Below are 54,399 nucleotides of genomic sequence, written 5' to 3' on the forward strand. Positions count from 1 at the left end.
CCGTTGGCCCAGGCCGCCGAGCCGACCCGCTATGACTTGCACATCAGCGCCAGCGACCTGGATGGTGCCATGACCCAGTTCGCCGATCAGGCCGGGCTGCACCTGCTGTTCAACTCCAGCGACCTGCAGGGCCTGCCCAACCCCGGCCTGCAGGGCAGCTTCACTGCCCGCGAGGCGCTGCAGCGGCTGCTCGAAGGCAGCGGCGTGAGCTGGACCTTCACCGATGAGCACAGCGTGCTGTTGCAGCGCAACGCCGCGCCTGCCGCCGCACCGAGCGGCGAGGCGCAGAGCAACCGCGAGCGGGTGCGTCTGGACGCTATGCAGATCCAGGTGGCGTCGCGCACGCAGACGCAGATCAGCGCTATTCCCGGCACCGTCTGGGTAGTCGAGCAGAAGCAGCTGCGCGAGCAGCTCGACACCGGCGTCAGCCTCAAGGAGGCACTTGGCAAGCTGGTGCCAGGCCTCGACCTGGGCCCGGAAGGCCGCACCAACTACGGCCAGAATATGCGCGGGCGCGGCGTGCTGGTGATGATCGACGGCGTCAGCCAGAACAGTTCGCGCGGCCTCTCGCGCCAGTTCGACAGCATCGCCCCGTTCAACGTCGAGCGCGTCGAGGTGCTATCCGGCGCCAGCGCTCTGTACGGCGGCGGCGCCACCGGCGGCATCATCAATATCGTCACGCGTAAAGGCGAAGCCGGCCCGGCGCGCTTTCAAAGCAACGCCAGCGTCACCAGCGGCTTCAACAATAGCGATGACCTGTCCACGCGCCTGGCGCAGGCGGTCAGCGGCGGTAACGAGCGCGTGCAGGGCCGCCTCGGCGTCTCCCTGGAGAAGAACGAAGCCTTCTACGATGCCGACGGCGAGCAGGTGTTCCTCGACAACACGCAGACCGACCTGCAGTACAACCGCTCCGTGGACGTGCTCGGCAACCTCGCCGTGCGCCTCGACGACACTCAGCAGCTCGACCTGCTGGCGCAGTACTACGACTCCGGCAACGACGGCAGCACCGGCATCTACTTCCCCAACCTCAACGCCAACGCGCCCTCGGACCTCGATGATGCCGAGATTCGCAACGGTCTCGACACCGACCTCAAGCCGCGCACCCGCCGCACCCTGATCAACGCCAGCTACCGCAACAGCGAGCTGCTCGGCCAGGACTTCTACCTGCAGGGCTACTACCGCCGCGAGGACAACAACTTTTACCCCTTCCCCTACTACAATGCCGGCAGTCCGCGGGGTAGCAACGGCATCTACTTCGCCGGCTCGCAGCAGAACTTCGAGGTCAGCGGCCTCAAGGGGCTGTTCAGCAAGCAGTGGGACGATATCAAGCTGACCTATGGTCTGGATCTCGATCATGAGCGTTTCAACGCTACGCAGAAGGTCTTCGATGCACAGCGCTCTTCGGACAGCGGCGGCCTGGAACTGGACACCCAGAGCAGCGCTGCGCGCTACCCCAGCTATGTGGTCGACGGGCTGTCGGCCTACGCCCAGCTGGACTGGCAACTGACCCAGCACCTGAGCCTGTCCGCCGGCGCCCGCCAGCAGCACATGGATGTCGAGGTCGGAGATTTTCGCGGCGTACCCGGCGGCAGCAACGACTATGAAGTCGGCCTGTACAACTTCGGCGCGCTCTATGACTTCGCCAACGGTCACCAACTGTGGAGTAACTACAGCGAAGGTTTCGAGCTGGCCGATCCGGCCAAGTACTACGGCCGCGCCGGACTGTCGGTGGCGGACAATCCGCTGGCCGGCATCAAGAGCCGCCAGGTGGAGGTGGGCTGGCGCTTCAACGATGCCTACTGGCAGGCTCAGGCGGCGTTCTACTACATCTGGTCGGACAAGGTGATCAATACCGACAGCGCCACCCTGACTATCAATGTCGACGAACAGAAGAGCCGCGACTTCGGTTTCGAGGCCGCGCTGAGCCGCGACTTCGACAGCGGCTGGCAGGCCGGCACCACCCTGCACCTGGTGCGCTCCGAAGAGGAGGACGACGACGGCGACTGGATCAAACGCGATGCGCGCTACGCTTCGCTGTCCAAGACCACCGCATTCGTGGGCTGGAGCGACGAGCGGCGCAGCCTGCGCCTGCAGGGCAACCACGCAATGGACCTGAGCGACGACGCCGGACATCGCATCGAGGGTTACACCACCTTCGACCTCAGCGCGCGTCAGGACACCGACTTCGGTACCTTCAGCGTCGGTATCCAGAACCTGCTGGACAGGCGCTACAGCACCGTCTGGGGTCAGCGCGCCGCGCTGTTCTATTCGCCAGCGTACGGTCCGGCCTACCTGTACGACTATCAAGGCCGCGGGCGCACCTTCACCCTAGGTTACGAAGTGGAGTTCTGAGCCGGACGCTGCGGCGAGGTTGCCAAGCGCCACGGGACGAATGACAATGCGATTCATTGTTATTTGTTAAGAAATCCTGCGCATGCCCGCTGACGCTCAGCTGCTGCACTCCCTCTACCGCGATCATCACAGCTGGCTGCAGGGCTGGCTGCGTCGGCGCCTGGGCAACGGCTGCGATGCCGCCGACCTGGCGCAGGACACCTTCGTGCGCCTGCTGCGCGCCGGCAATGCAGCGAGCATTCGCGAGCCACGTGATTACCTAGCCACCGTGGCGCGGGGGCTGATGGTCGACTTTCTGCGGCGGCGTTCGCTGGAGCAAGCCTATCTCGAAGCGTTGGCCAATCAGCCGCAGGCCGAACACCCCAGCGCCGAGCATCAGGCGCTGCTCCTCGAAGCGCTGATGGAGGTCGATCGTCTGCTCGCCGGTCTCGGCCGCAAGGTGCGCGAGGTGTTCATCCTGTCCCAGCTTGACGGCCTCACCTACGCGCAGATTGCCGCGCGGCTGGGTATTTCCCTGCGCAGCGTGAACAGCTACATGGCCCGCGCTGTGGAGCATTGCTGCCTGCTGCAGGCAGGCTGGCAGCCGTGACCGAGGAGCAGCGCGCGGCGCTCAAGGCCGCCAGCAACTGGTACGCGCGGCTGTGTGCCGGCGACAACGATGCCCATGAGCAGCAGGCCTGGCAGCGCTGGTACGACGCCGACGAGCTTCATCGTCAGGCCTGGCAACAGATCGAGCAACTGCGTGAACAGCTGGGCCTGCTGCCCGGCCCCATTGCGTCGTCGACCCTGCGTGGCGTCGACCATGGCCGACGCCGCCTGCTTGGCAGCCTGGCGTTGGTCGGCCTGGCGCTGCCGCTGGGCTGGTTCGCCTGGCACAGCGACACGCGCCGCTACTGGCTGGCCGACTACCGCAGTGGCGTGGGTGAGCGCCGCCAATGGCAGTTGAGCGATGGCAGCCAACTGATGCTGGGCACGGCCAGCGCCGCGCAATGGCATGTCGATGGGCAGCGCCGCCTGTTGCGCCTGGTCAGTGGCGAGGCGCTGATCCAAAGCCTCGACGAAGCCCGCCCCTTGCTGGTGGAAACCCGTCACGGCGTGGTGCGCAGCGAGGGCGCGCGGTTCTGCGTGCGCAGCGACGAGCAGGGCTGCCGCGTCGCGGTGCTGGAGCAGCGGGTGGAGGTCGCGCCGCTGCGGCATCTGCAAGCCATGCAGCCGCTGCTTACCGGACAGCAATTGCATTTCGATGCCGAACGACTCGGGGCGCCGCGTGCCAACGATGCCGCCACGACGGCCTGGACGCAGGGCAGCCTGATCGCCCTCGATCAGCCGCTGGGTGAGGTGATCGCCGAACTGGCGCGCTATCGCCATGGCGTGCTGCGTATCGACCCGTCCCTGGCCGGGTTGAAGGTGTCCGGCAGCTTCCCGTTGGCGGATACCGATCGTGCCCTGGCGGCGCTGGAACACAGCTTCCCGCTGCGTGTGGTGCGGCGCAGCGATTACTGGGTGACGCTGGTGCCAAAGGTTTAATTAGCAAAAATATTCATTGTCGTTTGCACTTTTTTCTCGACTGGATCGGCCCTCCTGACATCTCGGCTACAGGCCTTTCGTTCTCAGGGGAAATCCATGCGTCAACCTCGCTGCAACCTGCATTCGCTAACCCTCGCTGTGCAAACCGCCCTGCTCTGTTCCGGTCTGGCGCTGGCCGTGCCGCTGGCCAGCGCTGCACCCGCCGAGACTGCCGTGCAGATACAGGTTTTCGACATCGCTGCCGGCCCGCTGGCCGAGGTGCTCAACCGTTATGCCAGCGCTGCCGGCGTGGCGTTGTCGTTCGATGCCAGCGCGCTGCAGGGGCAAGACAGCCCGGGTCTGCAGGGCCCCTATCAGGTCGAGGACGGCTTTGCCCGTCTGCTGCAGGGCAGCGGCTTGCGCGCGGTGCGCCAGGCTGATGGGGTCTACGGCCTCGAAGCGCTGCCCGCGCCAAGTAAGCTGGGTAGTGATGTGTTGCAGCTGGAAGCGATGACCGTCAGCACGCTGCGCAGTGACAGTGCAGTGGGCGAGACCACGCAGCGCGTGACCGTCATAGACCGCCAGCAGATCGAGCAGCAGCTGGCGCTGAGCAGCGACCCGGGCCAGGTGCTGAGCAACCTGATTCCGTCCTACTCGCCGAGTCGGCAGAAGATGTCCAACGCCGGTGAGACGCTGCGTGGGCGCACCCCGCAATTTCTCGTCGACGGCGTGCCGCAAGCCAGTTCGATCCGCAACGACGGGCGCAGCAGCTATACCATCGACCTGGCACAGATCGAGCGCATCGAGGTGATTCATGGCGCCTCGGCCGAGCACGGCGGCGGCGCCACCGGCGGCATCGTCAACTTCATCAGCCGTCGGCCCGAAGGTAACGGCGTCAGCCAGCACGCCGGGGTCAGCCTGGAGAGCGACGACCGCTTCAGCAAGGATGGCCTGAGCTACAAGATGAACTACCGACTCAGCGCCCAGCAGGGTGACTGGGAGACGCTGTTCGGTGCCACCTGGCAGGAGCGCGGTGCGTTCTACGATGCCAACGACGAGCTGATTGGCGTCGCCTACCCGGGCGAGATCCAGGACACCCGCGACCACGATCTGATGTTCAAGCTCGGCTACTGGATCGACGACGTGCAGCACCTGCAATTCAGTGCCAACCATTACGAGCTCAAGGGCAACAACGACTACGTGCCGGTGCTCGGCGACCGCGCCGCCGGTATTCCCACCACCGCGCGCAAGGGTGATCCGCAGGGCGACCCGGCGTTCAACGAGAACCGCCAGTACACCTTCAGCTACAGCAATCAGGACCTGTACGGCAACGTGCTCGATATGCAGCTCTATCACCAGCGCTACCGTGGCCAGTTCGGTGCGTTGATCTCAGCGACCTTCCAGGACCCCAACATAGCGCCGGTCGGCACCCTGTGGGAGCAAAGCCGCAGTGACTCGGAGAAATGGGGCGGCAAGCTGACCCTGCGCCGCAAAGGCCTGTTCGATGGTCTGCTGGATCTGACCGGTGGCCTCGATCTGATGCGTGACAAGGGTGAGCAGGTGCTGGTGCAGACCAATCGTAGCTATGTGCCGCCGTCCACCTACGACAACCAGGCCGGCTTCCTCCAGGGCGACCTGCACCTGACCGACAAGCTGACCCTGATGGCTGGCGTGCGCCGAGAGCATTCCGAGCTCGACGTGGATGACTTCCGCACCGTGTGGGGTACCAACAACGCCGGCGGGGTCAGCGTCACCGGCGGCAAGGTGTCGTTCGGCAAAACCCTGAGCAACTACGGATTCACCTACCAGGCCACCGACTGGGCGCAGCTCTACGGCGGCTACTCCGAAGGCTTCGGCATGCCTGACATCGGCCGTGTGCTGCGCGGGCTGGACGAACCGGGGCTGGAGGTGGAAAGCCTGCTGGAGCTGGAACCGATCGTCACCCGTTCGCGTGAAGTGGGCCTGCGTCTGAACTTCGACCGCGTGGACATGGAACTGAGCTATTACGAGTCCTTCTCCAGCGTCGGCGAGCGCCTGTCGGTGAACAGCGACGGCAACTACATCGCCAACCGCGAGCGAGTGGAGATCCAGGGGTACGAGCTGACCGGCAACTGGCATATCGATGACCGCCACAGCCTGCGTGGCAGCTACGCCCACAGCCAGGGTAAATCCGACACCGATGGCGACGGCAAGGTGGATACTCGCCTGACCGGCCTGAACATCTCGCCGGACCAGTACAGCCTGGGCTGGCAGGCCAACTGGAACGACGACTGGTCGAGCTACCTGCAATACAACTACTACGTCAGCCGCAGCTTCGACGACCCGCGCCTGGAATTCGACGGCTACGCCCTGCTCTCGGCCAGCGTCAGCCGCCGCCTGCCGGTGGGCAGCCTGTCGCTGGGCATCGACAACCTGCTCGACGAGGACTATTTCACCTACTACTCGCAGTCGGCACGTATCGCCAACGACTACAACTTCAAGGGTCGTGGGCGCACCTTCACCCTGGGCTACCAGGTGGACTTCTAACTCCAGCCAAGGCGCTGGAAAGCCCGTGGCGGCTTTCCAGCAGGCCGGATTAGGGTGCGACAGATGACACTTCTACGGGGCGAGCTAGTCTGAACAAGAACCTTCACCACTCAGGAGTCCGTCATGTCTACTCACCACACCTACAAGAAGATCGAGATCGTCGGCTCGTCGCGCACCAGCATCGAGGAAGCCATCGAAAATGCCCTGGCCGAATGCGCCAAGAGCGTGCGCAACATGGATTGGTTCGAGGTGATCGACACCCGTGGCCACATCGAGAATGGCAAGGTTGGGCACTACCAGGTCACGCTCAAGGTTGGCTTTCGCCTGAGCGGTAGCTGACAGGCACTCAGGCGCAAGGCTGTGGCACCGCGCACAGCGACGAGGGCTGTCGCTGGCGAGGTGTGCTCGGTTCGGGCAAGCTGCGCGGGCCAATTCAGGGAGGAATGCCATGTTCAGACTCGTGCTGCTGCTCAGCCTGCTCGCACTCGCGGGCTGCGTCGACAACGAACCGCCTCTCGCCGAGGAGCGCCGACTGCTGCTCAGTGGCGAGGATTTCGCCGCCTACGAGGCCCCGGACGAGGGGCGCTACGAGAAGCAGGTGACCTACGCTGCGCGCAGCATAGACCTCAGTTTCGAGAGCGCGGGCAGCGACTGGTTCTACCTCTACAGCGGTGTCTCCCTCTACCCGCGCGCCGGTGATGCCTTGATGACCAGCTACGCCGAGACGTTCGGCGCCTCGTTCGGCCTGCGTGACAGCGGGCTGGTACAACAGGATCTACCGCTGGACACCAAGCTGGCCAGCCGCGCCAGCCTAAAGCTGCTGACCCAGGACGGTGAGCCGGTGGGCAACCTGTTCTATGCCACGGTCGGCAATAAATCGATGTTCACCATTTTCACCGGCGTGTACTTCGAACAGGCCGAGGACTTCGAGGCATTCATCGCGCCCAAGCTGCTGGCGTTGCGCGAATACCAGCACAGCGATCCGCTGCTGAGCTGGGCGAGCGACAAACTGGGGTTTGGCGCCGACTGAGCGGCCCTGACTTCGGAGCGATCAGCCGAAGAACCAGTAGCACACGCCGATGGCGGCGATGATCCCGGCCGCATCGGCGACCAGGGCGCAGCCCACGGCATGGCGGGCGCGCTGCAGGCCGACCGCACCGAAGTACACCGCCAGCACGTAGAACGTCGTTTCGGTACTGCCCTGCACCGTCGCCGCAACCAGCGCCGGAAAGCTGTCGACGCCGAAGTTCTCCATGGTTTCGATCAGCATGGCGCGAGCGGCACCGCCGGAGAAGGGTTTGATCAGCGCAGTGGGCAGGGCATCGACGAAGCGGGTATCCCAGCCCAGCGCTTCGATCAGCCAGCGAATGCCATCGAGGCCGAAATCCAGCGCGCCGGATGCGCGTAGAACGCCGATGGCGCAGAGCATGGCGACCAGATACGGCAGCAAGCTCTTGGCCACGTCGAAGCCTTCCTTGGCACCGTCGATGAAGCTCTCGTACACCGCCACCTTGCGCAGCGCGCCGACCACCAGAAACATCAGGATCAAGCCGAACAGGGTGAGGTTACCGAGCAGCGATGACAGCGCCGCCAGCGCCGTGGCGCTCATGCCGGCGAGCAGGGCCATGAAACTGCCGAGCAGCAGCGCGGTGGGAATCAGGTAGGCCAGCACCACCGGGTCCCACAAACGCAGGCGTTGCATCACCGATACCGCCAGCAGGCCTGCCAGGGTCGACGCGCTGGTCGCCAGCAGGATCGGCAGAAATACCAGCGTGGGATCTTCAGCACCTTGCTGCACGCGGTACATGAAGATCGATACCGGCAGTAGGGTCAGTGAGGAGGTGTTGAGTACCAGGAACAGGATCTGTGCATTGCTCGCCGTGGTGGCGCTGGGGTTGAGATCCTGCAAGGCGCGCATGGCCTTGAGGCCGATGGGCGTGGCAGCGTTATCGAGCCCCAAGCCGTTGGCGGCGAAGTTCATGCTGATCAGCCCCAACGCTGGATGGCCGCGTGGCACTTCCGGCATCAGGCGGGCGAACAATGGGCCCAGCATGCGTGCGAGCAGATCCACCAGCCCGGCCTTTTCGGCGATGCGCAGTAGCCCCAGCCAGAGTGTCAGGGTGCCGAACAGCACCACCATCAGCTCCACCGAGAGCTTGGCCATGGCGAACAGGCTTTCGACCATTGCGCCGAATACGGCTGCATCACCGCCAATCAGCCAGCGTGCCAGAGCGGCAGCGGCTCCCAGCAGAAAAAAGCTCAGCCACAGACCGTTGAGCATTGCGATCCCCCTAGATTGGCAAGCGAAGCCTTCCCTGATCGCCTTCTCCCTGAGGAAGAAGATGGTGCAAAGCGCCAGATGAAGGAGGGCATGCCGTTATGGCGGGGGGATGATAACGTGCCGGCGGTGTCTGTGGGACAGCCGGCAAACTGCCGTCACTCAATACCAGTTGGGATCGCTGCGCAGCTGTTCCATCAGCACCTGCTGGATTTCCTCGTCCGGCTCGCCCAGCCAACGCAGGCTGGCATGCTCGCTTGGCGCGCGGTCTTCCGGCAGGCCATCCGGTACCTGCACATACAGCGCGTAGGCATCGTCGTCTTCCCATTCGAAGGCGACATAGGCGCGCTGATTGAAGCATCGGTTCGCTTCACAGATCTGGCCAACCAGATAGCGATCACTATCGGCTTCCACTGCCTGCATGGGAGTGGACAGGCCGCTGAGGTTGATCAGCCAGTCCGGCAAGCGCTCTTCGTTCTTTACCAGATCCTGCCAGGCTTCACGGTACTCGGTGTTGCTGGTGAGCAGCTCGCCTGGATGGAAACTGGCGTCTCGGTCGGCGGCCTGAGCCGCCAGGGCGCCGCCCATCAGCAGGGCGGCGGCAATGGCGTGGATCGATTGCATCTATGTCTCCCTAGCAGGCTGTTGAAAAACTATCTGCGTTGCCACTGCTGCGTTAAAAACAGGCTCAAAATGCTCATTTACAGCTCGTAAACTCCGCTTTTTCGCCTTTTTTTGCCTTGCATTGGCTGCCTCGCCTACGTTTTTCAACGGCCTGCTAGAGGCGCGGGCGGCGGCCCATGACAAACGAGACGATGAACAGCACCAGGAACACCACGAATAGAATCTTGGCGATACCTGCAGCGGTGCCGGCGATACCACCGAAGCCCAGTACGGCGGCGATGATGGCGATGATCAGGAAAGTGACTGCCCAACTAAGCATGGTGTTTCTCCTTGATGGATCAGTAGGTAATGGCCCAGGCAGGCCAGGGGTCTTGCGCGTTACTCGGGACCGAAGGCTGGGGCGCGGCGCCCGTGGGCAGCACCAGCTCGGCGGTATTGCGGCTTGCGCACAGGGTCTGGCCAATCAGTACAACGCTGGTGAGCGTCAGACTGAGCAGAAGCAGCAGGGTGGCGAGCACCAGAGCAACTATCCATACGGCGGTTCTCCTGTTGCGTGGGAGGCGGATGGCTCGGGTTTGTGGCATATCCGTCTCTTCCTTTTTTCTGCATTGCAACCGGTACATGACCAGTTGCGTACTAGGACTAGTGCAGCACCCGTGCCAGACTTTTTGTTTACTAAAAGTCATTTAAAATCATGGTCTTACAATTGAGTGATGGCACTTCGTGGTAGGCATACTGCCCGAATGAGGTTTGCCGAGTCGTGCGTTTTGCCCGACCGGGCATGGGATGTGGCGTTTTGCGCCCTGCCAGAGTGGTCGCCCGTCGACTGCACAGTCGGTATACTCGTCGCGCCCGTGTGCCATGCGGGTTCCGCGCCCAGAACAACAACCGCGCCGCGAGTCTCGAACCGATGAACGACTACGAACAGGAAGACCCGATTCCCCAGGGCGACCTCGCTCTGCAGATCACCGCGTTGCCGCGCGAGACCAATGGTTTCGGTGATATCTACGGTGGCTGGCTGGTGTCGCAGATGGACCTCGCTGGTACCGCGATGGCGAGCAAGGTTGCAGGTGGCCGCGTGGCGACCGTTGCCATCGATCGCATGGCCTTTCTGGTACCGGTATCGGTGGGCGCGCAGCTCTCGTTCTACACCCAGGCGCTGGAGATCGGCCGCAGTTCGATTCAGATGATGGTCGAGGTGTGGAGCGATGATCCGCTGTCCAACGAGTGGCGCAAGGTCACCGAAGCGGTATTCGTCTTCGTCGCCATCGACGGCAGTGGCCGCACTCGTCCGGTGCCGCCACGTCGAGGCTGACCGCCTGCTGAATTGCAGTAACGAAAACGCCGGCTAGAACAGACTGTGTGAAAACCTAGCAGTCTGAGAGCAAGCTGAAGACAATGCCTCTATCGGTCGATAGGGGCATTGTCGTTTATGGGCTATATCCAAGGTGAAGATCGGCAACAAAGCAGCCTGTTTCCGCCGACATTGGAAGAGCTGGTTCCTGAGGATCATCTAGTTCGAGTCATCGAGGCCTATGTGGCTCGTCTGGATCTGAAGGTACTGGGGTTCAGCAAGGCTGAGCCGCTCAAGACTGGGCGCCCTGGCTACGATCCAGCTGATTTGCTCAAGCTATACCTATATGGCTACTTCCAGCGCATTCGCTCCTCTCGTCGATTGGAGGCGGAGTGCCAGCGCAATATCGAGGTGATGTGGTTGCTGGGTCGTCTGGCGCCGGACTTCAAGACCATCGCGGATTTTCGCAAAGATAACAGCATGGCCTTTCAGGCGACTTGCAAGGCTTTCGTCCAGTTCTGTCGCCAGGCGAGCTTGATCAGTGGGGAGCTGGTGGCCATCGATGGCAGCAAGTTCCAAGCGGTAGCTTCGCTGCGCAAGCACCTGAGCGTGGAGAAGCTCAAGCGTCAACAAGCGAAGCTGGAAAAACACATTGCCCAGTACCTGGCCCAGCTTGATGAGGGTGATGCACAAGACGCGCAAGAGACGATTGACCGGGCAGCGGTGAAACAGGCGCTACGCCAGCTACAGGATCGCCATGCCGATAACTTGACCGTAAAAGCGCTGATGGAGGCGCAGGGCCTGGAACAGTTCGTCGAAGGCGAAGCGGATGCCAAGAAGATGCGCTGCTCAGGCAAGAGCCCTTGCGTGGCCTACAACGTGCAGAGCGCTGTCGATGCCGAGCATGGCCTGATCGTGCATCACGAAGTGACCAGTGACTGCACCGACAACCAGCAGTTGGAGCCGATGGCCAAAGCGACTCATGCGGTTCTGCAGCAGCCTGAGCTGACCGTCACGGCTGATGCAGGTTATTCCAACGGGGCGCAGTTTCAAGCCTGCGAAGAAGCGGGCATTACGGCTTTCGTCCCCGTGAATCGCGCGCCCAACAACCAGGGCGGCGGCACACTGTTTGCGCGTCAGGACTTCACTTACGATCCTGCGACCGACAGCTTCCAATGTCCTGCGGGCAAGACCCTGTCGCTCAAACAGCTCAATCGTGGCACTCGCCTTTACGCAGCCCGTGCCAAGGACTGCGGGAACTGCCCATTAAAAGCCAAGTGCACACAGGCCCAACGGCGTCATATCAGCCGCCATCCCAACGAAGAGGCGTTCGCGCGGATGGAGAAACGACTCGAAACTCATCCTGAGATGATGGGACGGCGACGAGCAATCGTCGAGCACCCTTTTGGCAATCTCAAACAATGGATTCTGGGCAACGGTCGTTTTCTAGTGCGCCATTTCAGCGGGGTGAGAGCTGAGATGGCGATGGCCGTGCAAGCCTACAACCTCAAACGTGCTATTTCGGTACTCGGGGCACGCCGCATGATCGAGCTGCTGACCTGAGCGCTGCACTTTGCATCATTGCACCAGTAAAAACACAAACGCCCCGAATCAATCGAGGCGTTTGTATTGAACCGGTTCAGTTCAGAACGTTTTCACACAGTCTGTAGAAGCCGGCGTTTTGTTTTGCCCTGAGCGGTCAGCCGCGGATGTTGTAGATATCCTTCTCGTTGCTTTCCGCGTATTCGTACAGGCGCTTGAGATAGGCCTTCTGATGTTCCCAGACTTTGGTTGCCGCCGGATCGGCCGCAGCGCTGGCATCGACCACCTCGGCAGCCACTTCCTTCAGGCGTGCCAGGACTTCGTCCGGCAGGCGGCGAACTTCCACGCCGTCGGCCTTGAGCTGCTCCATGGCCTCCATGTTCTTGGCGTTGTAATCGTCGAGCATGTCGCCGTTGACGTCACGAGCAGCCGCGCGAACGATGGCTTGCAGATCTGCCGGCAGGGTTTCCCAGGCCTTGATGTTGACGTCCAGCTCGAACAGAACGCTCGGCTCCTGCCAGCCCGGGGTGTAGTAGTACTTGGCTGCTTTGTGCAGGCCGAGGGCCAGGTCGTTGTATGGGCCGATCCACTCGGTGGCGTCGATGGCGCCGGTCTGCATGGCGGTGAAGATCTCACCGGCCGGCATGTTGACCACGGTACCGCCCATCTTGGTCAGCACTTCGCCGCCCAAGCCCGGGGTACGCATCTTCAGCCCCTTGAAGTCGTCGACCGAGTTCATTTCCTTGTTGAACCAGCCGGCGGTCTGCACGCCGGTGTTGCCGCAGGCCATCGGCAGTACGCCGAACGGTTTGTAGACCTCTTCCCACAGCTGCTGACCACCGCCACGGTGCAACCAGGCGTTCATTTCCTGAGCATTGGGGCCGAATGGCGAGGCGCAGAAGAACTGCGCAGCGGGAACCTTGCCTTTCCAGTAGTAAGGGGCACCATGACCCATTTCGGCGGTACCACGGGAGACTGCATCGAATACTTCCATGGCCGGCACCAGTTCACCGGCTGCGTATACCTTGACCTTCAGGCGGCCGTTACTCATTTCATCGACCAGCTTGGCGAAGCGCTCGGCCCCGACGCCGACGCCCGGGAAGTTTTTCGGCCAGGAGGTGACCATCTTCCAGTTGAAGGTTTGGGAACTCGAACCCTCTTGAGGTGCTGCGGCGCTCTTGGCCTCTTCTTTACAGCCAGCCAGTGCGGTGGCTGCAAGGCCTACGCCCGCTGCGGCGAGTATGTCGCGACGTTTCATGCAATGCTCCTTTATTGTTGTATTGGTCTTACCACGGGATCGCCGGAGGTAGACCGGACGTGAATAACATAGGGGGTCGTGACTCACAAGCCTAGCTACTACGACTAAAGTTTTACGGGCATTGCTGCAATACCGGTAGCCTGCATAGAATCGCCGGCCTGCAGCCCATAAGGACGCGGGCGGCGTGATATGCAGCCAACAGGTTCGCTGTCCTGTCTCCTACTCATAACGATAAAGGACTCACTATGTCCGACAAGCCTTCATTTCCCCTCGCTCTTGCATACCTGATCGATGCCCTCAACAGCTGGTTCGGCAAGGCCTGCGCCTGGCTGACGGTTTTTCTGGTAATCGGCACCGCTGTCGTCGTGGTGCTGCGCTACGGCTTCGGCATCGGCGCCACGGCCCTGCAAGAGGCGGTGCTCTACGCGCATGCACTGGTGTTCATGGGTGCAGCGGCCTGGGTGCTGCAACGCAACGGACACGTGCGTGTGGACATCTTCTACCAGAAGTTCAGCGGCCGCCGTCAGGCGCTGGTCGAGATCTTCGGTAATCTGCTGTTCCTGCTGCCGGTCGCGCTGTTCCTCGGTTGGGCCAGTTGGGATTACGTCAGCAACGCCTGGTCGACTTTCGAAGCGTCAAGCGAATCTGGCGGCCTCAAGTTCGTCTACCTGCAGAAAAGCATCATTCTGGTACTGGTCGTCAGCCTGGTACTGCAAGGTATTTCCAATCTGATCAAGGCAATCTACGTCTTCAGCGGTCGCCTGCCGGCTCCGGAGGTGAAACATGGCTGAGTTGATGGCGATTCTGCTGTTCGTCAGTATTTGCGTGGCCTTGATGGCCGGCTTCCCGGTAGCGTTCACCCTGGCTGGCGTTTCCCTGCTGTTCGCCGCCATCGGTGTCGTCACGGGCACCTTTGATCCTGGTTACCTCAGCGCCCTGCCGAACCGCCTGTTCGGCATCATGAACAACCAGACGATGCTCGCCGTGCCGCTGTTCGTGTTCATGGGGGTGATGCTGGAACGCTCACGGGTGGCCGAAGACCTGCTCGAGTCCATGTCGCGTCTGTTCGGCACCCTGCGTGGCGGCCTGGCGATTTCCGTGTGCGTGGTCGGTGCCTTGCTCGCTGCTTCCACCGGTATCGTCGGCGCCACCGTGGTGACCATGGGCCTGCTGGCACTGCCGACCATGTTGCGCCGTGGCTATGATCCGGCCATTTCCACCGGCACTCTGGCTGCTACCGGCACCCTGGGGCAGATCATTCCGCCGTCCATCGTGCTGGTGCTGCTGGGTGACGTGATGTCCAGCGCCTATCAGCAGGCGCAGCTGAAGATGGGCATCTTCTCGCCGAAGACCGTCTCGGTTGGCGACCTGTTCGTCGGCGCTCTGCTGCCCGGTCTGCTGCTGGTCGGTCTGTATATCGTCTACATCATTGCCGTCGCCATCTTCCAGCCGAAGAAACTGCCGGCGCTGCCGCAAGAAGAGCTCGGCCCGATCGAATGGGGCAAACTGGGCAAGGCGTTGATTCCGCCGCTGATCCTGATCGGCGCGGTACTGGGCTCGATCCTGGCTGGCTACGCTACCCCCACCGAAGCCGCTGCGCTGGGCGCAGTAGGCGCGATGGTGCTGGCCTTCAGCAAGGGCAAGCTGAACTTCGGCCAGCTCAAGGAAGTGGCCTACGGCACCACCGAAATCAGTGCCATGGTCTTCATGATCCTGATCGGCGCGTCGCTGTTCTCCCTGGTGTTCCGCGGCTTCGGCGGTGAGGCGCTGATCGAGGATGTGTTCGCCCAGCTGCCAGGCGGCGTGCTCGGCGCGTTCTTCCTGGTAATGGTGGTGATCTTCCTGCTCGGCTTCATTCTCGACTTCATCGAGATCACCTTCGTGGTGGTGCCGATCGTCGGTCCGGTGCTGCTGGCCATGGGGCTCGATCCGATCTGGCTGGGCGTGATGATCGCACTCAACCTGCAAACCTCTTTCCTCACTCCGCCATTCGGTTTCGCGCTGTTCTATCTGCGTGGCGTGACACCGGCGAGCATTCCCACCAGTACCATCTATAAAGGTGTGGTGCCGTTTATCCTGATCCAGATTCTGCTGCTGGTGATCGCCTATATCTTCCCAGGGCTGATCACTTGGCTGCCGGAGCAGGTCTACGGCAAGTAAGTCTCGCTGGCTGGTTTGGCAAAACGCCCGTCCTCGTGATGGGCGTTTTGCTTTTTGTGTTGTCACACTATTGGTTATCTATCTCAACAAGAGGTCGTCATGAGCACCGCCCAAGTCGAACGCGTGGAACTGGATCAACTGGTCTGCTGGCGCATTCGTGCTGCCGGCAGCGAATTGCTGGTAGCCCAGCAGGGCGCGCAGATTCTCAGTTACCAGCAGGGTGAACAGCCGCTGATCTGGCTAAGCCCGGATGCGGCCTATCAGCGTGGCCAAAGCGTGCGCGGTGGTGTGCCGGTGTGCTGGCCCTGGTTCGGAGATCTACGCCGCAATCCGCAGGCCGTGCAGGCGCACTATCACCTCGAGCAGGCGCCGGCCCATGGCCTGGTACGTGCATTGGACTGGGAGTTGCTGGGCATCGACGAGGAGGACGACGCCGTCACCCTGCGCTTTGCCTACGACACGCGCACTCAGCCGCTGGAGGGCTGGCCCAGGGATGTCGGCCTGACCTTCGTCGTGCGCCTGGCAGACGATCTCGGCATGAGCCTGGAAACCCACAATCGCGGTACGGAGCCGCTGACCCTGAGCCAGGCGCTGCACAGCTACTTCGCCGTCAGCGACGTGCGCCAGGTCAGCGTCGAGGGGCTGCAGGGCTGCCGCTATATCGACACCTTGCAGGACTGGCAGGAGCTGCGTCAGCAGGAAGCGCTGGTGTTCGATGCGGAGACCGATCGCATCTACTTCGACACCGCCGCGCGACTGAGCATCGTCGATCCGGGCTGGGGTCGGCGGATCCATCTGGATGCCCGTGGTTCACGTTCGGCTGTGCTGTGGAATCCATGGGTCGACAAGGCCAAGCGCCTGTCGCAGTTCCCCGACGGGGCCTGGCAGAACATGCTTTGCATCGAGACGGCCAACGTGCTGGAAGACATCGTGCAGCTGAAAGCCGATGAGCGTCATCGGCTTGAGTTGCGCCTGTCCAGTGAGCCGCTCGCTAGTTAGCGCCGCCCTGCTGCTCCAGCGCCTGGCGAAGCGGCTCGGCGCTGGTAAAGGTCTGTTGCTGAACCAACTGCCCATCCTTTAGCTGCAACCACAACACCTCGCCTTCGCCAGCCGGATAACGCGGGGCGATGCGGGCGTCGCGGTCGAGGAGGATGCGATAGTTGTAGTCGCGCATCTTCGGCAGGGCGAAGAGGGTGGCGATGATGCGGGGCATGCGGCTGACGTCGGCGAGGAAGACTGCCTGGCGCTGTTCCAGATAGCCCTTGGGCTTGCCTTCCAGAGCGGTGTCGACCAGCTTGGCGCCATCCATGTCGCGCGCGACCAGCAGGATCTGCGTTTCGTCGTTCAGGGTGTAGGGCGCGTCGAACTGATCGAGCAGCGTCCAGGGCGCCAGACGCTCGCCGGGCTCCAGGGCCAGCGCAGCGGTGGACAGCAGGCACAGCAACAGCAGGGCAGCAGCTTTCATGCTGGAACTCCTAGCAGGGATGGCAGGCGGTTAGAGGTCTTCGTCGGTTACCAGGCGTACTTCGTCGGCGTCCATGGCATAGGCGGCGTCGGCCAGGTCGTTGCTGACCTGCTCCACCTTCAGCGCGCCACTGACCCACAGCGGGGCGTAGATGTCGTCGAGCGGGATGCCCTTCGGATAGCGCACCAGTACAAGCTGATTGGGCGGTGGTGGCGGCACGTGGATGCAGGCGCCCGGATAGGGCACCAGGAAGAACAGGGTGCTGTTGCCTTTCTCGTCGCTTTCCAGCGGCACCGGATAACCGCCCAGGCGGATGGCCTTGCCGTCGAGTTCGGGCACTGTCTTGGCGGAGTACATCACTGCCGGCAGATCCTGATCCTGCTGGCGCAGGCCGCCCTCATTGTAGAAGGTGCTGTCGCCTTCAGGACTGTCATGGCTGATCTCGGGCATTTCCTCGAGGGCCTTGCGGTCTTCGGGTGGCATCAAATCGAGCCAGTCGGTTTCCGGCAATTCGGCGTGGGCCAGGCCAGTACAAAAGAGTAGGGCGAGCAGCAAGTGGCGCATGGGGTATGGCATCTCGTGGCAGCGTAAACGAGGAGCCGACAGGTCGGCTCCTGACAGGGCTAATCAGCCCTTCTTGATCGCGCCGTAGATTACCAGCAGAACGATGGCGCCGATTACTGCGCCGATGAAACCGGCCGCCTGGCCAGCTTCATAGATGCCCAGCGCCTGCCCGCCGTAGGTCGCGGCAATGGAGCCGCCGATGCCGAGTAGGATGGTCATGATCCAGCCCATGCTGTCATCGCCGGGTTTGAGGAAGCGTGCGATCAGACCGACGATCAGTCCGATGAAAATGGTGCCGATAATGCCCATTGGCGTATCTCCTTGATGAGTGCCGCGTGTGCGGCAGGCGCGTCATGAGACAAGTCAATGGGGCTATCAGTTCGTCTCGTCTGGCGGCAGAACGCCATAACGGTGGTAGATCAGGGCAACTTCGCCCTCTTCACGCATGCGTTGCAGCTCAGCGCCCAGGCGGTCGTAGAGTTTGCGCCGGTCGCTCTGGTAGCGTTTCAGCGATGCGCCGAAGTGGTTGCCCAGTACCTGCTGGTGGGTGTAGTGCGCGTAGCTGTAGGCGCGAAAGTTCATGGCCTGGAATTGCGCCTCCATCGGTACGGCGTCGATCACCGCGATGGTGTCCAGGCGCCCAGCCCGGAACATCGCGGCCAGCTGCGCATCGTCGCTGGCATAGGCGCGGCCGAGCAAGTCATCGCTGTCGAAAGGTTCGAAATAGGACGTACCGCGTTTAACACCCAGAGACAGCTCGTACAGATCCGCGTAGCGGCTCAGCCTGGCTTCTTCCCCAGGGCGCACGACGAAGCGAACGTTCAGTTGCTGACTGCCGATGCTGGGCAGGAAATGGATGTACTCGCGGCGCTGTTGAGTGAGCAGCACGCGTGGCACTAGGTCGACTCGCCCGGAGCGCAGGTCCTCAAGACTGCGCAGGAAGGGCGCTTCACGCCACTGCAGATCCACCCCGATACGGTGTGCGGCCGTTTCCAGTACGCTGATCAGCGGGCCGCTGGGCAGCCCGTCGACAGCGCGCATTTCCGGCGGTCGTTCGCGAAAGTCAGCGCGCAGCACCTCTTGTGCGCCAGCGCAGGACAGCGTGAACAGCAGAGGCAGTAAGGAAAGAAGACGCTTCATGGGGGGCTCTTGAACGACCACCGTCGTTCAAGAGTCTAGCTGCGAATCTGTCAGTCTTCGGCGATCAGCGCCTGAACGTCGGCGATACGCGCATCCAATGTGGCGCGGTCGGCGCTGCGCAGGGTGGCATGGCCGACCTTGCGCCCGTCCTTGAAGGCCTTGCCGTAGTGGTGCAGGTGGCAGTCGGCAATGCTGATCACCTTGTCCACCGGCGGTACTTCACCGATGAAGTTGAGCATGGCGCTTTCGCCCAGCTTGGCGGTGGAGCCCAGCGGCAGGCCGGCGACGGCGCGCAGATGGTTCTCGAACTGGCTGCACTCGGCGCCTTCGATGGTCCAGTGCCCGGAGTTGTGCACGCGCGGGGCGATTTCGTTGGCCTTGAGGCCGCCGTCAACTTCGAAGAACTCGAAGGCCAGCACGCCGACGTAATCGAGCTTGTCCAGCACGCGGCCGACATAGTCCTCGGCCAGCGCCTGCAGCGGGTGCTCGGTGCTGGCGATGGACAGGGCGAGAATGCCGCTGTCGTGGGTGTTGTGCACCAGCGGATAGAAGCGTGTCTCACCATCGCGAGCACGCACGGCGATCAGTGACACCTCGCCGGTGAAGGGTACGAAGCCTTCGAGGATGCACGGCACGCTGCCCAGTTCGGCGAAGGCACCGGTGACATCTTCCGGCTTGCGCAGGACTTTCTGACCCTTGCCGTCGTAGCCCAGGGTGCGGGTTTTCATCACGGCCGGCAGGCCGATGCTGGCAACCGCAGCATCGAGGTCGGCCTGCGACTGAATGTCGGCGAACTCCGGCGTGGGAATGCCCAGGTCCTTGAACATCGACTTCTCGAACCAGCGATCACGGGCGATGCGCAGGGCTTCGGCGCTCGGGTAGACCGGCACGAACTGCGAGAGGAAGGCCACGGTTTCCGCCGGCACGCTCTCGAATTCGAAGGTAACCAGGTCAACCTCGTCGGCCAACTGGCGCAGGTGGTCCTGATCGCCGTAATCGGCGCGGATATGCTCGCCGAGCGCCTGAGCGCAGGCGTCCGGCGCCGGGTCGAGGAAGGCGAACTGCATGCCCAGCGGAGTACCCGCCAGGGCCATCATGCGGCCCAACTGGCCGCCACCGATCACACCGATTTTCATAACAAAGCCCCTTTTCAGCAGGTGGCGAGACCAAGCAGTTGAGCGCTGCCCGCAGCGCAGGAAGCGGAGTTTACGCCGGTAAATGAGCATTCCGAGCAGCGCACAGCGCAAATGCGCCGTGTCGCAGCCCCGGATGGATGGGCTTCAGGCCTCGCGCGGATCCGGGTTGCTCAGCACGGTATCGGTCTGTTCCTGGCGGAACTGCTTCAGCGCCGCGTGGAACTGCGGGTGCTGATGACCGAGGATGCTGGCGGCCAGCAGGGCGGCGTTGACTGCGCCGGCCTTGCCGATGGCCAGGGTGGCGACCGGGATACCAGCAGGCATCTGCACGATCGACAGCAGCGAGTCGACGCCCGAGAGCATGGATGACTGCACCGGTACGCCGAGCACTGGCAGATGGGTCTTGGCGGCGCACATACCCGGCAGGTGAGCGGCGCCACCGGCACCGGCGATGATCACCTGAATGCCGCGTGCTTCTGCCTCTTCGGCGTACTGGAACAGCAGGTCCGGGGTGCGGTGGGCGGAAACCACCTTGACCTCATGGGGGATGCCCAGCTTGTCCAGCATCTCGGCGGTGTGGCTAAGGGTGGACCAATCGGACTTGGAGCCCATGATCACGCCAACCAGTGCGCTCATCGTCGTGCCTCTTCTCTCGGGCGCCTCGCGGCGCGTCAAAAACCAACAAGCCACGCGGGCGGGCCAGCGTGGCTTGTCATGATTCGTTGGCCGGGTGCTGCCGGCCGAAGGCCGCGCAGTATAACGCAAAGCCAGCGCTGGCGGGCAGTGGCGACGACCGTTTGTCATGCAGGATGTGGCAGAGCGGGAAAACCGCCTAAACCTTGCTCTGGAGCAATGCCGGCACGGGCTGCGCGCGCAAACTGACGCTCCACTCGCATGGAAGAGGAACAGCACATGAACCAGACCATGAAAGCCGCAGTCGTCCACGCCTTTGGCGAACCCCTGCGTATCGAGGAGGTGAAGACGCCGCTGCCCGGGCCTGGGCAGATTTTGGTCAAGATCGAAGCCTCGGGCGTCTGCCACACCGACCTGCATGCGGCCGAAGGTGACTGGCCGGTGAAACCGAGCCTGCCGTTCATTCCCGGTCACGAAGGGGTTGGCTACGTGGCGGCGGTCGGTAGCGGCGTCACGCGGGTCAAGGAGGGCGACCGCGTCGGCGTGCCCTGGCTGTACACCGCCTGCGGCTGCTGCGAACACTGCCTGACCGGCTGGGAAACCCTGTGCGAGAGCCAGCAGAACACCGGTTATTCGATCAACGGTGGCTATGCCGAATACGTGCTGGCTGACCCCAATTACGTCGGCATCCTGCCGAAGAATGTCGACTTCCTCGAGATCGCGCCGATCCTCTGCGCGGGGGTGACGGTGTACAAGGGCCTCAAGGAAACCAAGGCACGCCCCGGACAGTGGGTAGCGATCTCCGGTATTGGCGGCCTGGGTCACGTGGCTGTGCAGTACGCGCGCGCCATGGGCTTGCACGTGGTCGCGGTGGACGTCGACGATGCCAAGCTGGAGCTGGCGCGCAAGCTCGGCGCCAGCCTGACCATCAACGCGCGCAAGGAAAACCCGGCCGAGGTGGTGCAGCGCGATATCGGCGGCGCTCACGGCGTGCTGGTCACTGCAGTGTCCAACGCCGCCTTTGGCCAGGCCATCGGCATGGCGCGCCGGCACGGTACGGTGGCGCTGGTCGGCCTGCCGCCGGGCGACTTCCCCACGCCGATCTTCGACGTGGTGCTCAAGGCCATCACCATCACCGGTTCCATCGTCGGCACCCGTGCCGACCTGCAGGAGGCGCTGGACTTCGCCGGTGAAGGCTTGGTCAAGTCCACGGTGCACAGCGACAGTCTCGACAACATCAACGGCATCTTCGATCAGATGCGCGGCGGGCAGATCGGGGGGCGCGTCGTGCTGCAGTTCTAAGACAGGGAAATCGCCACGGATAGGCAATTTTCCTACAGAACGGACGCGGAAGAGCGCACAGATCGCCGCCAGACGGCTGGCTATACTGTGCGCCCTTCATCCGTACAAGGACGTGTCGTCATGAAACAGTACGTTTCGCTCGTTGCTCTCTCCCTGCTCTCTCTTCAAGCCGCTGCGCTGGATCTGGCCAAGCATCCGCAGGTCTTCGATGCCGGCCAGGGCGTCAGCCTGGCGCTGGCCCCTTCTGCCGACGGCAAGCAGGCGCTGGTGCAGGTCCGCGGCATCAACCACCCGCTCGACGAAGTGGTGTTCCTCACCGACGTTCGCGAGCTGGGCAACGAGCAGCGCGACTACGGCATCCGTCTCGATGGTCGTGACTACAACCTGTTGAACAAGCGGCGCGCCTGGAGCGGCGAGAGCTACCAGCTCAACCTGCCGAACACTCAGGGCTTCGAACTCAGCTACAACGAGGACAAGACTAAGGCGCTGAAGCCGAAGGATCTCCTGGCACTCTATGTGAAGCAGGAAAAGGATGGCCTGCAGGCGCGCCTGGCTGCCTTCGACCGCAAGCAGCGTGTTGCCGATTACAGTGCGCGCCTGCAACAAATGGACGGCGAAGCCACCAAGGCCTGCGGTACCTCGCTGACGACCAAGGTCGACTGGAGCGCGATCAGCGATGAGCAACTGATTGGCCTCAGCGTGCCGAGCTTCTGCGGCGAGGTGGTCAATCAGATGGCCTATCTGTGCGGCCGTGATGACCGCTACAAGGCCGAAGCCAAGACCCTCAAGGGCGTCGATTGCCGCTTTGGCGAGGCGATGAAACTACACGAGAAGGACGGTCAGCTGCAGTTCACCACCCATTCGGATGAAGCCAACCAGGGCGACTTCATCAACGCCATCCTGCGTAACCGTTGATCGTATCGGGCGGGCGTTGACCCGCCCCTCGCGGCATATTTCTTGCGTTCTATTCTCAGTCTTCCCCCACGGAACGCATCATGCTGCACGCCTCGCTGACCACCCTGCACGTGGTTTCCCTGATCCTGCAACGCTTCGCCGACCAGCCCGAGTTGCGCCCGCAATTGCTGGCCGGGAGCGGTATTGGTGCGGCTGATCTGGACAATGCCGACGCGCGCATCACCCGGGTGCAGGAGTTGCAGGTGTGTGCCAATGCCCTGGCCCTGCGTGCCGACATGGGGCTGGAGTTGGGGCGCAGCCTGCATGTTTCCTCCTATGGGCTGCTCGGTTACGCCGCGCTCTCGGCTGCCACCTTTGGTGACGCCTGGCGCCTGCTGTTGCAGTACCCGGCGCTGCTCGGCACCTATTTTCGCCTCGATATGCAGGTGGAAGGCGAGGTGGCCTGGATCTGCGCCAGCGGCTATCGCGATGCCGAGGCGCTGGAAGTGTTCAACGTGGAGATGTGCCTGGCTTCGCTGAAACTGATCGGCGATGAGCTGCTGCGCCAGCCGCTGCCGCTGGAGGGAGCAGAGTTCACCTATGCCCAGCCGCGCTATATGAAGCGCTATGCAAAGAGTTTTCCCTGCCCGTTGCGCTTCGCGGCGCAGCGTAATGCCTTCGCCTTTCCCGCTGCGTTGCTGGAACGCAGCCTGCCGCTGGCCGACAGCGTTACCCACGGCGACATGGTGGAGCGCTGCCGGCGGCTGAACGCGGAGTTCAGCAGCCGCCAGGCCTGGCTGGAGCGGGTGCGCCAGTTGCTCGCCGCGCAACTGGCCGAGCCGCCGGGGCTGGAGAATCTGGCGCAGCAGATGCACTGCTCGCCACGTACCTTGCGTCGCCACCTGCAGGAACTGGGTACCAGCTATCAGGGCCTGCTCGACGAGTTGCGCTTCGAGCGTGCCAAAGCGCTGCTCAATGAGGAGCAATGGCCTGTGTACCGCATCGCCGAAGTGCTCGGCTTCAGCGAGACCGCCAGCTTCCGGCATGCTTTCCAACGTTGGAGCGGCGTGCCGCCAAGTCGCTTTCGCGCCTGAGACGAGCGATGGCATTCGCGGCTGAAGCCGCTCCTACACACTCCGTAGGAGCGGCTTCAGCCGCGATAAAAGCTCGCCACTAAAGCGCCTCCCACAGGGGTAACTCATTCCTCGGCCTGCACGTTGCGATACATCTGCAAACGTGCGGCTTCATGCAAACCACGGCTCAGCCCCAGCAGGCGCTGGAACTCCTCGGGATGCTGCTCAGCCACGTTATCGCGCGGCGTCGGCGAGCGCAGGTCGTGCAGAGTCGGCGAGCTGCCGTCGTGTTGCATCTGCACGAGGAAATCACGGGTCACCGCGCCGATCACCGGGAAGCTGCCTTCCTGCAGCACCAGCGGTACCACGCGCTCGCCTTCCGGCGCCGGCAGTTGCAGGTCACGACCGAGACCGCCGTTGTCGAAGGGCACGCCGACCAGCCCGGCCACGGTCGGCAGCAGGTCGGCCAGGCCCACGGCTTCGTCGAACTCGCGCGGCGCCAACCATTTCGGTGCATGAATCAGCAGCGGCACGTTGTTGCTCTCCAGCCCCAGTTGCTCGAAGGCTGGCGCCATGTGCGGGATCTGGCTGATGCGGGTGTTGTGGTCGCCGAAGAAGACGAAAATGGTGTCGTCGTAGAAGCCCTGCTCCTTGGCCAGTTCCATCAGGCGGCCGATGTTGAAGTCCAGCAGGCGCACGGCGTTGTACTGCTCGACGCTGCGCGAACCGGCCTGCTGCACCTCCTCCAGCGGCAGGTCGAGCGCCTCGAAGCCGTCGTTGTCCTTGGGGATGGTGAAGGGCCGGTGGTTGCCGGAGGTTTGCAGGTAGGCGAAGAACGGCTTGTCCTTGGGCAGTGCGCCGAGAATCTGCGAACTCTCCTTGAAGAAATCCAGGTCGGAGACACCCCACACGTCCACCTGTGGCGACTGCCAGTGGCGTTCCTCATAGAGCTGCACACCGTCGATGCTTTGGCGGATCAGCGCATTGATGTTGGCCCAGCCGGCGTTGCCGCCGATCATGTAGAACTTCTCGTAGCCTGGCAGGGCGTTGATCAGCGTGCGTTGACGGGCGATCAGCGGGTTGCGCGTCGCTGTCTCCTGGCGTGATACATCGGGGATGCCGGTGATACTCGCCCACACCGTCTTGGCGGTGCCGGTGACCGGCACGTAGAAGTGTCGGAAGAACCAGCTTTGCCGGGCCAGGCGATCCAGGTTCGGCGTCGGGTTAAGTGGGTTGCCGTAGGCACCCACGGCGCTGGTGCCGAGGGATTCGAGCATGACGAAGACCACGTTGGGCTGGCGCTCGGCCTGAATGCGATGCGCCTGCAGCGGCTGGTGACGGAAGAAGTTCAGCCCCTGCGCATCACGCTCGCTGACGCCCAGGTAATCGGCCACCACTTCGTAGTGCTCGCGTGTGGCGACCTCGTCGAAGGCGGCGGGTTCGAGCTTGAGGGTGTCGAGGAGAAACAGTACCGGGTTAAGGCCGAGCGCGCCGATCTGGCTGTTGCCGCTGTAGAAGGCATCGCTCCAGCGCAGCGGCACCGGGTTCTCCAGATTCAGCGCGCTGGCGCGGCCGAGCAGGCCGAAGAACACCAGTACGCTTACCACTGCCGCACCGCCAAGGGCCGGCAGCACGCCGACCTTGTCGCTGGCAGGGCGATCCAGGGTGGCACGCTCCAGGCGCAGCAGCGCCCAGGCCCACAGTGCCACACCGGCCAGCCAGGCCAAGGTTATCCACAGCGCCGGATAGGTCTGCCAGAGCATGCCGGCGGAAATCTGCGCATCGCCGGCAAAGCGCAGCACCGTGGCATTGAGGCGCACGCCCAGGTAGGCGTAGTGGCCGAAATCGATGATGTACAGCAGGCCCAGCGCCGCCACGGCCAGCAGTAGATAGCCGCGCAGCAACCAGCGTATGGCGCGAAAGCGCGCCAGGCGCAGCTTCGGTAGCGCCAGCAGGAGGCCAACCGGCAGCATCAACAGCAGGGCCAGACGCAGGTCGAAGCGCAGGCCGATGCCGAGGGTCGGCAGCACGTCCGGCTCGCTGATGCTCTCAACAGCGGAAAAGCCCAGCAGGAAAAGCCCGCGCAAGCTGGCGAATAGCACGAACAGCAGCGCCGTGAGGCCCGCCAGGTAATGCAGGCGGCGGGATTTCAGCCAGCTCATGCGAGGTTCCTTGTTCGAGTCGAGAGTCGAATCAGCAGCCAGCGTCCGCCTGCCAGAAGCAGCGCGCCGAGGCTGTAGAGGGCCAGGTAGGGGTCGATCAGGTAGTCCCAGTAATTTTCCGATGCGCCCAGGCGCAGGGTGAAGGTCAGGGTCGCCAGTACCAGCGCCAGGGCGCCGAGCCAGCTGCGCTGGACGATCAGCACCACGCACAGCAGGCCCAGCACCATTAGCATCGGCCGCGGTTCGAAGCCGAGCTGGTAGGGGTCGGCATAACTCAGGCCCAGCGCCGCCGGGTAGAGCAGCACGGCCAGGCCGGCGAACAGCGCCAGGCTGGCCAGCCGATCACGCGAGCTGGCAGGCGCCAGGCCAAAGCGGCTCAGGGTCGCCCAGCCCAGCAGCACCAGGCTGGCCACCGACAGGTCGCCGCTATAGGTGCGCAACTGCAGCGCCAGGCTGATGCCCTGCACCGGCACCAGGCTGAGCAGCAGGCAGCCCGCCAGCAGAATGCCGCGTTGGGTTTTATTGCGCGTCAGTCTCGTGAGGATCAGAAAAACCACCAGGGCGAAGGCCAGGTGTGGCAGCCAGAAGTCAGTCATGCGGGCGGCGCTCCGACAGCCAGGCCTCGTTGAAGGCCAGGTGCTTGATGAACATGTCGTTCCATGAATAGACGAGGTGGTAGTTACCCTCACGGTCGCGGGTGAAGTAGGGGTACTCGTAGTCGAAGGTGCAGCCTTCGGCGCTGCACATGCGTGCCGTTACCTGTTCGAGAAAGCGCGCCTGCAGCTCGGGTCTGCCGTCGCTGGCGCGGTATTTCTCGCTGACCACGGCGGGAAATTCGTCGCGCGGAATCGGTTCGCCCCAGGGGTTGGGCGTCTCGTCCAGCTCACCCAGGGTGCGCCAGTTGCCCAGCTTGGCGTCGGTGGCATAGAGGGTCAGGCGGAAACGGCCGTCCTCCAGGTCATTCATCGCCACCAGCAGGCTGCCGTCGGGGCGACCGACCGCCGCCAGGGACGAGTTGGGGTTGCTCGGCTCCACCGGCTCTGGCCGGCTCCAGCTACGCCCGGCGTCTCCGCTGTAGCTGGCCAGCACGCGGTGATGTTCCTCACCGGCATAGCGCAGCAGGGCCACGGCACGGCGCTCGTCCAGCGCCACGACGGTCGGTTGCAGGGAATAGCGGCCCTTGCCGATGCGGTACTTGCCCAGCACTTCGCCATTCGAGCTCAGGTGCAGGTACTCGGGAAACTTGCCGAGGAACTCGTGGTACACCGGCAGGCCGATGCTGCCGTCGGTATGGAACACCGGCGCGCCGCGCACCAGGGTGCTGATATTCAGAAACGGGCTGGTGACCAGCTGGCGGGGCGCCGACCAGGTTTCGCCGAGGTCATCGGAGACCATGGCGTTGACCGCGCTACCAGCCCAGCCGCCGAGCGACACCGAGACGTAGAACAGCCACAGACGATTGTCCGGTGCCAGGCTGATCACCGGGTTGCCCAGCTTGCGGATGTGCTTGCCGACCGCGCGTTGTGTGGCTTCACGGCTGGCCAGCACGCGTTCGGCGCTCCACTGGCCGCTGGCGGCATCGAAGCGCGCGGCGCGGATCTGCACATCGGCGGCGCCTTCACGGGTGCCGGCGAACCAGGCCGCCATCAGGTCGCCGCCGGGCAGGCCGGTGATGGAGGCGGAGTGGACGAAATCCTCCGCGTCGGAGGAGGCGAAGTGCGCGGCCAGGGCCGGTGTCGCGTCGGCCGCGGGTGGCGCTGGCTGGCTGGCGAAGGGGGCCAGCGCATGGGGCGCGGCGCTGAGCCAGGCGCAGGCGAACACCGTGGCTGCGCCCAGCAGCAGGACGCAGGTCTTGAAGGTCGAGGTCATGGTTGCGGGTTCAGGGATGTCGTGGCGATGCCAGATGTGAGCTGGCGACTTCTTCTACCGGGTGGGCGTCGACCGGGTCGTAGTAGACCTCCAGCTTGCGGCCGTCACGGTCGAAGCCATAGATCTCGTAGCAATTGCCGGGGGTGATGCGGAACTTGGTGATCTGCACTCCCTGGCGCTTCATCTGCTCGCGGAACTGCGACTCCGGCATCCAGGCGCTGCGGTCGGGGCGGGCACAATCGGTGTCGGCCAGCAGAGGCGTGGCGCCGAGCAGCAGCAGACCGCCCAGGGCGGTGCGGGCTAAAAGGGGCATGGCGGGGCTCTCGTCACGAGGCGCTGGCCGCCAGGGCCGGCGCCGGGGGCTGCGATCAGTCTTCGATCTCGGTCTTCACGGCCTTGCCGCTGACCGGGTCGTGGTAGATCTCGACCTTGCGGCCTTCCTTGTCGAAGCCGTAGATCTCGTAGCAGTTGCCTTCGGTGACCTTGAACTTGTTGATCTTGTAGCCATCGGCCACCAGCTTGGCCTGGAACTGGTCGGGGTCTTGCCAGGTGGAGCGTTCGGCTGTGGTGCATTCGGTCTTGGCAAAGGCCGGCGCGGCGCAGGTCAGCAGGGCGGAAACGAGCAGTAGACGACGCATGGTGAGGCTCCTGATGGGGTTCGGAGCCGTCACCTTCGGCGTCTTGGCTTAACGAAAACTTAAGGCTCACACCTCGTTACATCTTGCCGGCGAGCATCCGGGTGGCAGCGCAATTTGGCCATTTCGATCCCCTTTTGGCCGTTGCCAGCGTTCTCGACGCTGGCCGAGCAGGCGAACAATGCAGGCACAACAACGAGCCTGGAGCGCTTTGCATGCTCACCTACTACAGCGACGACCATCACCTGCATCACGGCAAATGCGAGCTGATCGATGGGCAACTGATGCCCTGCTTCGAGAAGCCGCAGCGCGCCGACCATATCCTCGCTCGCGTGAAGAGCCGCCAGCTCGGCGAGGTTCGTGCGCCCAAGGATTTCGGCCTGGCGCCCATCGAGCGCATCCACAGCAAGGCTTATCTGGAGTTCTTCAAGAGTGCCTGGGCGCGCTGGCAGGAGCAGGGCGGCAAGGGCGACCTGCTGCCGTTCACCTGGCCGGCACGCACCCTGCGGCGGATGGTTCCCAATGACCTGCACGGCCAGCTCGGCTATTACAGCTTCGACGGCGGTGCGCCGATTACCGCTGGCACCTGGCAGGCCGCCTACAGTGCGGCACAGGTGGCGCTCAGCGCCCAGCAGGAGATCGCCAACGGTGCCCACAGCGCCTTCGCCCTGTGCCGTCCGCCAGGCCACCACGCCGCTGGCGACGTGATGGGCGGCTACTGCTACCTGAACAACGCCGCCATCGCCGCCCAGGCTTTCCTCGATCAGGGCCGCAAGAAGGTGGCCATCCTCGATGTCGACTACCACCACGGCAACGGCACCCAGGACATCTTCTACCAGCGCAGCGACGTGCTATTCGCCTCGATCCACGGCGACCCGGCCGAGGAATTCCCGTTCTTCCTCGGTTATGCCGACGAACTGGGCGCGGGCGAGGGCGAGGGCTACAACTTCAATTACCCGTTGCCGATGGGCAGCTCCTGGGAAACCTGGAGCGCGGCGCTGGAGCAGGCCTGCCAGCGCATTGCCGAGTACGGCGCGGATGTCGTGGTGGTGTCGCTGGGCGTGGATACCTACATGGAAGACCCGATCTCGCAGTTCAAGCTCGACAGCCCGGACTACCTGGCCATGGGCCGGCGCATCGCCGCGCTGGGCCTGCCGACGCTGTTCATCATGGAAGGCGGCTACGCGGTGGAAGCCATCGGCGTCAACGCGGTCAACGTACTGGAAGGCTTCGAGGGCGCCTGATCAGCAATCAGAAATCTGCCAAACAAGAGCAATATTTCAGGGGTGAGAAACGATGAAAGCCATCAAACAGATGCTCGGCGTCGCCCTGTGCGGCGCCACCCTGCTCAGCGGCGCAGTGCAGGCCAAGGAGCTGCGCGTATACAACTGGGCCGACTACATCCTCCCGGAGGTGCCCAAGGATTTTCAGAAGGAGTCCGGCATCCAGATCACCTGGGACACCTTCGAGACCAACGAGGCGCTGGAGGCCAAGCTGCTCACCGGCAACTCCGGCTATGACCTGGTGATTCCGTCCAACCAGTTCCTCGAAACCCAGATCAAGGCCGGCGTGTTCGCCCCGTTGGACAAGTCGAAGATCCCAAACTGGAAGAACCTCGATCCAGTGCTGCTTGGCCTGCTGGAGAAGAATGATCCGGGCAACCAGTACGGCGTGCCCTACATGTACGGCACCGTGCTGATCGGCTACAACCCGGACAAGGTCAAGGCCGCGCTCGGTGAGGACGCGCCGGTCAACAGCTGGGATCTAGTGTTCAAACCTGAGTACATGGAGAAGCTGAAATCCTGCGGCGTGGCCATGCTCGACTCGCCGACCGAGATCATCCCCATCGCTCTGCATTACCTGGGCCTGGACCCCAACAGCACCAACCCGGCTGACTATGACAAGGTCACCGAGCTACTGCTGAAAGTGCGTCCGTACGTGGCTTACTTCCACTCGGCCAAGTACATGACCGACATCGCCAACGGCGACATCTGCGTGGCCATCGGTTATTCGGGGAGCTTCTACCAGTTCGCCAACCGCGCCAAGGAGGCCGGCAACGGCGTGAAGATCAACTGGCGTCTGCCGAAAGAAGGCGCGCCGATCTGGTTCGACACCTGGGCCATCCCCAAAAGCGCCAGGAATTCGGATGAAGCCCACGCCTTCATCAACCACTTGCTCGAACCCAAGGTGATTGCGCCGATCAGCGATTTTCTCGGCTACCCCAACCCCAACGTACCGGGCATGGAACTGGTGGGCGCTGAAATCGCCGACGACCACGACCTGACGCCGACCCCGGAGCTGCAGAAGTCACTGTACGTGGTGCAGCCGCTGCCGCAGAAGATCGAGCGCGTGCGTACGCGGGCGTGGACGTCGATCAAGTCGGGCAAGTGAGCCTCAGCGGTTTGGCTCGAGCATAAAATCTCGCGGCTGAAGCCGCTCCTACGGGGTATGTGATGCTCTGTAGGAGCGGCTTCAGCCGCGAATGCCTTACCCGTAGGGTGCGCCGAATGCACCGCGCGAATATCGGTGCGCACAGCGCACCCTACCCGTTCACTCAACCGCCCACCGCCCCCGTCTCCAACTTGCGCCACAGCAGGCGCACGGCCGCCTTGCGCGACATGCCCCAGCGATACAGGCGAATCTCCAGCGGGATATGCCAGTGTTCCTTGCCGCATATCACCAGCTCGCCACGGGCCAGCTCGGGGCTCATCGATAGCCGTGGCACCCAGGCTACGCCAAGGCCTTGCAGGGCCATGGCCTTGAGGCTGTCAGCCATGGCGGTTTCGTGCACGGTGGTCGAGCGCAGGGCGCGCTGGCGCAGCAGCAGGTTCACCGAGCGGCCGAGGAAGGTGCCGGCGCTGTAGGCCAGCAGCGGGACGCTCTGTCCGGTGTCCAAATCGAACAGGGGCGCGCCTGTTTCATCCGCGGCGCATACCGGCAGCATTTCACTGTGGCCCAGGTGCAAGGAGGGGAACATGTCCGGTGCCAGCTGCACGGCGGCGTCCTGGTCATGGTAAGCGAGGATCAGGTCGCAGGTGCCCTCACGTAGCGAGTGCACCGCTTCGCCGACGTTGGTCGCCACCAGGCGGGTGCTCAGCGGCAGGCCATCGCGGCGCAGGCGGGCGATCCATTCGGGAAAGAAACCGAATACCAGCGAGTGCGCCGCTGCTATCTGTAGCGCTTCGCCCTGTTGCCCTTCGAGGTGATGCAGGTGACGCACCACCTCACCCAGCTGTTCGACCATGCTGCGCGCAGTGAGCAGGAACAGCTGGCCGGACTCGGTCAGCTCCACCGGCGTGCGCGAGCGGTTGACCAGCGTCAGCCCCAGCGCCGACTCGAGGCTACGGATACGTCGACTGAACGCCGGCTGGGTAACGAAGCGTTTCTGCGCCGCCTGGGAGAAGCTGCGGGTAGCGGCGAGGGTGACGAAGTCTTCCAGCCATTTGGTTTCCAGGTTCACGGGTGCGTCCTTTGCTCAATATCGGCTTATGCACACGTTTGGTGCATCGTTGCGGTCACATCTGCATTATGCCGATTGTGCATAGGGCAGCAAGTAACAGCATTGGCCTGCAGATAAGCAAAGCCCTTAATCTATAGGCATCGCGGCGCTCGCCGTATTCCCCAAGAGTCATCTCGATCATGTCCCCTGCTGCATCTGTTCGCGTCGAAAAAGACCTGCTCGGCACCCTCGAAGTCCCCGCCGATGCCTATTACGGTATCCAGACCCTGCGCGCCGTGCAGAACTTCCGCCTGTCCGGTGTGCCGCTGTCGCATTACCCGAAGCTGGTAATCGGCCTGGCCATGGTCAAGCAGGCCTCGGCGGACGCCAACCGCGAGCTGGGCCATCTGTCCGCCGCCAAGCACACGGCAATCAGCACCGCCTGCGCACGCATCATCCAGGGCGAGTTCCACGAGCAGTTCGTGGTCGACATGATCCAGGGCGGCGCCGGCACCTCGACCAACATGAACGCCAACGAGGTCATCGCCAACATCGCGCTGGAGGCCATGGGTTTTGAGAAAGGCCAGTACCAGCACCTGCACCCGAACAACGATGTGAACATGGCGCAGTCGACCAACGACGCCTACCCGACTGCCATTCGCCTGGGCCTGCTGCTCGGCCATGACAGCCTGCTGAGTGCGCTGGACAAGCTGATTCAGTCCTTCGCTTCCAAAGGGCTTGAGTTTGGCCATGTACTGAAGATGGGTCGCACCCAGTTGCAGGACGCCGTGCCGATGACTCTGGGTCAGGAATTCCACGCCTTCGCCACCACCCTGGGCGAAGACCTGCAGCACCTGAAGATGCTCGCCCCGGCGCTGCTCACCGAGGTCAACCTGGGCGGCACCGCCATCGGCACCGGCATCAACGCTGACCCGAAATACCAGGCCCTGGCGGTCAAGCGCCTGAGCGTGATCAGCGGTCACCCGCTCAAGCCGGCGGCCGACCTGATCGAAGCCACCAGCGACATGGGCGCCTTCGTGCTGTTCTCCGGCATGCTCAAGCGCACGGCGGTCAAGCTGTCGAAGATCTGCAACGACCTGCGCCTGCTCTCCAGCGGACCGCGTACCGGGATCAACGAGATCAACCTGCCGGCGCGCCAGCCGGGCAGCTCGATCATGCCGGGCAAGGTCAACCCGGTGATCCCCGAGGCGGTCAATCAGGTGGCCTTCGAAGTGATCGGCAACGACCTGGCGCTGACCATGGCCGCCGAAGGTGGCCAGCTGCAGCTGAACGTGATGGAGCCGCTGATCGCCTACAAGATCTTCGACTCGATCCGCCTGCTGACCCGCGCCATGGATATGCTGCGCGAGCTGTGCATCGACGGTATCACCGCCAACGAAGCGCGCTGCCGCGAACTGATGGAAAACTCCATTGGCCTGATCACCGCGCTGAACCCCTACATCGGCTACGAGAACGCCACGCGCATCGCCAAGGTCGCCCTGGAAAGCGGGCGCGGCGTGCTGGAACTGGTGCGCGAGGAGCAGTTGCTGGATGAGGCCACGCTGGCCGACATCCTGCGCCCCGAGAACATGATCGCCCCACGCCTCGTGCCACTGCAGCAGTAACGGAGAACGACCATGCAACCGTCACAGCCCCCCAGCGTCAAGTTCATGTTCCGCACCCTGCATCCGCCGCGCCGCTTCTGGCCGGGCCTGGCGGGTTTCTACACTGGCGCGAGCCAGGCGCCAGCGCGCAAACGCAGCTGAACCCCTTTCATAGGAGGCCTTCACCAGCCTCAACCTTCAGGGATGGCCTCGGCCATCCCTTTTTTATTCTCGGGCATGGACTCGGTGGTCAGCGCTGCGTGAGTTGGGGAGGCGGACACCTGCCGGCTCGGTCCGGGGCTTTCCGGCGGATCATGCGCTGTCTGCTCGACGAGCCGCCTTCACTCCATCTCGAACAGCCCGTCACGCAGCTGAGCACCGCCGAGGCGCTGGCGGATGTCGTCGTCGATGCGTGCGTCGTCCGGTGCGTAGAGCATCAGCTGGCGATAGGCGTTGACCCGGTTGATCTCGTTACCCAGGTACTGCCAGACCACGCGGGTACAGGCCGGCGTGCGCCGGTCACCGCTGGAGACGCCGGTCTTGATGCCGTTGAGGCGGATGATACGGCTCTTGAAGCTGGGGATGAGGATGGTCTGGCTCATCTCGTTGCCGGTGAGTGACTCGTAGTCGACCAGAAACAGGCGGTCCTGCAGGAAGAACGCCGTGCCCAGGTAGCGGCAGCGCACCCAGTCCTCGCCACGTGCGGGCTCCTGCCGCTCCTGACGTTCCTGGCGCTCGAACAGGTAGTTGCCGCGCTCCTCGCGCAGGTGCACCAGCGATAGCAGCACATGCCCCGGCACCGACATGCAGTTGGAGTATTCGAAGTAGTAGCCGCAGTAGCGTTCCATCGGGCTGGCCTGACGGCGCAGCGGCGTGAACAGCTCCAGCAATGGATCGTTGCCACTGTGCGGCTGCGTATCGCCGCTGCGTGCGCCAATCAGCCGGGTGAACTGCTCGGCCGGCATGCTCAGCTCGAAGGGTTCGACGCCGAAGAAATCGCAGATGCGCTTGAGATTGTGCGTGGTCGGTCGGCTCTGCCCGGCCAGGTAGCGGTTGAACTGCGCGCGGTTGATCGACAGCTTGCGACATACCTCGGCAATCGAGCGGTAATGGCTGCAAAGCAATTTCAGATTGCTGCCGAGGGAATCGGACATATGGCCGCTCCAGCTGATGCGAATGACGCGATTCTAGCATCAACTCGCATCAGGTCGCCGCGACCTGCGAAATTGTCCCGCGCGGCGCCTTCACCAAAGATTGCGCCACCCGCCCGGCGCGGCGCATTCCCATTCAGAACAACAAGAGAGAAAGCCTCCATGCTCGATCTTCTCAATGACCTCATCTGGAGCAAGCTGCTGATCGTGATGCTGATCGGTCTCGGCCTGTACTTCACCATCGCTTCGCGCTTCGTTCAGTTCCGCTACTTCGGCAGCATGTTTCGCATCTTCGGCGAGGCATTCCAGCGTCAGCCGGGCCAGCTCAGCTCGTTCCAGGCGCTGATGCTGTCGGTGGCTGGCCGCGTGGGCGCCGGCAACATCGCCGGTGTATCGGTGGCGATCATGCTCGGTGGCCCGGGCGCCATCTTCTGGATGTGGGTCGTGGCCCTGGTCGGCATGGCTACCAGCTATTTCGAGTGCTCGCTGGCGCAGCTGTACAAACGTCGCGAGGCCGATGGCGGCTACCGCGGTGGTCCGGCTTTCTACATCCAGCACGGCCTTGGTCAACGCTGGCTGGGTATCGTCGTGTCGATCCTGCTGCTGGTGACCTTCGGCTTCGGCTTCAACGCCGTGCAGTCCTTCACCGTCGCCAGCTCGCTGCACGACACCTTCGGCATCCCGACCCTGGCCAGCGGCATCGCCCTGACCGCGGTCATCGGCCTGATCATCTTCGGTGGCATCAAGCGCATCGCCAAGTTCGCCGACGTGCTGGTGCCGGTGATGGCGTTCTCTTACCTGGGCATGGCGCTGCTGGTGATCGGCCTGAACATCAACGAAGTTCCAGCCACTTTCGCCTTGATCTTCAAAAGCGCCTTCGGCCTCGAGCCGGCCTTCGCCGGCGGCATCGGCGCGGCCATCATCATGGGCGTCAAGCGCGGCCTGTTTTCCAACGAAGCCGGCCTGGGCAGCGCACCGAACGTGGCCGCTGTCGCCGAGGTCAAGCACCCGGCCGCGCAAGGCATCGTGCAGTCGCTCAGTGTGTTCATCGACACCCTGATCCTGTGCAGCTGCACGGCGCTGATCATCCTGCTGTCGGGCGTGTATCAGCCGGGTATGGAGCAGGCCGGTGTGGTACTGACCCAGAGCGCGGTTGCCGCCGTGGTCGGCGAGTGGGGCAGGGTGTTCGTCAGCCTGGCGCTGCTGTTGTTCGTCTTCACCACCCTGATCTACAACTACTACCTCGGCGAAAATGCCCTCGGCTTCTTCAGCCAGAAGCGCGGCCCGGTAATGATCTACCGCGTGCTGGTGGTCGGTCTGGTGCTGTGGGGTTCGGTGCAGGATCTGGGCACCGTGTTCGCCTTCGCCGATGTGACCATGGGTCTGCTGGCCATCGCCAACCTCATCGCTCTGGCGCTGCTGTTCAAAGTGGGCATGCGCCTGATGCGCGACTACGATAGCCAGATCAAGGCGGGTGTTGAGTCGCCGGTATTGGATGCCAAGCAGTTCGCTGATCTGGACCTCGACCCTGCCGTCTGGGGTAGCCAGCCAGGTGAAACCGCCGACCAGGCGGAAATCGGGGATCGCGTCTACCAGCGCTGATCTGACTCAGATGGAAGAAGGGGGCGAGGCCCCCTTTTTCTTGCCTGCCAGCTTTGGCAGCCATTGTTCGGGCAGTCGTAAGCGACGTTAAGAATGTCGCGCAGGCCCGTGATTTGTGAGGAGAGCCCATGGTAACCCCAGAAAAACTCCTGGTGCTGTACACAGGCGGCACCATCGGCATGCAGATGAGTGCAGACGGCCTGGCGCCGGCCTCGGGTTTCGAGGCGCGCATGCGCAGCCAGCAAGCCGGCGAGAACGCCAGTGAGCTGCCGCAATGGAGCTTCCGCGAGCTGCTGCCGTTGATCGACAGCGCCAACATGAACACCGGCCACTGGCTGGCGCTGCGCGACGAAATCGTCACTGCGGTACAGACCGATGGCCACGACGCCGTGCTGGTGCTGCACGGCACCGATACCCTGGCTTACAGCGCTGCGGCGTTGAGCTTCCTGCTGCTCGGGCTCGATGCGCCGGTGGTGCTTACGGGTGCCATGCAGCCGGCTGGTGTCGATGGTGGAGATGCCTGGCCCAACCTGTTCGGCGCCATGCGTGCGCTGTACCGCGGCGTGAAGCCGGGCGTGCACCTGTATTTCAACGGGCAGCTACTGCATGGCGCACGTTGCTCGAAGTTGCGCAGCGATGCGTTCGACGCCTTCCAGGTGCTGCCGCGTCAGCGTCAGGCCGAGCGGGCCACGGTCGATGCCCGTATCGATTTCCGCCAGCCGCGTCAGGCTGTGAACCTTGCCGTGCTGCCGCTGCATCCGGCCGTGCAGGCTGGGCATCTGCAAGCCCTGCTGGCCAGCGGCGTGCAGGGGTTGCTGTTGGAGTGCTACGGCAGCGGTACCGGCCCGGCCGGCGACGCGCCATTGATGAGCGTGCTGCGTGAGGCGCACCAGCGCGGCGTGGTGCTGGCGGCGATCAGCCAGTGCCCGCAAGGCCACGTGCAGTTCGGTGTGTATGCGGCCGGCAGCCGTCTGGCCGAGGTTGGTCTGGTGTCCTGTGGCGGCATGACCCGCGAAGCCGCACTGGGCAAGCTGTTCGCCCTGCTCGGCGCCGGTTTGCCGCAAACGGAGGTCGAGTACTGGCTGGCGCGCGATCTCTGTGGTGAGATGAGCGACTGATCCACCTGCCCAAACAGAGGAAGGACGATGAGCATCGAAATTCGCCCTGTAGTCGCTGCCGATCACCAAGCCTGGTTGCCCTTGTGGCAGGGCTACCAGCGCTTCTACATGACCGAGATTCCAGCCGAGACTAGCGCCGTTACTTGGCAGCGCTTTCTCGACCCCGCCGAGCCCATGGGCGCAGCCCTGGCCTGGCAGGGTGAGCAGGCCATTGGCCTGGTGCACTGGGTCATCCACCGCTCGACCTGGACCACCGGCGACTATTGCTACCTGCAGGACCTGTTCGTCGCCAAGGGTGAGCGCAGCGGTGGTATCGGCCGCCAACTGATCCAGCACGTCTACGACCAGGCGCGTGCTGCCGGCTGCTCGCGGGTGCACTGGCTGACACATGAAACCAACAGCCAGGCCAAGCTGCTTTACGAGCGCATCGGCGAACGCTCGGGGTTCGTGCAGTACCGCAAGCTGTTGTAAGGCCTCGCATCATGTGCGGGCGGCGATATACCGCGCTGGCCGCCCGACAGGGCGCGCCATGCGCAGCAGCGCGTATGCGCGGCTCAAAACACCGACCAGCCGATGCGCTCGCTGAGCAGCTCCAGCGCCTTGATACCGGCCAGGGAGTTACCTGCTGCATTGAGCTCGGGTGACCATACGCACACACTGAACTGACCTGGTACTACCGCGACGATGCCACCGCCGACGCCGCTTTTGCCCGGCAGGCCAACACGGTAGGCGAAGTTGCCCGCTTCGTCATACAGGCCGCTGGTGGCCATGATGGCGTTGATCTGTTTGGTTTGCCGGGGCGACAGCACCTGTTCGCCGCTGTGCTGGCAGAAACCTTCATTGGCCAGGAAACCGAAGGCACGCGCCAGGTCGACGCAGCTCATGCGCAGCGCGCAGCAGCTGAAGTAGCTGCGCAGCACCGCCTCGACTTCGTTGTGAAAATTGCCGAACGACTGCATCAGGTACGCCGCTGCCGCGTTGCGCGCGCGGTGCTGGTACTCCGATTCGGCGACGTGGTTGTCCACCGTGACCTCGGGGTTGCCCGACAGACGCCGGACGAAGTCGCGCATCGATAGTGCCGGTGCGGCATAGCGCGACTGGTTGATATCGCAGATCACCAGAGCGCCCGCGTTGATGAAGGGATTGCGCGGCTTGCCTCGCTCGAATTCGAGCTGCACCAGCGAGTTGAACGGCTGTCCGGACGGCTCATGGCCCAGGCGCTGCCAGATGCTCTCGCCGCTGTGGCCGATGGCCTGGACCAGGCTGAACACCTTGGAAATGCTTTGGATCGAGAAGGGCGTACGTGCATCGCCGGCGACATGCACCTGGCCGTCGTTGCCGTATACGGCGATGCCCAGCTGGTCAGGCACCACGCTGGCCAGCGCTGGAATGTAATCGGCCACCTTGCCCTGGCCGATCAGCGGGCGGACTTCATCGAGAATTTCGGTCAACAGCGCTTGCATGTTCGGGCTCGCGAGTAGGCCGGAGAGCGTCCCGGCAGGTCAGAGCTAGACGCCCGCGGGCGCTACGGAATCACAGGTAGGCGCTTGCCCTGAACAGCGCGTCCACCTAGTCTCGGTCCTCCCCTGTCGCTGGCGTGGTTCGATGTCCACCGTTCTTAATGTGCTATTGCCGATATTCGGCCTGATCCTGGTTGGCTTCATCTGTCGGCGAACCAATCGCCTGGGGCCGACTGCGGCATCGGAGATGAACCGCTTCGTGGTCTGGCTCGGCCTGCCTGCGTTGCTGTTCAGCCTTACGGCCAAGGCCGACTGGACACACATCTGGCAGCCCGGTTTCTTGCTTGCCTTTACTGGCGGCATGCTCGCGGTGTTTCTGGTCACGCTGGTGTATCGCTGGAAAACCACTGGCAGCCTGGTCGACGCCAGTATCGACGGGCTCAGCGCCGGTTACGCCAACACCGGCTATATTGGCATTCCGCTGTGCGTGCTGGTACTGGGTGAGGACGGCATGGCGCCGGCCTTGATCGCCTCGCTGATGGTGGTCTGCGTACTGTTCGGCCTGGCGGTGATATGCATCGAAGTCGGTTTGCAGAACAGGAAGGGGTTGGGCGGCGCTATCGTTCAGGTGGTCACCGCTCTGCTGAAGAATCCGCTGGTGGTGGCGCCTTTACTCGGTGCGGCCTGGGCGTCTGGCGGTGTGCAGTTGCCAGCAGCGCTGGATGAGTTTCTTCGCCTGCTCGGCGCGGCCACCGTACCCTGTGCGCTGGTGTCACTGGGGTTGTTCCTGGCACAGAGGCAGAGCGGGCCGAGCGAAGGCGCCTGGCCGCTGGTGGCCCTGAAGCTGGTACTGCAGCCGCTGGTGACCTGGTTCATCGCCTTCGTGCTGCTCGATCTGCCACCGTTCTGGGCACATGCCGCGTTGCTGCTCAGTGCACTGCCGACCGGCACCGGGCCGTTCATGCTTGCCGAGTACTACCAGCGCCAGGCGGCGCTGGTGTCGCGGGCGATCCTGTTTTCCACCCTCGGTTCGCTGCTGACCTTGAGCCTGATCCTGCTACTGATCACGCCTTGAGTTGCAGCTCCACGCCGAGCTGCTGCGACAGGCAGGGCCAGCGCTTCCAGGCTGACGCGGTATCCGGCGCTGCCAGGCGCTCACGGTAGGCTTGCACCGAGGGCTGGTCGAAGCTGGCGTCATCGAGCATGCCGGTGAGGGCATGATGCACAGCCTCATCGAGTTGGTTGGCGAAAGGTTCGCCGATCAACTGATGAGCGATCAGGTTGGCGCGCGTGGTGTCCAGTGGGATCAGCGGCTGGCCGAGATGGGCGATATAGCGATCATTGACCTCTTCCACCAGGCGATGGGCCAGATAGGCCTCGTCGAGCAGGCCTTCCAATCCTTCATGGCCTTCCATCAGCGCCGGTGGCTGCAGGAAGAAATGCTCGGCGATCTTCAGCACGGGTTTCACTGCGGCTTCGATTCCGGCTTCCCGCGCCACCTCGGCGGCGGCGTCCAGCACGTCTGGCACCTCTTCGATATAGGCGATGACGAAGGCCGTCAGCGCGCCCGAGGCGTCGTCTTCGGGCAGGCGGATGGACGGGTGCAGGCGATCCAGTTGGGCCTGCAGGAAGTGTGCGAGTGCCTGGCTGCCGCTTTCCTGCTGACGAGCCTGGGTGATCAATTGACGAAGGGCGGCGGTGTTCATGACTGCTCCTACATTTCAGGACATGGACATGGACGTGAACCTTAGCCGGCTCCGGCAGTCGGCTAAGACGTGATTGTCATAACTTTTTCATACTTATGCGAGTCTGCTATATCCACCTGTATCAGAAAGGCTACAGCCCGCGTCAGTCGTGGCGTTTAGGACAAGGGCTGCGCGGCTTCGGCCATTTTCCCTCTTACGTTGCGAGGTGAAAGTCGCCGTCTATACTCGATTTCGAAAGGCAGTACCTGATGGAACCGGACGGGCTTAGGCACGGAGAGGTTTCGGCAGCAGTCGCCAGCAGTCGAGCGTGGTTCGCGAACAGAGTCCGCAGCGCATGCTCTATGGCAGTCGATCCCTTAGCCGCAGGCTCAGCCGGCGGGATAACAAGAACAATCAAGGGGAACCCGCAATGATGCGACATCCACGAGTCTGGATGGGCCTCCTGCTGTGGCTGGCATTAGGCTCGGCGCACGCGCAGTGGACGGTCAATATGGCGCCCGGTGTAACCGACGTCAGCCGCTCCGTTTTCGATCTGCACATGACCATTTTCTGGATCTGCGTTGTGATTGGCGTGATCGTGTTCGGCGCCATGTTCTGGTCGATGATCATGCACCGCCGCTCCACTGGCCAGGAGCCTGCGCACTTCCACGAAAGCACCACCGTCGAGATTCTCTGGACCGTGGTTCCCCTGGCCATCCTGGTGGTGATGGCGATTCCGGCGACCAAGACGCTGATCGAGATCTACGACACCACCGAGTCCGAGCTGGATATTCAGATCACCGGCTATCAGTGGAAGTGGCACTACAAATACCTGGGGCAGGACGTTGAGTTCTTCAGCAACCTGACCACGCCGCGCTCGCAGATCAACAACCGCGAAGCCAAGGGCGAACACTATCTGCTGGAAGTGGATGAGCCCCTTGTGGTGCCGGTGGGCACCAAGGTGCGCTTCCTGATCACCGCCGCTGACGTCATTCACTCCTGGTGGGTACCGGCACTGGCAGTGAAGAAAGACGCCATCCCCGGGTTTATCAACGAATCCTGGACGCGCATCGAGGAGCCCGGCATCTATCGTGGCCAGTGCACCGAGCTGTGCGGCAAGGACCACGGGTTCATGCCGGTGGTGGTCGAGGCCAAGTCCAAGGAAGACTTCGACGCCTGGCTGGCCGAGCGCAAGCAGGCCGCCGCCGCTGAGCGTGAGCTGACCAGCAAGGAATGGACCATGGAAGAGCTGATGGCGCGTGGTGAGAAGGCCTACAACACCTCCTGCGCAGCCTGCCACCAGCCTACCGGTGAAGGTCTGCCACCGATGTTCCCGGCGCTCAAGGGCTCGGCCATCGCCACCGGGCCGGCCGAGGGGCATATCCACATCGTCTACCAAGGCAAGCCGGGTACCTCCATGGCCGCCTTCGGCAAGCAACTGTCGCCGGTCGACCTGGCCGCCATCATCACCTACGAGCGCAACGCCTGGGGCAACAATGTCGGTGACATGGTCACGCCCAAGGACATTCTCGATTTCTCCAAGGCGCAGGAGTAAGGACATGAGTGCAGTGATCGACCACGGTCATACTGACCACCACCATGGCCCGGCCAAGGGCCTGATGCGCTGGGTGCTGACCACCAACCACAAGGACATCGGCACGATGTACCTGTGGTTCAGCTTCTGCATGTTTCTGCTGGGCGGCTCGATGGCCATGGTCATCCGTGCCGAGCTGTTCCAGCCGGGTCTGCAGATCGTGCAGCCGGAATTCTTCAACCAGATGACCACCATGCACGGCCTGATCATGGTCTTCGGTGCGGTGATGCCGGCCTTCGTCGGCCTGGCCAACTGGATGATCCCGCTGATGATCGGCGCGCCGGACATGGCGCTGCCGCGGATGAACAACTTCAGCTTCTGGCTGTTGCCCGCGGCATTCGGCTTGCTGGTCTCGACACTGTTCATGGAGGGTGGCGGGCCGAACTTCGGCTGGACCTTCTACGCGCCGCTGTCGACCACCTACGGGCCGGAGAGCACCACTTTCTTCATCTTCGCCGTGCACCTGATGGGCATCAGCTCGATCATGGGGGCGATCAACGTGGTCGCCACCATCCTCAACCTGCGCGCCCCCGGCATGACTCTGATGAAGATGCCGCTGTTTGTCTGGACCTGGCTGATCACCGCGTTTCTGCTGATTGCTGTGATGCCGGTACTGGCTGGCTGCGTGACCATGATGCTGATGGACATCCACTTCGGCACCAGCTTCTTCAATGCTGCTGGCGGTGGGGATCCGGTGCTGTTCCAGCACGTGTTCTGGTTCTTCGGTCACCCCGAGGTGTACATCATGATCCTGCCTGCCTTTGGCGCGGTGAGCTCGATCATCCCGGCGTTCGCGCGCAAGCCGCTGTTCGGCTACACCTCGATGGTCTACGCCACAGGGGCGATCGCTTTCCTGTCGTTCATCGTCTGGGCGCACCACATGTTCACCGTCGGCATCCCGCTGACCGGCGAGCTGTTCTTCATGTACGCGACGATGCTGATTGCCGTTCCCACCGGGGTGAAGGTGTTCAACTGGGCCAGCACCATGTGGCAGGGCTCGATGACCTTCGAGGCGCCGATGCTGTTCTCGGTGGCCTTCGTCATCCTCTTCACCATCGGCGGTTTCTCCGGGCTGATGCTGGCCATCGCCCCGGCGGACTTCCAGTACCACGACACCTACTTCGTGGTGGCGCACTTCCACTACGTGCTGGTGCCCGGTGCGATCTTCGGCATCTTCGCTTCGGCCTATTACTGGCTGCCCAAGTGGACCGGCCACATGTATGACGAAACCCTGGCCAAGCTGCATTTCTGGATGAGCTTCATCGGCATGAACCTAGCGTTCTTCCCGATGCACTTCGTCGGCCTGGCCGGCATGCCACGGCGCATCCCCGACTACAACATGATGTTCGCCAACTTCAACATGGTCTCCAGCATCGGCGCCTTCATGTTCGGCGCCACCCAGTTGCTGTTCCTGTTCATCGTCATCAAGTGCATCCGTGGTGGCAAGCCGGCCCCGGCCAAACCCTGGGACGGTGCCGAAGGCCTGGAGTGGACGGTGCCGTCACCGGCGCCCTACCACACCTTCAGTACACCGCCGGAAGTGAAATAGGAGGTCTGCCGTGAGCGAGGTCATCGCGACTCGTCGCCTGGTTACCCGTCTGCTGCTCGTGGTGGTGGTGATGTTCTGCTTCGGCATCTTCATCCTGCCGCCTTTCTACGACGCCATGTGCCGGGTGTTCGGCATCAACGGCAAGACGGCCGGAGCCTACCAGGGCGAGCAAATGGTGGACGTAGCTCGAGAGGTGCGCGTGCAGTTTCTCGCCACCAACGCCGCCGGCATGGTCTGGGAGTTCGGTCCGCAGGCCGACGAGATTCTGGTTCACCCGGGGGAGGCGCGGGACATGCTGTTCGTCGCCTACAACCCCAGCGACCAGCCGATGAGCGCACAGGCAATTCCCAGCGTTTCGCCGTCCAAGGCGGCAGCGTTCTTTCATAAAACCGAGTGCTTCTGTTTCACCCAGCAGGTGCTGCAGCCGGGCGAGCGCATCGAAATGCCGGTGCGCTTCATCGTCGACCGTGACCTGCCACAGGACGTGAAGCACCTGACGCTGGGTTACACCCTGTTCGATATCACCGCGCGCAAGCCGCCAGTGGCACAGGCTCCATAAGGAGAACAACAATGTCGAGTCATGAAAGTCACGAGAACTATTACGTACCGGCACAGAGCAAGTGGCCCATCGTTGCCAGCGTCGGTCTGCTGGTCAGCTTCTACGGTGTTGGCACCTGGTTCAACGATCTGTCGGCGGGTCGTGAAGGCTCCAACGGGCCGCTGATCTTCTTCGTCGGCGGGCTGATTCTGGCCTGGATGTTGTTCGGCTGGTTCGGCAACGTCATCAAGGAAAGCCGCAGCGGTCTGTACAGCGCACAGATGGACCGCTCCTTTCGCTGGGGCATGAGTTGGTTCATCTTCTCGGAGGTGATGTTCTTCGCCGCCTTCTTCGGCGCCCTGTTCTATATTCGCATGTGGGCCGGGCCCTGGCTCGGCGGCGAGGGTGACAAGGGCGTGGCCAACATGCTCTGGGAGGGCTTCGAATACAGCTGGCCGATGTTGCAGAACCCCGATTCCAAACTGTTCCCGCCACCAAGCGGGGTGATCGACCCGTGGCATCTGCCGTTGGTCAACACCATCTTGCTGGTGTCCTCCAGCGTCACCATCACCTTTGCCCATCATGCCCTGAAGAAGAACCACCGCGGCCCGCTCAAGGCCTGGCTGGCCGCGACCATTGTCCTCGCCCTGGCGTTCCTGTTCTTTCAGGTTGAGGAGTACATCGAGGCTTACACCGAGCTGGGGCTGACCCTTGGCTCAGGCATCTATGGTGCGACCTTCTTCATGCTCACCGGCTTCCACGGCGCGCATGTGACGCTCGGTACCATCATCCTGATCGTGATGTTGGTGCGCATCATGCGTGGGCACTTCGACGCCGATCAGCACTTCGGCTTCGAGGCAGCCTCCTGGTACTGGCACTTCGTCGATGTGGTCTGGCTGGGGCTGTTCATCTTCGTCTACGTCCTGTAGCGGGGGCTACCAGGTGACGTGGGACACCAGTTGCCCTGAGTAGAAGCCCCAGGCGATCAGGGCAACGGTGATGGCGGTCAGGCCGACACGGACAGTCAGGGCGCCGACCACGCGGGAACCATGGCCTTCATCCCTGACCAGGAAGAACAGGCCGCTGAACAGGCTGACGAGAGTGGCCAACAGCATGAGGACGATCGCGGCCTTGAGCATGCGAGACTCCGGGGGATTGACGTGATGCACTGCAGTATAGCCAGCAACCCAGACCGTATCGGCAGGGCGCAATGAGCGCCTTCCGTCCCGGTTGGTTGCCCAGCGTGCTGGTTGCCCTGCTGCTGCCGGGGTTGCTCTGGCTGGGTTTCTGGCAGCTGCAGCGTGGCGAAGAGAAACGCCAGCTGTTGGCCAGCTTCGAGGCACGGCGGACGGCCGAGCCGATCAGCCTCGAGCAACTCGAGCCCATGCGTGATCCTGCCTACCGCCGCGTTCAACTGCGTGGGCACTTCGATACCGAGCACAGCCTGTTGCTCGATAGCCGTATCCGTGATGGCCATGCCGGTGTCGAGTTGCTGCAGCCGTTCTACGATCAGTCCAGTGGTCTCTGGGTGTTGCTCAATCGCGGCTGGCTGCCCTGGCCGGATCGGCGTACAGCGCCGCCTTTCGATAGCCCTGACGGCGTACTGCAACTCACCGCCTGGGTCTATGTCGCGCCTTCTGGCGGTTTCAATCTGCGCTCCGGTGCGGCGACCGAAGGCTGGCCGCGACTGATCACGCAGGTCGAGGCCGCCAGTCTCTGGCGCCAGCTGGGTCGTGGTGGTCTGCCTTTCGAGGTGCGTCTGGAGCCCGGGCCTGCCAGTTATCGCGTCGATTGGCCAATCGTGGCCATGAGCCCCAGCAAACATCTTGGCTATGCGGTGCAATGGTTCTCTCTGGCTGCGGCACTGCTTGGTCTGTTCATTTATCTCGGAATTCACAATGCACGGGAGCGTCGTCATGAACCCAGCCATCGCCATGCCTGAGGCGCCGCGCAAGGGGCGTGGTCGCCTGCAGTTGTTGTTGATCCTGGCCATTATCATCGGCCCGATGTTCCTGGCTAACGCCATGTACAAATGGCGCTTCTGGGTGCCAGAGACGCGCAGCTACCACGGTGTGCTGATCGGCGATGGGCGCACCCTTGCCGATCTCGGCGTACAGGGTGAGGTGGAGCCGCTGTGGCAGATTCTGGTGACAGCACCGGGCGCCTGTGAGGCCGACTGTCAGCAGCTGGTTTACCTGGCGCGGCAGATCCAGATTGGCCTCAATCGCGAGACTGCCCGCGCGAGTCACGGCCTGGCGCTGGCCGAACCACTGCCGGCCGAGTACGACGCCACGCTCAAGCGCGAATACCCGCAACTTGGACGCTATCAACTGGATCTGCAGGCCTACGACAAGGCCGCTGAGGCAGTGCCGGGGGCACAGCTATGGCTGGTCGATCCACACGGCAATCTGGTGCTGCGCTATCCGGCCGGCAGCAAGGGCAAGGCCATTCTCGATGATCTGCGCTACCTGCTGAAAATTTCCCTGATCGGTTGACGCCACGCTCTGTCCATATCGACAGAGCGTCAGGCCCAGTGCCCAAGGAGTAGACATGCACAAGCCCGGTTACCGTCTAGCGTTGTTCGCGACCCTCCTGACCGTGGTGGTGGTGCTGCTAGGTGCCTACACCCGACTGACCCATGCCGGGCTGGGTTGCCCGGATTGGCCAGGCTGCTACGGGTTTCTCGGCGTGCCGATGAGCGAGCACAAGCAGGCCATCGCCGAAGCGCGTTTTCCCGAGGCGCCGGTAGAGGTTGCCAAGGGCTGGTACGAGATGATCCATCGCTACTTTGCCGGCGCACTGGGGTTGGTGATTCTCGCCATTGCTGCCCTGTCCGTGCGCCGCCGTGCGGAGCCAACTCAGCCGCTCAAGTTGCCGCTGGCGATTCTGGCGCTGGTGATTCTGCAGGGCGCCTTCGGCATGTGGACGGTCACCCTGCAGCTGTGGCCGCAGGTGGTCACAGCTCACCTGCTCGGCGGTTTCGCCACGCTCAGTCTGTTGACCTTGCTCACTTTGCGCCTGTCTGGACGATTCGCGCCGCTGCAGTTGCCGGGGCGCCTGCGGACATTGGCGGCGGCATGCCTGCTGCTGGTGATCGGGCAGATCACCCTCGGCGGCTGGGTCAGTTCCAACTACGCCGCTGTCGCCTGCGTCGACCTGCCCACCTGTCACGGCGAGTGGTGGCCGGCGATGGATTTCGGCAAAGGCTTTCACCTTACCCAGCACATCGGCCCCAACTACCTGGGCGGGCAGCTCGACAGTGACGCGCGCACCGCCATTCATATGAGCCACCGCATCGGAGCGCTGCTGGTAACGCTGGCGCTGTTGGCACTGGCCTGGCAGCTGCGCATTGCCAAGCTACCGCGCCTGGCCGGTCTGCTGCTGCTGGCGCTGGCTCTGCAGGTTGGCCTTGGTATCAGCAACGTGATCTTCCATCTACCGCTGCTGGTGGCGGTGGCGCACAACGCTGGTGGCGCTGTTCTGCTGCTGGTGATGGTGCTGATCAACTATCGCCTGAGGGCTGTTTCTGCGGCGGCTCGCGAAGCATCTGGTCTGGCGGGCAGGCGCGCGACTCTGGTTTCCAACGGTCTGGTTCAAGGCCGGTAAATAACGAATCAAGGAGCAATGCCATGGCGACAATGCTGCGAGCTCACTCCGAACACGCCACCTGGCGCGATTATCTGGAGCTGACCAAACCGCGGGTGGTGATGTTGATGCTGATCACCTCGCTGGTCGGCATGTTCCTCGCTACCCGTGCCGGTGTGCCCTGGACCGTGCTGCTGTTCGGCAACCTCGGCATCGGTCTGTGTGCCGGCGCGGCGGCTGCGGTCAACCATGTGGTGGATCGCCGTATCGACTCGATCATGGCGCGCACGCACAAACGTCCGGTCACCGCCGGTCGTGTCTCGCCGGTGGCGGCGCTGACCTTCGCCCTGCTGCTGGCCATCGCCGGCATGAGCCTGCTGATGGTGTTCACCAATGAGTTGGCTGCCTGGCTGACCCTGGCTTCATTGCTCGGTTATGCGGTGATCTATACCGGCTTTCTCAAGCGCGCCACGCCGCAGAACATCGTGATCGGCGGCCTGGCGGGTGCTGCCCCACCGTTGCTGGGTTGGGTCGCCGTTACCGGCCACCTCAGTGCCGAGCCGCTGCTGCTGGTGCTGATCATCTTCGCCTGGACGCCGCCGCACTTCTGGGCCCTGGCCATCCATCGCAAGGCCGAATACGCCAAGGCCGACATTCCCATGCTGCCGGTGACCCACGGTGAGCACTACACCAAAGTGCATATCCTGCTTTACACCCTGGTGATGTTCGCGGTGACGCTGCTGCCCTACGCCATCCATATGAGCGGGCCGTTGTACCTGGTTTGCGCCGTGCTACTGGGCGGCCGCTTCCTGCACTGGGCCTGGGTGCTGTACCGTGACAGCAAACCGCACGCCGCGATCAACACCTTCAAGTACAGTATCTGGTACCTGTTCCTGCTGTTCATCGCGCTGCTGGCGGATCACTATCTGTTGCTGAATATCTAAGGGCCCTCATGACGCGTACACAGACTACCGTTTTCGTCCTCGTTGCCATCGTTGCGCTGGTGCTGGGCCTGACCGTCAACAAGGTGCTTAACAGCAAGAGCCAGGGTGACCCGGCCGCATTGCTCGATGCCGGTATCGTGCTGCTACCGCAGAACCGCAACCTGCCAGCGTTGAGCCTGATCGATCAGGACGGCAAGGAGGTCATGGTTGATCAGCTCAAGGGTGACTGGAAGTTGCTTTTCTTCGGCTACACCTTCTGCCCGGATATCTGCCCGGCCACCCTCGCCCAACTGCGCCAGTTGCAGACTCAACTGCCGGAAGAAACCCGCGCGCGACTCGGGGTGGTAATGGTCAGCGTCGACCCCCATCGTGATACGCCGGAGCAGTTGAGCAAGTACCTGGGCTTTTTCAATGCGGGCTTCAAAGGTCTGACCGGCGAAGAGGAAACCCTGCAGAAATTCGCCAACTCGGTGAGCATTCCCTACATCCCGGCTGACACCAGCAAGGAAAACTACACCGTCGATCACAGCGGCAATCTGGTGATCATCGGCCCGGATGGCACCCAGCGCGGCTTCATCCGTGCGCCGATCAACAACGCCAAACTGGCCGAGCAATTGCCGGGGCTGGTTTCGGGTAGCTGATCGGCTTGGGTGCGCCTGCGAACCGTCACCATCCGGTACAGCATTTACCGGATTTCATCCGGGCTACGGCCGCGACGTGTAGGGTGGGTTAGCGGCGCAATCCCTCGGATGCGTATACGCAACTCAACCTGGCGCGCCGCGTAACCCACCAGGCAATGGATAGCGTTGCGCCGACGGTGGGTTACGCCGCCGCAGAAACAGAGAGTGATTCAGCAATGTGTCACAGGCGGCTAACCCACCCTACGAAACGCGTTGATCCCGCTACAGTGCGAACGGCAGTGGCAGGTTGACCTGCTGACGTTGTGCCAGGCGCCGTTGGAATTCGGCCGGATCATGAATCAGCACTTCCTGCCCGGCGAACGACTCGGCGGCGATCAGACGTGACAGCCAGAAACGCACGCAGGCCACCCGCAGCATGGCTGGCCACAGCTCTGCCTCGGCAGCGGTGAACGGACGCAGCGCGGCATAGGCGCCAAGTAGCGCACGGGCTCGAGTGCCATCGAGGCTGCCGTCTTCGTTCGAGCACCAGTCGTTGAGGGTGATGGCCAGGTCGTAGAGCATCGGCCCCGAGCAGGCGTTGTAGAAGTCGATTACCCCAGCCAGGTGGTTGCCATCGAACAACACGTTGTCACGGAACAGGTCGGCATGCAGGTTCGCCCGCGGCAAAGCGAGGATGCGCGGCTTCAGCTCGGCGATCTCGGCCAGTGCATCACGCAGCAGCGGTAACGCCTGTTCATCAAGCTTAAGCGCCTGGCTCGGACCTTCGGCGAGCATCCAGTCCAGCCCGCGGTCGCTGCGACGTTCCACCGGCTGTTCGCGAGTGGCCAGATGGATGCGGGCAAGCAGGCTACCCACTTCCTGGCAGTGATGGGCATTGGCCTCGCGCACATGCTTGCCTGAAAGCCGGGGCTGCAATAGCGCCGGTTTCTCCGCCAGGGTGCGCAATGCCTCGTCGTCCTGCGTGCGCAGGGCGTAGGGCACCGGCAGGCCGGCGTCGTGCAGCACGTCGAGCAATTCGATGAAGAACGGCAGGTCGGCCACCGGGCCGCGTTCGACCAAGGTCAGGACATATTCGCCCTGCTCCAGGCTGACGAAGAAGTTGCTGTTTTCGCTGCCCGCAGCAATGCCCTGGAAGTCACGCAACCGGCCAAGTCCATAGGGCGCCAGGAAGACTTCGAGCTCATGACGCTCCAGGGGGGTGAATACCGACATATCAGACCTTAATCGCTTACCAGCTAAAGATTTCCCACGATGGGATCAGCATGTCCGGATCGTCCGAACGTACGAAGTTGCCGTCGCTGCCATCGGCGCGCACGAGAAAATAGGGTTTGCCGTTCTTCGGGATGACCTTGATGGCATAGAGGAAGCCATTGACCCGGTATTCCTGAATGGTGCGGTCGCCGTCCTGGCGGATGGTCACATCGGGATCGGCAGACACCGGATCTTCGGCGTGAGCGGCAAGTGGCACACAGGCCAGCAGGCCGACCAGCAACAAGCGATTGACTGTACCCATGGTAACCTTGCTCCTTCGTTTTTTACCGATGCAGCCATTCTACCGCTGCACCCGCCGAAAAGGTTGATCCCGCGCATGAGCCAAGCTCCCCTCATTCTGGTCGACGGTTCCTCTTATCTGTACCGCGCCTTCCACGCCCTGCCGCCGCTGACAACTTCCAAGGGCATGCCCACCGGAGCGGTGAAGGGCGTGCTGAACATGCTCAAGAGCCTGCGCAAACAGTACCCGGACAGCCCCTTTGCCGTGGTTTTCGACGCCAAGGGGGGCACCTTCCGCGATGAGCTATTCGCCGAGTACAAGGCCAATCGTCCGTCCATGCCGGACGAGTTGCGCGTCCAGGTTGAGCCGCTGCATGCCAGCGTGCGTGCCCTGGGCTTGCCGCTGCTGTGCGTCGAAGGCGTCGAAGCCGATGACGTGATCGGTACCTTGGCCCGTCAGGCAGCCGGGGAAAAGCGCAACGTGGTCATCTCCACTGGTGACAAGGACATGGCGCAGTTGGTCTGCCCGCACGTTACGCTGGTCAACACCATGACGGGAAGCGTCTACGATGCCGATGGCGTAAAGGAGAAATTCGGTGTCGGCCCTGAGCTGATCATCGACTACCTGGCGCTGATGGGCGACAAGGTCGACAACATTCCGGGTGTGCCTGGTGTCGGTGAGAAAACCGCTTTGGGCTTGCTGGTTGGTATCGGCGGCGGCCTCGACGTGCTCTACGCCAACCTCGACAAGGTGCCCGAGCTGGCGATCCGTGGCGCCAAGGGTCTGCCAGCCAAGCTCGAAGAGCATCGCGAGATGGCTTACCTGTCCTATCAGCTGGCGACCATCAAGACCGACGTGCCGCTGAATATCGAGATCGAGTCGCTGCATCCCGGCGAACCGGATCAGGCCGCGCTGGTGGAGCTTTACGGCGAGCTGGAGTTCAAGAATTGGCTGGATGACCTGCTGCGCCAGAATAAGGCGCTGGCTGCCAAGGCTGCTGCGCCGGCTGGCGATCTGTTCGCCGAGCCGACTGGTGACACCGTTGAGGAAACCGCCGAGCCAGCGCCAGCCAGCAGCGGCGATTATCAGCTGGTACTGGAGCAGGCGCAGTTCGATGCCTGGCTGAAAAAGCTGGAGCAGGCCGAGCTGATCGCCTTCGACAGCGAGACCACCAGCATCGACGCCCAGCAGGCGCAGTTGGTCGGTCTGTCCTTCGCGGTCAAGGCCGGCGAGGCGGCGTACGTGCCGCTGGCGCATTCCTACATGGGCGTGCCGCAGCAGCTCGACCGCGACGCGGTGCTCAAGGCGCTCAAGCCGATCCTCGAAGACCCGGCCAAGGCCAAGGTCGGCCAGCACGCCAAGTACGACATCAACGTCCTGGCTAACGCCAGCACACCGATCACGGTGCAGGGCGTGGCCTTCGACACCATGCTCGAATCCTACGTGCTGGACTCCACCGCCACCCGTCACGACATGGACAGCCTGGCGCTGAAGTACCTGAACCACAGCACCATCCGCTTCGAGGACATCGCCGGCAAGGGTGCCAAGCAGCTGACCTTCGACCAGATTGCCCTGGAACAAGCCGGCCCGTACGCCGCCGAGGATGCCGACGTGACCTTGCGTCTGCATCAGGAACTGTGGGGACGCCTCGAAGCTGTGCCGTCCCTGGCCAAGGTGCTGCGCGACATCGAAATCCCGTTGGTACCGGTGCTGGCGCGCATCGAGCGCAACGGCGCGCTGGTCGATGCCAAGCTGCTCGGCGAGCAGAGTGTCGAGCTGGGCGAGAAACTGGTGGAGCTGGAGCGCAAGGCGTTCGAGATCGCCGGTGAGGAATTCAATCTGGCCTCACCCAAGCAACTCGGCGTGATCCTCTACGAAAAGCTCGGTTACCCGGTGATCAGCAAGACTGCCAAGGGCCAACCCTCCACCGCCGAAGCGGTGCTGGCAGAACTGGCCGAGCAGGATTTCGAACTGCCCAAGATGCTGATGCAGTACCGCAGCCTGAGCAAGCTCAAGAGCACCTACACCGACAAGCTGCCGGAGCAGATCAACCCGCGCACCGGGCGTATCCATACCAGCTATCACCAGGCGGTCGCCGCCACTGGCCGCCTGTCCTCCAGTGACCCGAACCTGCAGAACATCCCGATCCGCACTGCAGAAGGCCGACGCATCCGTCAGGCTTTCGTTGCGCCCAAGGGCTACAAGCTGATGGCGGCGGACTATTCGCAGATCGAGCTGCGCATCATGGCTCACCTGGCCAAGGACGAAGGCCTGCTGGACGCCTTCCGCCATGACCTGGACGTACACAAGGCCACGGCTGCCGAAGTGTTCGGCGTGGCGCTGGAAGAGGTGACCAGCGACCAGCGGCGCAAGGCCAAGGCCATCAACTTCGGCCTGATCTATGGCATGAGCGCCTTCGGTCTGGCCAAGCAGATCGATGTCGAACGCAAGGAAGCGCAGGCCTACATCGATCGTTACTTCGCCCGTTATCCGGGCGTGCTGACCTACATGGAAAGCACCCGCGCCCAGGCCGCCGAGCAGGGTTATGTGGAGACGGTCTACGGCCGTCGCCTGTACCTGCCGGAAATCCATGCGCAGAACCAGGCCATGCGCAAGGGCGCCGAGCGCGCGGCGATCAACGCGCCGATGCAGGGCACCGCTGCGGACATCATCAAGCGCGCCATGATCGCCGTGGACAGCTGGCTGCAGGACAGCGGCATCGATGCACGCATCATCATGCAGGTGCACGACGAACTGGTGCTGGAGGTGCGTGAGGAACTGATCGACGAGGTCAGCGCCAAACTCAAGAGCCTGATGAGTAGCGCCGCCGACCTGGATGTACCGCTACTGGTGGAAGTCGGCGTCGGCGCCAATTGGGACGAGGCGCATTGAGGCTCGTCGCCGCGGCTTAGAGCCGCGGCCGCTCTAGCTTTTGGGTTTCAGGGAATCAAAAGGCGCTTTCTTATTGCAAATGGTTTTTAAGACGGCGATGAACTTTCTGCAAACCCACCCGGTCAGAGTTCAGGAATGGCCGTTAAGCCCTTCAATGCTCCTTTGTTGTGTTAAGTGTTGGCAGACATCTGAACCCCGCCCTAGCGGTTCAGACCTTGAACCCCGAACTTCTCCCTCCCCATACGAAGCTCGGGGTTTTTTTTGCCTGCAGAAAAGTGCCGCTAGCTGCATTCTGACGACCCTCTACCGCTTGTGGGAGAGGGCTTCTCAAGTCAAACCGGGCGGCTGCAGCTCCGTAGGGTGCGCCGGGCGCACCGAATACTCCCTACGATCTCGGTGCGCACAGCGCACCCTACGACTTATTCCTCGGCGCCTTCTTCATCCTCTTCCGGCAACAGATCCAGCCAACCTGCCAGCACCATCTGCGCCTCTTCCACGCCCATGCGCTTAGGCGCCGAGAACAGCTGGATGCTGATGGCCTCGCCCCACTGCTTGTGAATTTCCTGGCGCACCTTGAGCAAGGTGGTCTTCGCTGCGCCGAAAGCCAGTTTGTCGGCCTTGGTCAGCAGGATATGCAGCGGCATGCCACTGGCTACCGACCAGTCCAGCATCATGCAGTCGAACTCGGTCAG

Annotated in this window: 56 protein-coding genes (2 of these 56 running past the window's edge); 32 read left to right on the plus strand and 24 right to left on the minus strand. The window is 63.0% G+C overall.

What is annotated here, in order from left to right:
* From AAEQ75_RS08935 to AAEQ75_RS08960, 6 genes are all read left to right on the plus strand, one after another.
* Positions 1–2,352 carry the 3' portion of a TonB-dependent receptor gene (locus AAEQ75_RS08935; RefSeq protein WP_343351755.1) on the plus strand. 66 nt of this gene lie to the left of the window's left edge, so the window shows 2,352 of its 2,418 coding nt (coding positions 67–2,418); its start codon lies beyond the left edge, outside the window; the stop codon is at positions 2,350–2,352.
* A gap of 82 nt (positions 2,353–2,434) precedes the next feature.
* Complete coding sequence (locus AAEQ75_RS08940) at positions 2,435–2,941, plus strand: sigma-70 family RNA polymerase sigma factor (RefSeq protein WP_343351757.1); 507 nt, start codon at positions 2,435–2,437, stop codon at positions 2,939–2,941.
* Positions 2,938–3,879: a FecR domain-containing protein gene (locus AAEQ75_RS08945; protein WP_343351759.1), complete on the plus strand. Its 942-nt coding sequence runs from the start codon at positions 2,938–2,940 to the stop codon at positions 3,877–3,879. Before AAEQ75_RS08940 ends, AAEQ75_RS08945 begins: the two co-directional genes overlap by 4 nt.
* Positions 3,880–3,975: 96 nt before the next feature.
* Entirely contained in the window at positions 3,976–6,384 is a 2,409-nt protein-coding gene (locus AAEQ75_RS08950; protein WP_343351760.1) for a TonB-dependent receptor, read from the plus strand.
* A 123-nt stretch (positions 6,385–6,507) separates the two neighbouring features.
* The gene (locus tag AAEQ75_RS08955) at positions 6,508–6,723 is read left to right on the plus strand and encodes a dodecin (RefSeq protein WP_099524991.1); all 216 of its coding nucleotides are present in this window, start codon (positions 6,508–6,510) and stop codon (positions 6,721–6,723) included.
* Between the two features lie 109 nt (positions 6,724–6,832).
* On the plus strand, positions 6,833–7,414 hold the full coding sequence (locus AAEQ75_RS08960) for a hypothetical protein (RefSeq protein ID WP_279922158.1): 582 nt from the start codon (positions 6,833–6,835) through the stop codon (positions 7,412–7,414).
* 21 nt (positions 7,415–7,435) lie between these two features.
* Here AAEQ75_RS08960 and AAEQ75_RS08965 read toward each other — a convergent pair whose 3' ends face one another.
* The 4 genes from AAEQ75_RS08965 to AAEQ75_RS08980 all read right to left on the minus strand — a co-directional run bounded on the left by AAEQ75_RS08965 (position 7,436) and on the right by AAEQ75_RS08980 (position 9,870).
* The gene (locus AAEQ75_RS08965; RefSeq protein WP_343351763.1) at positions 7,436–8,665 is read right to left on the minus strand and encodes a nucleoside recognition domain-containing protein; all 1,230 of its coding nucleotides are present in this window, start codon (positions 8,663–8,665) and stop codon (positions 7,436–7,438) included.
* 159 nt (positions 8,666–8,824) lie between these two features.
* Entirely contained in the window at positions 8,825–9,286 is a 462-nt protein-coding gene (locus AAEQ75_RS08970; protein WP_280064882.1) for an inhibitor of vertebrate lysozyme family protein, read from the minus strand.
* A gap of 154 nt (positions 9,287–9,440) precedes the next feature.
* Complete coding sequence (locus tag AAEQ75_RS08975) at positions 9,441–9,605, minus strand: DUF1328 domain-containing protein (RefSeq protein WP_017676339.1); 165 nt, start codon at positions 9,603–9,605, stop codon at positions 9,441–9,443.
* A gap of 19 nt (positions 9,606–9,624) precedes the next feature.
* On the minus strand, positions 9,625–9,870 hold the full coding sequence (locus tag AAEQ75_RS08980; RefSeq protein WP_343351768.1) for a hypothetical protein: 246 nt from the start codon (positions 9,868–9,870) through the stop codon (positions 9,625–9,627).
* 326 nt (positions 9,871–10,196) lie between these two features.
* Between AAEQ75_RS08980 and AAEQ75_RS08985 the strand changes: the two genes are divergently transcribed.
* On the plus strand, positions 10,197–10,601 hold the full coding sequence (locus AAEQ75_RS08985; protein ID WP_017676341.1) for an acyl-CoA thioesterase: 405 nt from the start codon (positions 10,197–10,199) through the stop codon (positions 10,599–10,601).
* A 117-nt stretch (positions 10,602–10,718) separates the two neighbouring features.
* Positions 10,719–12,143 (plus strand): IS1182 family transposase, encoded by a 1,425-nt coding sequence (locus tag AAEQ75_RS08990; RefSeq protein WP_343350304.1) that lies wholly within the window; start codon positions 10,719–10,721, stop codon positions 12,141–12,143.
* Between the two features lie 136 nt (positions 12,144–12,279).
* Here AAEQ75_RS08990 and AAEQ75_RS08995 read toward each other — a convergent pair whose 3' ends face one another.
* Positions 12,280–13,380: a TRAP transporter substrate-binding protein gene (locus AAEQ75_RS08995; protein WP_343351771.1), complete on the minus strand. Its 1,101-nt coding sequence runs from the start codon at positions 13,378–13,380 to the stop codon at positions 12,280–12,282.
* Between the two features lie 245 nt (positions 13,381–13,625).
* On the opposite strand from AAEQ75_RS08995, the gene AAEQ75_RS09000 reads away from it, so the two are divergent.
* The 3 genes from AAEQ75_RS09000 to AAEQ75_RS09010 all read left to right on the plus strand — a co-directional run bounded on the left by AAEQ75_RS09000 (position 13,626) and on the right by AAEQ75_RS09010 (position 16,539).
* Positions 13,626–14,171 carry a TRAP transporter small permease subunit gene (locus AAEQ75_RS09000; protein ID WP_004422912.1) on the plus strand — a complete coding sequence of 182 codons (546 nt, stop codon included), beginning with the start codon at positions 13,626–13,628 and terminating at the stop codon, positions 14,169–14,171.
* Positions 14,164–15,540 carry a TRAP transporter large permease gene (locus AAEQ75_RS09005; RefSeq protein ID WP_256834077.1) on the plus strand — a complete coding sequence of 459 codons (1,377 nt, stop codon included), beginning with the start codon at positions 14,164–14,166 and terminating at the stop codon, positions 15,538–15,540. Before AAEQ75_RS09000 ends, AAEQ75_RS09005 begins: the two co-directional genes overlap by 8 nt.
* A gap of 99 nt (positions 15,541–15,639) precedes the next feature.
* Positions 15,640–16,539 carry a D-hexose-6-phosphate mutarotase gene (locus AAEQ75_RS09010; RefSeq protein ID WP_343351776.1) on the plus strand — a complete coding sequence of 300 codons (900 nt, stop codon included), beginning with the start codon at positions 15,640–15,642 and terminating at the stop codon, positions 16,537–16,539.
* On the opposite strand, the gene AAEQ75_RS09015 is transcribed toward AAEQ75_RS09010, so the two are convergent.
* From AAEQ75_RS09015 to purE, 6 genes are all read right to left on the minus strand, one after another.
* Positions 16,532–17,005: an FAD/FMN-containing dehydrogenase gene (locus AAEQ75_RS09015; RefSeq protein WP_343351778.1), complete on the minus strand. Its 474-nt coding sequence runs from the start codon at positions 17,003–17,005 to the stop codon at positions 16,532–16,534. The two genes, AAEQ75_RS09010 and AAEQ75_RS09015, sit on opposite strands and share 8 nt — an antisense overlap.
* Positions 17,006–17,035: 30 nt before the next feature.
* Positions 17,036–17,569 (minus strand): DUF3299 domain-containing protein, encoded by a 534-nt coding sequence (locus AAEQ75_RS09020; protein WP_343351780.1) that lies wholly within the window; start codon positions 17,567–17,569, stop codon positions 17,036–17,038.
* Between the two features lie 63 nt (positions 17,570–17,632).
* Positions 17,633–17,878 (minus strand): GlsB/YeaQ/YmgE family stress response membrane protein, encoded by a 246-nt coding sequence (locus AAEQ75_RS09025; RefSeq protein WP_004422923.1) that lies wholly within the window; start codon positions 17,876–17,878, stop codon positions 17,633–17,635.
* Between the two features lie 66 nt (positions 17,879–17,944).
* A complete protein-coding gene (locus AAEQ75_RS09030) occupies positions 17,945–18,709 on the minus strand; it encodes a substrate-binding periplasmic protein (protein WP_343351783.1) in 765 nt (254 codons plus the stop codon).
* A 50-nt stretch (positions 18,710–18,759) separates the two neighbouring features.
* Positions 18,760–19,845 (minus strand): 5-(carboxyamino)imidazole ribonucleotide synthase, encoded by a 1,086-nt coding sequence (locus AAEQ75_RS09035; RefSeq protein WP_343351785.1) that lies wholly within the window; start codon positions 19,843–19,845, stop codon positions 18,760–18,762.
* Positions 19,846–19,989: 144 nt separating this feature from the next.
* Positions 19,990–20,481, minus strand: a complete 492-nt coding sequence (gene purE, locus AAEQ75_RS09040) for a 5-(carboxyamino)imidazole ribonucleotide mutase (protein WP_003242109.1) — start codon at positions 20,479–20,481, stop codon at positions 19,990–19,992.
* A 276-nt stretch (positions 20,482–20,757) separates the two neighbouring features.
* Here purE and adhP point away from each other — a divergent pair, with 276 nt between their 5' ends.
* The 3 genes from adhP to AAEQ75_RS09055 all read left to right on the plus strand — a co-directional run bounded on the left by adhP (position 20,758) and on the right by AAEQ75_RS09055 (position 23,768).
* Positions 20,758–21,780, plus strand: coding sequence for an alcohol dehydrogenase AdhP (gene adhP / locus AAEQ75_RS09045; protein ID WP_343351787.1), 1,023 nt, complete (start codon positions 20,758–20,760; stop codon positions 21,778–21,780).
* A gap of 120 nt (positions 21,781–21,900) precedes the next feature.
* The gene (locus tag AAEQ75_RS09050; RefSeq protein ID WP_343351789.1) at positions 21,901–22,695 is read left to right on the plus strand and encodes a hypothetical protein; all 795 of its coding nucleotides are present in this window, start codon (positions 21,901–21,903) and stop codon (positions 22,693–22,695) included.
* An 80-nt stretch (positions 22,696–22,775) separates the two neighbouring features.
* Positions 22,776–23,768 carry an AraC family transcriptional regulator gene (locus tag AAEQ75_RS09055; protein ID WP_343351791.1) on the plus strand — a complete coding sequence of 331 codons (993 nt, stop codon included), beginning with the start codon at positions 22,776–22,778 and terminating at the stop codon, positions 23,766–23,768.
* A 104-nt stretch (positions 23,769–23,872) separates the two neighbouring features.
* Here the strand turns inward: AAEQ75_RS09055 and AAEQ75_RS09060 are convergent, their stop codons facing one another.
* From AAEQ75_RS09060 to AAEQ75_RS09080, 5 genes are read right to left on the minus strand one after another with little or no spacing between them, the layout of a single operon-like run.
* Positions 23,873–25,909, minus strand: a complete 2,037-nt coding sequence (locus tag AAEQ75_RS09060) for an LTA synthase family protein (protein ID WP_343351793.1) — start codon at positions 25,907–25,909, stop codon at positions 23,873–23,875.
* A complete protein-coding gene (locus AAEQ75_RS09065; RefSeq protein WP_343351795.1) occupies positions 25,906–26,505 on the minus strand; it encodes a hypothetical protein in 600 nt (199 codons plus the stop codon). The genes AAEQ75_RS09060 and AAEQ75_RS09065 overlap by 4 nt, the downstream gene beginning before the upstream one ends.
* Entirely contained in the window at positions 26,498–27,778 is a 1,281-nt protein-coding gene (locus AAEQ75_RS09070) for a sialidase family protein (protein WP_343351797.1), read from the minus strand. Before AAEQ75_RS09070 ends, AAEQ75_RS09065 begins: the two co-directional genes overlap by 8 nt.
* A 10-nt stretch (positions 27,779–27,788) precedes the next feature.
* Entirely contained in the window at positions 27,789–28,091 is a 303-nt protein-coding gene (locus tag AAEQ75_RS09075; protein WP_343351799.1) for a PepSY domain-containing protein, read from the minus strand.
* Positions 28,092–28,146: 55 nt separating this feature from the next.
* Positions 28,147–28,416, minus strand: coding sequence for a PepSY domain-containing protein (locus AAEQ75_RS09080; RefSeq protein ID WP_343351801.1), 270 nt, complete (start codon positions 28,414–28,416; stop codon positions 28,147–28,149).
* A gap of 212 nt (positions 28,417–28,628) precedes the next feature.
* Between AAEQ75_RS09080 and AAEQ75_RS09085 the strand changes: the two genes are divergently transcribed.
* Both AAEQ75_RS09085 and AAEQ75_RS09090 read left to right on the plus strand, forming a co-directional pair.
* Positions 28,629–29,657 (plus strand): histone deacetylase family protein, encoded by a 1,029-nt coding sequence (locus AAEQ75_RS09085; RefSeq protein ID WP_343351803.1) that lies wholly within the window; start codon positions 28,629–28,631, stop codon positions 29,655–29,657.
* A 52-nt stretch (positions 29,658–29,709) separates the two neighbouring features.
* Positions 29,710–30,804, plus strand: a complete 1,095-nt coding sequence (locus tag AAEQ75_RS09090) for a polyamine ABC transporter substrate-binding protein (RefSeq protein WP_256834055.1) — start codon at positions 29,710–29,712, stop codon at positions 30,802–30,804.
* Positions 30,805–30,967: 163 nt separating this feature from the next.
* On the opposite strand, the gene AAEQ75_RS09095 is transcribed toward AAEQ75_RS09090, so the two are convergent.
* A complete protein-coding gene (locus AAEQ75_RS09095; RefSeq protein ID WP_343351806.1) occupies positions 30,968–31,873 on the minus strand; it encodes a LysR substrate-binding domain-containing protein in 906 nt (301 codons plus the stop codon).
* A 179-nt stretch (positions 31,874–32,052) separates the two neighbouring features.
* On the opposite strand from AAEQ75_RS09095, the gene AAEQ75_RS09100 reads away from it, so the two are divergent.
* Both AAEQ75_RS09100 and AAEQ75_RS09105 read left to right on the plus strand, forming a co-directional pair.
* Entirely contained in the window at positions 32,053–33,477 is a 1,425-nt protein-coding gene (locus AAEQ75_RS09100; RefSeq protein ID WP_074859874.1) for an aspartate ammonia-lyase, read from the plus strand.
* Between the two features lie 12 nt (positions 33,478–33,489).
* Positions 33,490–33,618: a hypothetical protein gene (locus AAEQ75_RS09105; RefSeq protein WP_343351809.1), complete on the plus strand. Its 129-nt coding sequence runs from the start codon at positions 33,490–33,492 to the stop codon at positions 33,616–33,618.
* Between the two features lie 179 nt (positions 33,619–33,797).
* Here the strand turns inward: AAEQ75_RS09105 and AAEQ75_RS09110 are convergent, their stop codons facing one another.
* Complete coding sequence (locus AAEQ75_RS09110; RefSeq protein WP_143504986.1) at positions 33,798–34,610, minus strand: helix-turn-helix domain-containing protein; 813 nt, start codon at positions 34,608–34,610, stop codon at positions 33,798–33,800.
* Between the two features lie 159 nt (positions 34,611–34,769).
* Between AAEQ75_RS09110 and AAEQ75_RS09115 the strand changes: the two genes are divergently transcribed.
* From AAEQ75_RS09115 to AAEQ75_RS09125, 3 genes are all read left to right on the plus strand, one after another.
* Positions 34,770–36,209 carry an alanine/glycine:cation symporter family protein gene (locus tag AAEQ75_RS09115; RefSeq protein WP_125834764.1) on the plus strand — a complete coding sequence of 480 codons (1,440 nt, stop codon included), beginning with the start codon at positions 34,770–34,772 and terminating at the stop codon, positions 36,207–36,209.
* Positions 36,210–36,337: 128 nt separating this feature from the next.
* Positions 36,338–37,327: an asparaginase gene (locus tag AAEQ75_RS09120; protein ID WP_343351813.1), complete on the plus strand. Its 990-nt coding sequence runs from the start codon at positions 36,338–36,340 to the stop codon at positions 37,325–37,327.
* Between the two features lie 27 nt (positions 37,328–37,354).
* A complete protein-coding gene (locus AAEQ75_RS09125) occupies positions 37,355–37,798 on the plus strand; it encodes a GNAT family N-acetyltransferase (protein ID WP_343351815.1) in 444 nt (147 codons plus the stop codon).
* An 83-nt stretch (positions 37,799–37,881) separates the two neighbouring features.
* On the opposite strand, the gene glsB is transcribed toward AAEQ75_RS09125, so the two are convergent.
* A complete protein-coding gene (gene glsB, locus AAEQ75_RS09130; RefSeq protein ID WP_143504983.1) occupies positions 37,882–38,790 on the minus strand; it encodes a glutaminase B in 909 nt (302 codons plus the stop codon).
* A 142-nt stretch (positions 38,791–38,932) separates the two neighbouring features.
* Here glsB and AAEQ75_RS09135 point away from each other — a divergent pair, with 142 nt between their 5' ends.
* Positions 38,933–39,862 carry an AEC family transporter gene (locus AAEQ75_RS09135; RefSeq protein ID WP_343351817.1) on the plus strand — a complete coding sequence of 310 codons (930 nt, stop codon included), beginning with the start codon at positions 38,933–38,935 and terminating at the stop codon, positions 39,860–39,862.
* Here the strand turns inward: AAEQ75_RS09135 and AAEQ75_RS09140 are convergent.
* Positions 39,852–40,493, minus strand: coding sequence for a hypothetical protein (locus tag AAEQ75_RS09140; RefSeq protein WP_143504981.1), 642 nt, complete (start codon positions 40,491–40,493; stop codon positions 39,852–39,854). The two genes, AAEQ75_RS09135 and AAEQ75_RS09140, sit on opposite strands and share 11 nt — an antisense overlap.
* A gap of 409 nt (positions 40,494–40,902) precedes the next feature.
* Here AAEQ75_RS09140 and coxB point away from each other — a divergent pair, with 409 nt between their 5' ends.
* Genes coxB through AAEQ75_RS09160 form a run of 4 tightly spaced genes read left to right on the plus strand, consistent with a single transcriptional unit; the run spans position 40,903 to position 45,082 of the window.
* A complete protein-coding gene (coxB, locus tag AAEQ75_RS09145) occupies positions 40,903–42,027 on the plus strand; it encodes a cytochrome c oxidase subunit II (RefSeq protein WP_343351820.1) in 1,125 nt (374 codons plus the stop codon).
* Positions 42,028–42,031: 4 nt separating this feature from the next.
* Positions 42,032–43,615: a cytochrome c oxidase subunit I gene (gene ctaD, locus AAEQ75_RS09150; protein WP_143504979.1), complete on the plus strand. Its 1,584-nt coding sequence runs from the start codon at positions 42,032–42,034 to the stop codon at positions 43,613–43,615.
* Positions 43,616–43,625: 10 nt separating this feature from the next.
* Positions 43,626–44,174 carry a cytochrome c oxidase assembly protein gene (locus tag AAEQ75_RS09155; RefSeq protein WP_143504978.1) on the plus strand — a complete coding sequence of 183 codons (549 nt, stop codon included), beginning with the start codon at positions 43,626–43,628 and terminating at the stop codon, positions 44,172–44,174.
* An 11-nt stretch (positions 44,175–44,185) separates the two neighbouring features.
* Positions 44,186–45,082, plus strand: coding sequence for a cytochrome c oxidase subunit 3 (locus AAEQ75_RS09160; RefSeq protein ID WP_343351822.1), 897 nt, complete (start codon positions 44,186–44,188; stop codon positions 45,080–45,082).
* A 6-nt stretch (positions 45,083–45,088) separates the two neighbouring features.
* Here AAEQ75_RS09160 and AAEQ75_RS09165 read toward each other — a convergent pair whose 3' ends face one another.
* On the minus strand, positions 45,089–45,292 hold the full coding sequence (locus AAEQ75_RS09165; protein ID WP_074857144.1) for a twin transmembrane helix small protein: 204 nt from the start codon (positions 45,290–45,292) through the stop codon (positions 45,089–45,091).
* A gap of 71 nt (positions 45,293–45,363) precedes the next feature.
* Here AAEQ75_RS09165 and AAEQ75_RS09170 point away from each other — a divergent pair, with 71 nt between their 5' ends.
* The 5 genes from AAEQ75_RS09170 to AAEQ75_RS09190 are packed head-to-tail and all read left to right on the plus strand — an operon-like array spanning position 45,364 to position 49,323.
* A complete protein-coding gene (locus tag AAEQ75_RS09170) occupies positions 45,364–46,095 on the plus strand; it encodes an SURF1 family protein (protein ID WP_343351826.1) in 732 nt (243 codons plus the stop codon).
* The gene (locus tag AAEQ75_RS09175; RefSeq protein WP_279922134.1) at positions 46,070–46,648 is read left to right on the plus strand and encodes a hypothetical protein; all 579 of its coding nucleotides are present in this window, start codon (positions 46,070–46,072) and stop codon (positions 46,646–46,648) included. Before AAEQ75_RS09170 ends, AAEQ75_RS09175 begins: the two co-directional genes overlap by 26 nt.
* 55 nt (positions 46,649–46,703) lie before the next feature.
* Positions 46,704–47,759, plus strand: coding sequence for a COX15/CtaA family protein (locus AAEQ75_RS09180; RefSeq protein WP_343351828.1), 1,056 nt, complete (start codon positions 46,704–46,706; stop codon positions 47,757–47,759).
* A gap of 23 nt (positions 47,760–47,782) precedes the next feature.
* The gene (gene cyoE, locus AAEQ75_RS09185; RefSeq protein WP_017676413.1) at positions 47,783–48,682 is read left to right on the plus strand and encodes a heme o synthase; all 900 of its coding nucleotides are present in this window, start codon (positions 47,783–47,785) and stop codon (positions 48,680–48,682) included.
* A gap of 8 nt (positions 48,683–48,690) precedes the next feature.
* Positions 48,691–49,323, plus strand: a complete 633-nt coding sequence (locus tag AAEQ75_RS09190; RefSeq protein WP_343351831.1) for an SCO family protein — start codon at positions 48,691–48,693, stop codon at positions 49,321–49,323.
* Between the two features lie 261 nt (positions 49,324–49,584).
* On the opposite strand, the gene AAEQ75_RS09195 is transcribed toward AAEQ75_RS09190, so the two are convergent.
* Positions 49,585–50,535: a homoserine kinase gene (locus tag AAEQ75_RS09195; protein ID WP_343351833.1), complete on the minus strand. Its 951-nt coding sequence runs from the start codon at positions 50,533–50,535 to the stop codon at positions 49,585–49,587.
* Positions 50,536–50,551: 16 nt separating this feature from the next.
* Positions 50,552–50,836 carry a DUF2782 domain-containing protein gene (locus AAEQ75_RS09200; RefSeq protein WP_125834775.1) on the minus strand — a complete coding sequence of 95 codons (285 nt, stop codon included), beginning with the start codon at positions 50,834–50,836 and terminating at the stop codon, positions 50,552–50,554.
* 75 nt (positions 50,837–50,911) lie between these two features.
* Here AAEQ75_RS09200 and polA point away from each other — a divergent pair, with 75 nt between their 5' ends.
* A complete protein-coding gene (polA, locus tag AAEQ75_RS09205) occupies positions 50,912–53,707 on the plus strand; it encodes a DNA polymerase I (protein WP_343351835.1) in 2,796 nt (931 codons plus the stop codon).
* 419 nt (positions 53,708–54,126) lie between these two features.
* On the opposite strand, the gene yihA is transcribed toward polA, so the two are convergent.
* Positions 54,127–54,399: the end of a ribosome biogenesis GTP-binding protein YihA/YsxC gene (yihA, locus tag AAEQ75_RS09210; RefSeq protein ID WP_343351837.1), read on the minus strand. 375 nt of this gene lie beyond the right edge of the window; the window shows 273 of its 648 coding nt (coding positions 376–648); the start codon falls outside the window, past its right edge; its stop codon occupies positions 54,127–54,129.

It is taken from the genome of Pseudomonas sediminis (genome assembly GCF_039555755.1).
Classification (GTDB): domain Bacteria; phylum Pseudomonadota; class Gammaproteobacteria; order Pseudomonadales; family Pseudomonadaceae; genus Aquipseudomonas; species Aquipseudomonas mendocina_D.

Excerpts from the sequence above, each read along its gene's own strand:
- AAEQ75_RS08940 (WP_343351757.1), top strand. The coding sequence starts at position 2,435 with ATGCCCGCTGACGCTCAGCTGCTGCACTCCCTCTACCGCGATCATCAC.
- AAEQ75_RS08950 (WP_343351760.1), top strand. The coding sequence starts at position 3,976 with ATGCGTCAACCTCGCTGCAACCTGCATTCGCTAACCCTCGCTGTGCAA.
- AAEQ75_RS08955 (WP_099524991.1), top strand. The coding sequence starts at position 6,508 with ATGTCTACTCACCACACCTACAAGAAGATCGAGATCGTCGGCTCGTCG.
- AAEQ75_RS08960 (WP_279922158.1), top strand. The coding sequence starts at position 6,833 with ATGTTCAGACTCGTGCTGCTGCTCAGCCTGCTCGCACTCGCGGGCTGC.
- AAEQ75_RS08965 (WP_343351763.1), bottom strand. The coding sequence starts at position 8,665 with ATGCTCAACGGTCTGTGGCTGAGCTTTTTTCTGCTGGGAGCCGCTGCC.
- AAEQ75_RS08970 (WP_280064882.1), bottom strand. The coding sequence starts at position 9,286 with ATGCAATCGATCCACGCCATTGCCGCCGCCCTGCTGATGGGCGGCGCC.
- AAEQ75_RS08975 (WP_017676339.1), bottom strand. The coding sequence starts at position 9,605 with ATGCTTAGTTGGGCAGTCACTTTCCTGATCATCGCCATCATCGCCGCC.
- AAEQ75_RS08980 (WP_343351768.1), bottom strand. The coding sequence starts at position 9,870 with ATGCCACAAACCCGAGCCATCCGCCTCCCACGCAACAGGAGAACCGCC.
- AAEQ75_RS08985 (WP_017676341.1), top strand. The coding sequence starts at position 10,197 with ATGAACGACTACGAACAGGAAGACCCGATTCCCCAGGGCGACCTCGCT.
- AAEQ75_RS08990 (WP_343350304.1), top strand. The coding sequence starts at position 10,719 with ATGGGCTATATCCAAGGTGAAGATCGGCAACAAAGCAGCCTGTTTCCG.
- AAEQ75_RS08995 (WP_343351771.1), bottom strand. The coding sequence starts at position 13,380 with ATGAAACGTCGCGACATACTCGCCGCAGCGGGCGTAGGCCTTGCAGCC.
- AAEQ75_RS09000 (WP_004422912.1), top strand. The coding sequence starts at position 13,626 with ATGTCCGACAAGCCTTCATTTCCCCTCGCTCTTGCATACCTGATCGAT.
- AAEQ75_RS09005 (WP_256834077.1), top strand. The coding sequence starts at position 14,164 with ATGGCTGAGTTGATGGCGATTCTGCTGTTCGTCAGTATTTGCGTGGCC.
- AAEQ75_RS09010 (WP_343351776.1), top strand. The coding sequence starts at position 15,640 with ATGAGCACCGCCCAAGTCGAACGCGTGGAACTGGATCAACTGGTCTGC.
- AAEQ75_RS09015 (WP_343351778.1), bottom strand. The coding sequence starts at position 17,005 with ATGAAAGCTGCTGCCCTGCTGTTGCTGTGCCTGCTGTCCACCGCTGCG.
- AAEQ75_RS09020 (WP_343351780.1), bottom strand. The coding sequence starts at position 17,569 with ATGCGCCACTTGCTGCTCGCCCTACTCTTTTGTACTGGCCTGGCCCAC.
- AAEQ75_RS09025 (WP_004422923.1), bottom strand. The coding sequence starts at position 17,878 with ATGGGCATTATCGGCACCATTTTCATCGGACTGATCGTCGGTCTGATC.
- AAEQ75_RS09030 (WP_343351783.1), bottom strand. The coding sequence starts at position 18,709 with ATGAAGCGTCTTCTTTCCTTACTGCCTCTGCTGTTCACGCTGTCCTGC.
- AAEQ75_RS09035 (WP_343351785.1), bottom strand. The coding sequence starts at position 19,845 with ATGAAAATCGGTGTGATCGGTGGCGGCCAGTTGGGCCGCATGATGGCC.
- purE (WP_003242109.1), bottom strand. The coding sequence starts at position 20,481 with ATGAGCGCACTGGTTGGCGTGATCATGGGCTCCAAGTCCGATTGGTCC.
- adhP (WP_343351787.1), top strand. The coding sequence starts at position 20,758 with ATGAACCAGACCATGAAAGCCGCAGTCGTCCACGCCTTTGGCGAACCC.
- AAEQ75_RS09050 (WP_343351789.1), top strand. The coding sequence starts at position 21,901 with ATGAAACAGTACGTTTCGCTCGTTGCTCTCTCCCTGCTCTCTCTTCAA.
- AAEQ75_RS09055 (WP_343351791.1), top strand. The coding sequence starts at position 22,776 with ATGCTGCACGCCTCGCTGACCACCCTGCACGTGGTTTCCCTGATCCTG.
- AAEQ75_RS09060 (WP_343351793.1), bottom strand. The coding sequence starts at position 25,909 with ATGAGCTGGCTGAAATCCCGCCGCCTGCATTACCTGGCGGGCCTCACG.
- AAEQ75_RS09065 (WP_343351795.1), bottom strand. The coding sequence starts at position 26,505 with ATGACTGACTTCTGGCTGCCACACCTGGCCTTCGCCCTGGTGGTTTTT.
- AAEQ75_RS09070 (WP_343351797.1), bottom strand. The coding sequence starts at position 27,778 with ATGACCTCGACCTTCAAGACCTGCGTCCTGCTGCTGGGCGCAGCCACG.
- AAEQ75_RS09075 (WP_343351799.1), bottom strand. The coding sequence starts at position 28,091 with ATGCCCCTTTTAGCCCGCACCGCCCTGGGCGGTCTGCTGCTGCTCGGC.
- AAEQ75_RS09080 (WP_343351801.1), bottom strand. The coding sequence starts at position 28,416 with ATGCGTCGTCTACTGCTCGTTTCCGCCCTGCTGACCTGCGCCGCGCCG.
- AAEQ75_RS09085 (WP_343351803.1), top strand. The coding sequence starts at position 28,629 with ATGCTCACCTACTACAGCGACGACCATCACCTGCATCACGGCAAATGC.
- AAEQ75_RS09090 (WP_256834055.1), top strand. The coding sequence starts at position 29,710 with ATGAAAGCCATCAAACAGATGCTCGGCGTCGCCCTGTGCGGCGCCACC.
- AAEQ75_RS09100 (WP_074859874.1), top strand. The coding sequence starts at position 32,053 with ATGTCCCCTGCTGCATCTGTTCGCGTCGAAAAAGACCTGCTCGGCACC.
- AAEQ75_RS09105 (WP_343351809.1), top strand. The coding sequence starts at position 33,490 with ATGCAACCGTCACAGCCCCCCAGCGTCAAGTTCATGTTCCGCACCCTG.
- AAEQ75_RS09110 (WP_143504986.1), bottom strand. The coding sequence starts at position 34,610 with ATGTCCGATTCCCTCGGCAGCAATCTGAAATTGCTTTGCAGCCATTAC.
- AAEQ75_RS09115 (WP_125834764.1), top strand. The coding sequence starts at position 34,770 with ATGCTCGATCTTCTCAATGACCTCATCTGGAGCAAGCTGCTGATCGTG.
- AAEQ75_RS09120 (WP_343351813.1), top strand. The coding sequence starts at position 36,338 with ATGGTAACCCCAGAAAAACTCCTGGTGCTGTACACAGGCGGCACCATC.
- AAEQ75_RS09125 (WP_343351815.1), top strand. The coding sequence starts at position 37,355 with ATGAGCATCGAAATTCGCCCTGTAGTCGCTGCCGATCACCAAGCCTGG.
- glsB (WP_143504983.1), bottom strand. The coding sequence starts at position 38,790 with ATGCAAGCGCTGTTGACCGAAATTCTCGATGAAGTCCGCCCGCTGATC.
- AAEQ75_RS09135 (WP_343351817.1), top strand. The coding sequence starts at position 38,933 with ATGTCCACCGTTCTTAATGTGCTATTGCCGATATTCGGCCTGATCCTG.
- AAEQ75_RS09140 (WP_143504981.1), bottom strand. The coding sequence starts at position 40,493 with ATGAACACCGCCGCCCTTCGTCAATTGATCACCCAGGCTCGTCAGCAG.
- coxB (WP_343351820.1), top strand. The coding sequence starts at position 40,903 with ATGATGCGACATCCACGAGTCTGGATGGGCCTCCTGCTGTGGCTGGCA.
- ctaD (WP_143504979.1), top strand. The coding sequence starts at position 42,032 with ATGAGTGCAGTGATCGACCACGGTCATACTGACCACCACCATGGCCCG.
- AAEQ75_RS09160 (WP_343351822.1), top strand. The coding sequence starts at position 44,186 with ATGTCGAGTCATGAAAGTCACGAGAACTATTACGTACCGGCACAGAGC.
- AAEQ75_RS09165 (WP_074857144.1), bottom strand. The coding sequence starts at position 45,292 with ATGCTCAAGGCCGCGATCGTCCTCATGCTGTTGGCCACTCTCGTCAGC.
- AAEQ75_RS09170 (WP_343351826.1), top strand. The coding sequence starts at position 45,364 with ATGAGCGCCTTCCGTCCCGGTTGGTTGCCCAGCGTGCTGGTTGCCCTG.
- AAEQ75_RS09175 (WP_279922134.1), top strand. The coding sequence starts at position 46,070 with ATGAACCCAGCCATCGCCATGCCTGAGGCGCCGCGCAAGGGGCGTGGT.
- AAEQ75_RS09180 (WP_343351828.1), top strand. The coding sequence starts at position 46,704 with ATGCACAAGCCCGGTTACCGTCTAGCGTTGTTCGCGACCCTCCTGACC.
- cyoE (WP_017676413.1), top strand. The coding sequence starts at position 47,783 with ATGGCGACAATGCTGCGAGCTCACTCCGAACACGCCACCTGGCGCGAT.
- AAEQ75_RS09190 (WP_343351831.1), top strand. The coding sequence starts at position 48,691 with ATGACGCGTACACAGACTACCGTTTTCGTCCTCGTTGCCATCGTTGCG.
- AAEQ75_RS09195 (WP_343351833.1), bottom strand. The coding sequence starts at position 50,535 with ATGTCGGTATTCACCCCCCTGGAGCGTCATGAGCTCGAAGTCTTCCTG.
- AAEQ75_RS09200 (WP_125834775.1), bottom strand. The coding sequence starts at position 50,836 with ATGGGTACAGTCAATCGCTTGTTGCTGGTCGGCCTGCTGGCCTGTGTG.
- polA (WP_343351835.1), top strand. The coding sequence starts at position 50,912 with ATGAGCCAAGCTCCCCTCATTCTGGTCGACGGTTCCTCTTATCTGTAC.